The following is a 41,643-nucleotide window of genomic DNA, read 5'->3' as shown; positions in this document are numbered from 1 at the left end:
TACAGGCCATCTCAGCGCAGCGACATCCGCCGCGAACAAGCATCCTTCTGGCGCCTAAGTTGACCAACTGCTCTGCAGACCGATTGCCGTCAGGCTATGGTAAAAGTCGGGTCCTGACCCCCATACACACTGAGCTTCCTCTGAATTCCTTCTACTGCTAATTAAATCCTCGACCCCTGTCACATAATAATATATAACAATTGAATAACATTTCATTTACCAAAATGACAGCAAACACAACTGATGATCACAATCAGATCTTTGGCAGGAGTACAATTCTAATGACAGAAAGCAGTGTAACTGTGAACGGGTCACTGACCGACAGTGATACCCGTCGCCGCGTATGGGCAATTGTCGGTGCCTCATCCGGGAATCTGGTTGAATGGTTTGATTTCTACGTCTATTCCTTCTGTTCCCTCTACTTTGCGCACATCTTCTTCCCCTCGGGTAACACCACAACTCAACTTCTCCAGACCGCAGGCGTCTTTGCCGCAGGCTTTTTAATGCGCCCTATTGGCGGCTGGCTGTTCGGTCGGATAGCCGATAAACATGGGCGAAAAAAATCCATGCTGTTATCGGTGTGTATGATGTGTATGGGATCGCTGGTGATCGCCTGTCTGCCCGGTTATGAAACCATCGGCACATGGGCGCCAGCGTTGTTACTGCTTGCCCGTCTGTTTCAGGGGCTGTCTGTTGGTGGAGAATATGGCACCAGCGCAACCTATATGAGTGAAGTCGCTGTAGAAGGACGAAAAGGTTTTTATGCCTCGTTTCAGTATGTGACGCTGATTGGTGGGCAATTGCTGGCACTGCTGGTTGTAGTAGTCTTACAGCACAGCATGGAGGATGCAGCGCTCAGAGAGTGGGGGTGGCGTATACCCTTTGCGTTAGGCGCAGTACTGGCCGTGGTCGCGCTCTGGCTGCGTCGTCAGCTTGACGAAACGTCAAAGCAGGAAACCCGAGCTCTGAAAGAAGCAGGCTCGCTGAAAGGACTATGGCGAAACCGCAGAGCATTTATCATGGTGCTTGGATTCACCGCCGCGGGTTCCCTCTGTTTCTATACCTTCACGACTTACATGCAAAAGTATCTGGTGAATACCGCCGGGATGCATGCCAACGTGGCCAGCGGAATTATGACTGCCGCTCTGTTTGTATACATGCTTGTTCAGCCGTTGTTTGGCGCCCTGTCTGATAAAATTGGTCGACGTACCTCGATGCTGTGTTTTGGCGCGCTGGCGACACTGTTTACCGTACCCATTTTATCCGCGCTACAGAACGTGACATCGCCTTACGCAGCCTTTGGGTTGGTCATGTGCGCATTGCTAATTGTCAGCTTCTACACTTCAATCAGTGGGATTCTGAAGGCCGAAATGTTTCCGGCGCAGGTTCGTGCGCTGGGGGTTGGTCTTTCCTATGCGGTGGCGAATGCGTTGTTTGGTGGTTCCGCAGAATACGTCGCGCTCTCGCTGAAGTCTGTCGGCATGGAAACCTCTTTCTTCTGGTATGTCACAGTTATGGCGATCGTCGCGTTTTTAGTCTCGCTGATGCTGCACCGCAAGGGTAAAGGGCTGCGCCTTTAGTCATGCGCCAGTTGCCAGACGGCATAGCCAGTGGTTGCCCCGGCGACATCCCAGGCGAAATCTTTCCAGCTCCAGCCGCTCCCTTCAGGGCGGCTGTCCCACAGTTCTTTTGACGCGCCAAGGCTGAGCGAAAACATCAAACCAAATGCGGCGCTGCGATCGCGGCTCATACCCTGATGATGCGCATATTCGTTACCTGCGGCTGAAAGCATCGCGGAGGCGATAAAATGCTGAGCCTTATCTTGCCCGTGCCAGCTGTCCTGAGCCAGATGGCTACATCCCGAAAGAACAAAGACGCTCAGAACAAGAAGTATACGCACCGGCACCTCCATACAGAAAACCCCGTACAGGACGGGGTTTTGATTACAGAATACGACTAATAAGCCTGTCGATCCGAATCCGGCGAAGTCGGCGAATAAGTTTACGGACTTTGACCGGATAATCAGCGATGCTTTGAAGATCGCGATAATGTTTAACGATCGTAGTATGCGTACGGATCAGATCCAGTTCTTTTTCTCTTTGCGCCGCCAGTTCTTGCTGAGGATCGTGAATCAGGATCGCATTTTCCAGATCCAGACGCCAGGCGCGCGGATTGAGGTTATTACCGGTAAGCAACATCCAGTTGTCATCCACCCACATGCCTTTGAGATGATAAGAATTATCTTCGTCTTTCCACAGACGGACGACGAGCTGATCGGTATTCACATAGTATTGCAGACGGCTCAGGAAACGCCGCAGGTTAATCTCGTAGAGATAGGGCAGAGCGCCGATAATTTTAAACGGCTCGTTTTCCGGAATATAAAAATCGTTGGCGGTTTTATCTCCGACGATGATCTCCACCTTTTTACCTTCACGCAGCAACTGAATAATGTTGCGCACCAGAATCGCTGGCAGGTTGAAGTAAGGCGTGCAAATCGTAAGCTTATGTTCCGTGCACGGCATCAAATGAAAGATGGTTTTATTGAGCAGGCTGGATTTACCCAGGCCTACTAATGGTGTCACGGAAAGCTGATCGTTGTTCGCATCGCCCTGAAAATGGTAGGCCGCATCGCGTAACTCCTGGCGATACAGACGAATATCATTTTTGATTTCCGGACTTTTTGGACGTTGAGTATCATCCAGTCGATTAACGCCACGACCCTGCATCAGGTTCTGGGTGACCCATTCGAACATGATGTCAGCCATTTTGGCGTTACGGATCAGGTGATAGCGATCATAACGATATTTATCATGCTGATGCAGGTAGACGTCGTTCAGGCTAGCGCCGCTGTACAGCACGCTGTCATCAATGATAAAGCCTTTGAAATGGAGAACGCCAAGGGCTTCACGAGTGTTGATGGGTACGCCGTAGACCGGTACGTCGACGCCGGGGTTTTCATGTGCCATCCGGCAATACCAGTCGGCATTGGTATTCGATGCCGCCGCGCCGATTCGTCCACGTTGCGCACGATGCCAGTCGACAAGCACCCGAACGTCGAGTTCCGGCCGCTGCCGTTTCGCCTCATAAAGCGCGTTTAGGATGCCTTTGCCACCGTCATCCTGTTCCAGATACAGGGCGATGATGCAAATGCGTTGCTTCGCGCCGGCTATTTTCTCCAGCAGAGTCTCCCTGAACCTGGCAGGAGCATAAAAGAAATCGACATCATCAACTGATTGAGAAATCTTCGGTAGTTGGGCAAGGTGTTGTTGATGTTTATTACGCTTAAATTTTGACAACATCACAGTGCATTTCTTCTCTGTTCATTGAAGGGTCCTCTGTGCTATGCAGACGACATAAGCGGGCAATGATAACACCGTCCCCGTTAAAGTGGTCAACATTTCCAGTACCTTACTCACGATTCCTCGGGCGGCGCAAGCTCAAGCGTTAGCCCAACGATACCCTCTTCAAGCTGGATATCCACGTGGAAACCGAGCTTACGAGCCAGCGCCACCATGCCGCGATTGTTAGGCATCGTAATCCCATTCAGCCGTCTGAGTCCGTGATCCCGGGTATAGGTAATTAATTTTTCCAGCAATCGACGACCTAATCCTAACCCTTTGAGATCGGAACGCACCAGGACGGCAAACTCCGCATCAACGTTATCCGGATCGGAAATCGCGCGGGTGACGCCGAGAATTTCTTCCGTTTGCTCAACGCGTCTCACTGCGACAAATGCCATTTCCCGATCGTAGTCGATCTGCGTCATGTTAGCTAAATCTTCGTGGGTAAATTCATTGATCTCACTAAAATAGCGGTAATAAAGATCTTCTTTGGTGACCTGGGAAATGAACTGCTGAAGATGAGGCTCATCCTCCGGCAGGATAGGTCGGAACAGGCAGCGCTCGCCATTTTTCATCTCGACCCATTCTTCTAATTGATGAGGATAGGGACGCACGGCAAGGCGACTTTCGTTATCACCTTCAAAGGGCGCGATATCCAGAGTGACATCCAGCGCGGTAAACTCTCCGGCTGAGGCCAGCAGCGGATGGATATCCAGTCGCTGGATCTCCGGGCAGTCGACAATCAGGTTCGACACCTGCACCAGTAACTGGCTCAGACCCGCCACATCCAGCGGACGCAAAGCGCTACGCCCGCGGATCTTCTTACTTTTTATTCCCTGAATAACCAGGTAACGCGCCAGATTCATGTTCAGCGGCGGAAGCGCAACGACAGCCTGTTCTTCAGGGTGCCACTCCACGCCGCCTTCGCCCAACATAATCAATGGGCCAAACACCGGATCGTGCTCCACGACCACGCGCAACTCCTGCGCGCCCGCGCGGTTTGCCATGCTTTGCACCAGCAGACCGTGTATGCGCGCTTGCGGCCAGGCCATTTTTACCCGATCAAAGATAGCATTGGCCGCCTGCTGAACCTCATTCGCCGTGCGCAGATACAGCATGACCCCCTGTACTTCTGATTTATGAGGAATATCCGGCGAACGCAGCTTGAGCGCGACCGGGTAGCCAATCTGCTCGGCGATATGCACTGCTTCGGCGCTGTCGCTGGCAATCCAGGTGGGAAGCGTATGCAACCCATAGGCTTGAAGAATGGGCTGAACTTCATGAGTATCTAATGATGTCGCACCCTCGTGAATCGCCTGCTGAAGCAGGTCATGGGCTTGCGTCGTATTGGCGGTGAGATTGCTGGGCAACGCGGGCGTTTCCCGCAATTGTTTCTGGTTTCGCCGGTATTCCACCATATGCATAAACGCGGTAATGGTGCCTTCCGGGGTGCGATAGGTTGGCAGTCCGGCTTCGCTAAATAACCGTCGGGCTTCCTGAGAGGAAAACTCTCCGCACCAGTTGGTTAACAACGAAACAAACTTGCCGCGCGGATGGTGGCTAACGGTTTCTATCAGCGCCTGAGCGGTCTCGGTACCCGGCGCGGTGGCGCTGGGGGAGTGTATAACCATCAACGCGTCAAAATCCTGACTGGCGAGGAGGCATTCCAGCGTTTTAGTGTAATGCGCAATGCTGGCATCATCGCGAAGATCCAACGGGTTAGCTACTTCAACGTGCGCAGGGAGAAGATCGCGTAGCTTCTGGCACGTCTCTTCACTCAGCGTGGCCAGTTTGCCGTTACGCGACCAAAGTTCATCCAACGCCAGCGCCGCCGGCGCTGCGCCATTGCTGATAATCATTAGCCTGTCGCCGCGCAAAGGACGCATATGACTCAGCGTTTCTACCGCAGAAAACAGTTCGTGAGTATCCTGCACGCGCAGCAAGCCTGCGCGCTGAATAGCGGCATCCCAGGCAGGGTCCATTCCGGCGCTGGTCTGTAATAAACGCTGGGCAGCCGGGCTGCGACCGCTTTTGATCACCAGAATCGGTTTATTGCGCGAGGCGCTGCGGGCGGCAGAGACAAATCGTCTGGCATCGCTTAAGTGTTCCAGGTAAAGCAGAATGGCGCTCGTTTTACTGTCACGGGAGAGATAGTCAAGCAATTCGTCGACATCAATGTCGAGGCTATCGCCAAGCGCAATAAAGTAGGAAAAGCCCATTTCGCGCTGCTGCGCCCAATCGAGAATAGTGTTCGACACCGCAGCGGACTGGGAGATAAACGCCAGCTTACCGCGTTTAATCGGCACCGGAGAAAAGCTGGCATTGAGCCCTTGCCAGGGCGCGAGCAGCCCAAGGCTGTTAGGGCCAAGCAGACGCATTTTATAGCGCGCGGCACAGGACAATAATTCAGCATGTAAAGACGCGGGGGCGGAAAGAATAATACAGGTTTTACAGCCCTTTTCTCCCAGCGCTTCCAGCAGCGCCAGATTGCGGCTGGCATTGGTGCACAATACGGCGAGGTCAGGCGTAAAAGGCAGACTGTCGACGTTCGGCCAGGCCAGTACGCCTAATACCGCTTTCCAGGCGGGCGTGACGGGAAGAACCGGGCCGTTAAAGCCGCCTGCCAACAGATTGCGCATCATCAGGTAACCCGCCCGGTTGGGTTTCATCGATGCGCCAATCACGGCTATCGATTTGGGTCGCAGTAGCGCTTCCAGCCCTCGCTGACTCATATCGGTTTCCCTTGCATAGAGATGACCGAATGATTTTAAACGCTTTCTGCTAATTGTGCTGTGACGCTTCCCTGATGTTGGGTTTTTCCTGCGAGATAGCGGGTTTTGAAGCGGCTAAAGTGTTCGCCAAGCGCACCTGCGGCGTCGGTATCACCGGCCAGATCCAGCAGGGCGATAGCCACCTCGGCGGTGCAATATTGCCCGTCGGCATGGATGCCGCGCAGGTGATAGGCCGACAGGCGCGACAGGTCGACGGAAATCACCGGCAGGTGGTCGAGGTAGGGGCTTTTACGAAACATTTTGCGCGCTTCCGGCCAGGTGCCGTCGAGCATAATGAACAGCGGTGGTTTACCGGTGGGGGGCGCCAGGATCACTTCACGTTCTTCGCTGGCATACGAGGCGGGAAAAACCACCATCGGCTGATACGCGGGGTCTTGCACTAAATCCAGCAACGCCTGCGGCGGTTCGGTTCGCGACCATTGAAACGCCGCGGTATCCGGCAACGTATCGGCAATCAGTCGTCCGGTATTACTGGGCTTCATCGGTTCGGTATCAAACATCACCAAACAGAAACGACTCTTCGCCCACGAAGGCGACAGGGTCGCGCACAGGCACAGTTTCAGCGGCAGTAAACAGCGCTGGCAGCGACGAATGCGATTACCGCGGGCGAGAAAAGGGCGCGTGGCGCGTGCAAGACGTTCAGCACGAAGCTTAAGAACAGCGTTTTCAGTCATTAGGGATTGAGAAGTGCGTCGAAAAACGCCATTGTCGCAGAGGTAAAAACGGGGCACAAGATGCGCCCCGACGAGATTACAGCGATTCGTTCAGCCAACTATCAAATGGCGCTTTTGGCACTGCGCCATTGAGCATATCCACAACCTGACCGTGCTTTAAGATCATAATGGTTGGGATGCTGCGAATGCCGAAGCGGGCGCTGAGTTCTCGCTCTGCTTCAGTATTCACTTTCACGAAACGCACTTTACCGCTGCGTTCTTCGGCGACGTCTTCAAAAATGGGGGCGAAGTTACGGCATGGGCCACACCACGGCGCCCAGAAGTCGATCACAACAGGCAGATCGTCCTTCAGCAGTTTATCCAGCGTTTCACCGGTCGCATTGATCACCTCTCCGTCAAACAGGTCGTGACCACAGCGTCCGCATTTTGCCGCATCCTCAACCCGATCGTCGGGAATGCGGTTGATGGCCTGGCAGCTGGTACAAACGGTATTCATAACTAACCTCTGGATGAGTAGGGATAATGAACGGCATGAACGCCGATATGTTTCCAATATGTTACATATTATCGACGAGACTGTTTTAAACAACAATGTGTTTTATTCAATGAGTACAATAGTCATAAGCTTTTAAATGAAATAATGGCTAACTCAGTGTACATCGGGTAATCTGCGCGCTTCGCGCAGCGCTGGTGGAGAAAAGCATGAACGATGAATTGAAAAACAAAAGCGGCAAGGTCAAAGTGATGTATGTCCGCAGTGATGATGATTCTGATAAACGTACCTATAACCCGCGTACCGGGAAAGGGGGCGGACGTCCAGGAAAATCTCGTGCTGACGGTGGCCGTCGCCCCGCCCGCGATGAACGACCCTCTCAGAACCGCGATCGCAAGCGTGAAGATTCGCCGTGGCGTACTGTGTCCCGGGCTCCCGGTGACGAGACGCCGGAAAAAGCCGATCACGGTGGGATCAGCGGTAAAAGTTTTATCGATCCTGAAGTGTTGCGTCGTCAGCGCGCGGAAGAGACCCGCGTTTACGGCGAAAATGCCTGCCAGGCTCTGTTCCAGAGCCGTCCGGAAGCCATTGTCCGCGCATGGTTCATTCAGAGCGTTACCCCTCGTTTTAAAGAAGCGCTACGCTGGATGGCGGCGAACCGCAAAGCGTATCACGTGGTAGATGAAGCGGAGCTGGCAAAAGCCTCGGGTACTGAACATCACGGCGGCGTTTGTTTCCTCATCAAAAAACGTAACGGCACCACCGTTAAGCAATGGGTGAGTCAGGCGGGTGCGCAGGACTGCGTGCTGGCGCTGGAAAAAGAGTCTAACCCGCACAACCTGGGCGGCATGATGCGCAGTTGCGCCCACTTTGGCGTGAAGGCCGTCGTGGTGCAGGATGCAGCATTGCTGGAATCCGGTGCGGCAATTCGTACCGCAGAAGGCGGCGCGGAGCACGTGCAGCCAATCACCGGCGACAGTATTGTGAATGTGCTGGATGATTTCCGTCAGGCGGGGTACACCGTCGTGACCACCTCAAGCGAACAAGGTAAACCGTTGTTCAGCACTGCCTTGCCAGAAAAAGTGGTGCTTGTGCTGGGCCAGGAAGCAGATGGTCTGCCGGACGCTGCGCATGATGCCAGCGATTTGTGCGTGAAGATCGATGGTACCGGGAAGGTCGAAAGTCTGAACGTCTCAGTCGCGACTGGCGTACTGCTTGCCGAATGGTGGCGTCAGAATAAAGCGTAACGACACGTTGCCCGGCGGCAAGGGCTTGCCGGGCATGCATTCACTGACTTACTCGCTCTCTGCCGGTAATACCGGCATCCAGTCAACAGGCTTTTCGCCACGCTGCTCCAGCCATTGATTCGCCAGAACAAAATGATTGCAGCCAAAAAATCCGCGATGCGCCGACAGCGGAGACGGGTGGGGCGCTTTCAGCACATGATGACGTTGCTTATCAATAATTGCCCCTTTTTTCTGGGCGTGCGATCCCCAGAGCAGGAACACCACTCCTTCACGATGCTGGTTGATCAGTGCGATCACTTTATCGGTGAAGGTTTCCCACCCAAGACTGGCGTGTGAATGCGCCTGGCCGGCCCGAACGGTTAATACCGTATTGAGCAACAGCACGCCCTGACGCGCCCAGCTTTCAAGATAACCGTGTGAGGGGCGGGTAAAACCCGGGATCGAGCCTTCCAGCTCTTTATACATATTCACCAGCGACGGCGGCGGCGCAATGCCCGGACGAACGGAAAACGCCAGCCCGTGCGCCTGGCCGGGGCCGTGATAGGGATCCTGTCCGAGAATAACGACTTTTACCTCGCCCAGTTCGGTGAAGCGAAACGCGTTAAACACATCTTTTTGCGGCGGATAAATCGTCATTCCTGACTGTCGTTCTGCAGCAACGGTGTGAAGCGTATTCACAAAATAGGGCTGCTGTTTCTCTTCAGCCAGCACATCGTGCCAGGTTAATTCGGTGGCCATCTCGCTCTCCTGCGAATTTTCAATCAACATAGCTTAACTGCTTCTTTGCATGGCGCAAACTGCTGTCGCCCGGCAGCGTGCGCTATGCCTCTAATAAAGTTGAAAATTTATGTAAAAAGTTTATGCCTGGGTCGGGCGTAAGTTGATGTAAAACAATAAATTCATCGCATCACCACTTTTGTGGTGTGGTTTTTGTTGATTTAAATCAAAGAATCAAGGGTGTCAGGGGGGTATATATACACTCAAGCAACAATGGTTTTACCAATTGGCCGCGAGACGGCCAACCCTAATCAAATAATTTGCCGGGGAGGCATCACATGATTACAGGTATCCAGATTACTAAAGCCGCTAACGATGACCTGCTGAATTCCTTCTGGTTGCTGGACAGCGAAAAAGGCGAAGCACGCTGCATCGTTGCAAAAGCAGGTTTTGCCGAAGACGAAGTGGTTGCAGTAAACAAACTGGGCGACATTGAATACCGCGAAATTCCGATGGAAGTGAAACCGGAAGTGCGTGTGGAAGGGGGCCAGCACCTGAACGTTAACGTACTGCGTCGCGAAACGCTGGAAGATGCGGTTAAGCATCCGGAAAAATACCCGCAACTGACTATCCGTGTTTCCGGTTACGCCGTGCGTTTCAACTCTCTGACGCCCGAACAACAGCGCGACGTTATCGCTCGTACCTTTACTGAAAGTCTGTAAGCACACCGCTCAGACTGATTCATCAACCCCGGTGGCACGCGCTGCGACCGGGGTTTTTTATTGTTTGCATTAATCACCCGCGTGATTAAAAGTTTAGCGATAATTAAACTTTTATTATTCCTCCTCATTCAACACATATATCACCGACGTTATTTTTCGCGCTGGTAAGTATAGTTTTGTCAGTTTTTTCGTGGTTTAGGTTTGGTTTAAATAAACATGCGGGAAAACGGCTATTATCCGCGCAATTAAGAAAATACCCTCCGTTCAACTCTACTTCAATTTTCTGTCTGCTTTAGTCGGACAACGTTATTTCTATAAATTTGTAATAATATCTTTGGGAAAAATATGAGACGCAATAAGGTCGCCTTTTTTTGCCTGACGGCTATATACAGTACAGCGTTTAACGCCAGTGCTGAATATCTTCAGGACGGTCTGAAGGTTTCTACAGAAGATGTTTCACTGAATGACAGCGGAAAAATTATTAATACGTCCGTTTCTAAATCGAAAACGTTAACGCTTGGCGGTGATATTCAGGCAGAATCCACTCTGCTTGATGTCGGTAATCTGACTGCCGGAGACCGTGTCTCCTTAGCAGACACGACATTGAAGGGGCGCAGTCTCCTGACGCTGAACGATAATACTCTTGCAAATAATACTGTGCTGCAAGGAACCAACACGACTGTCATTCTAAACAATAACGCGACGGCGACGAATACCACGTTAAACGGCATCAGTTATTTAAATGTTAACGATAATGCGTCAATAAGTAATACTATTATTAATGATAACAGTACAGTGACCTTATCGGGTAAGGCGACGGCGGAATATACCACAACGCATCGTAATATGACGTTAAACGATCATGCCACAGCCACTCACACGCATGTTAAACAACATGGACGGCTTTATCTCAATGGCGATGCCTCGGCCACTGATACGCTTGTTGATGATGGTGGGTATATTTACACCTACGATAATAGCCAGATAAGTAATACCGTATTAAATGGTACATCGTTATTAACGATGTATGGGAATTCTTATGGTGTCGATACAGTTGTAAATAAAGATAGCAAAATTTTTATCAGAGAGCATTCGCTTCTGGAGAACACCACGGTCACGAACGGGGGTTATTTGGGTTTTCATGACAATGCCTCGACCCGAAACACGCGGGTGCAATCTGGCGGGAATATGAATATCTCTGCTTCCGGTTCAGCAGAAGACACTTACGTTGAGCAGGGCGGGCGTTTAAATATGAACTCAACGGCCAGCGCCAGCAAGACAGTCATTAATGGCGGCACGATGCTGATGAGTATGAATGCGGTGGCCAGCGACACGCAAATCGCCGGTAGCGGTACGCTGGATATCAAAGGCAATGCTGCCTTAACGGATACCACGCTGTTTGATACCGCTGCGCTAACCATGACTGAAAACACCGTGGCGAACGGGACGACGCTCAACGGTACGAGCACGATGAGGCTTTCCGGCGCAGCGAGCGCGCGGAACGCCACCCTCAATGACGCCAGTGTGATGACTCTGGCAAGCGGTACCACCGCGCACGACACGGTAGTTAACAGCGGAGCATTTCAGCTGTATACCTCCGCACGGGCGACGGGGAGTACGGTTGTCAACGGGGCTGGCGAGATGATTATGGAAGCCGGTGCATATGCCAGCGACCTGACGCTGAAAGGCGGTACTCTGTCGATTACTGACTTAAACGACAATACCACCAGTGTGCTGCCTGCCCGAATCGATACGCTGTCGTCGGAGCGAGGGATCGTCTCGTTTCTGCGTGACAGCAATGGCGATTATGCGGCTTTGTCGATCGGTTCGCTGAGCGGGACAGGATCGTTTCTGTTTAATACGTCATTGGCGGAACGTAACGGGAACTTTGTCACTATTGATAATGGCGTTGGCCAGTTCAATATCATCGTCCATGACTCAGGCCGGGAAATTGCCGATCCAGACAATCTGACCGTCAACCTGGTGAATGATAAAGAGGGCAATATTGACTTCACGCTGGTCAGCACTGTACAACGTCGTGTCGCAATGCTGGATGCGGGGGTGTACATGTACTCGCTTTATCACCAGCAAGGTAAAGATCAACTGGAGGGTAACATCTGGTATCTGGGCCTGGCGAACGGAAATACCGTGCAGCCGGAACCTGAAGAACCGGAGCCGGAAGAACCAGGCACAGAGCAACCGGGTACAGAAATTCCTGGTACTGGCGGTGGAGAGCAGCCCGATACCGGTGGTAATGGCGGTAACGAAAATAAACTGACCACGCCGTCAACGGATGCGATCCTCAACATGGCGTCGGCAATCACGCGCGTGGTGAATGCTGAACTGGATGGCTTCCGCGCCTGGCGCTCAACGCTTTCGGCGGATAATCTTCCGGAAAACAGTGTATGGGGGCATTACACCGGCAGCAACAGCCGCGTTCACAGTAGCAATGGCGCGGCGTATCGTCTGGAGCAAAACGGCATTGAAATCGGTGCGGATAAGACCACACGATTTGAGCATGGAAACCTGCTAACCGGCGTCTGGATGTCCAGCTCTGCGAATGAGGTAAGACATGCGCGAGGTGGGAAAAGTACCCTGGATAGCTACGGTCTGGGCGCGTATGCCACGTGGTTCGATCGCTCCGGGATTTACGTTGATGGCGTAATGAAAGGCAACCGTCTGAACAGCGACCTGAAGGCGAAAATGACCAACGGAGGTTACACCAGGGGCGACTGGCATCAGTATGCGCTGAGCGGCGTGCTGGAAAGCGGTTATCGTCATTGGCTGACGGCACAAACTTATGCCGAGCCGTATGTCCGTACCAGCGCCGTTCAGGCAAACCGGGCCAACATCACGCTCAGCAATGGCATGAAAGCGGACACCGGCAAGCCCCGTTCGCTGATTGCGGAAGCCGGTACGCGTGTCGGTAGCCAGTTCACACTGGGACGCGCGGAAGTGAAGCCTTACTTCCATGCGGCAGTGGTTCAGGAAACCGCGAAGTCAAACGAAGTCGCCATTAACGGCATACGCTTTGATAATAATGTGAACGGGGCATCTGGACGTTATGGCGCGGGAGCGTCGCTGGAACTGGCGGAAAATACCACGTTGTATGGCGAGGTCAATTACCGACAAGGGCGATATATCGAAGAACCGGTACAAGGCGTACTGGGACTGAAAATGCACTTCTGATGGCAACGCAGAGAATAAAAAGCCGGCGCAAATGCCGGCTTTTATTATTAGAGAGAAACGGCGTTTTTATTCTTCACCGGACTGCTGCGCGACGTCGCTAGCGCTCGGTTTACGGCGCTTACCAATATTTTTGGTATCACGGTGACGTTTTTTCACCCGCGGCTTCTCTTTTTCCTTCTCTTTTTTCTTCTCTGCGCGTTTGGCGAGCACTTTTTTGGACGGTTTCCCGGTCATTTTTTCACTGGGCGCTCGCGTGGTCGGGCGGAGTTCATCAATCACGCGTGATTTTAGCGGTTCCTCAATGTAACGACCGATTTTCAGCAGCAGCAGATGATCGTGCGCTTCAACCAGTGAAATGGCTGTGCCTTTACGCCCTGCGCGGCCTGTACGACCGATACGGTGCAGATAGGTATCCCCGCTGCGCGGCATGTCGAAGTTAATCACGTGACTCACGTCAGGAATATCAATCCCGCGCGCCGCAACGTCGGTGGCGACCAGCACATTCACGCGACCGTCGGTAAGACGTTTGATGCCTTCGTTGCGTTTGATCTGCGCCATCTCGCCTTCAAGATAGCAGTTGTTAATGCCTGCCAGGCGCAGTTGCTCTGCCAGTTCATGAACTCGCTCACGCTTACGCACGAACACGATGGTGCGGGTCGCGTCTTCCTGCTTCAACAAGTGCTTCAGTAGTTCGAATTTATGCTCGTAGTTATCGGCACGGTAGTACCACTGATGAATCTTTTTACGCTCACGCGTGGACGGAGTGGCAGACACTTCAACCGGTTCTTCCAGCAGACGCTCGGCAAAGTCTTTGATCGCCTCGCCTTCCAGGGTCGCGGAAAACAGCATCGTCTGCTTACGCCAGCGCGTTTCTCCGGCAATGTGCTCAATATCCTGAGCAAAACCCATGTCCAGCATGCGATCCGCTTCGTCAAGGATCAAGGTTTCTACCGCGCGGCAGTCAAAGTTCTCTTCTTTTATATACTGCATCAGGCGACCAGTGGTCGCGACCACGATATCCTGGTTTTCGCTGAACACTTCCGCGTGGTTCATGTACGCGACGCCACCGGTAATGGTCGCAATATCCAGATGGGTATGCTTTGCCAACTCGCGAGCGTGATCGGCGACCTGCATTGCCAGTTCGCGCGTCGGCGTAAGGATCAGGATACGCGGCGGGCCGGATTTCTTACGCGGGAAGTCGAGCAGGTGCTGCAACGCTGGCAGCAGATATGCCGCCGTTTTACCGGTGCCTGTCGGCGCAGAACCGAGCACATCACGGCCATCGAGCGCAGGCGGAATGGCGGCAGCCTGAATGGCGGTCGGGCGAGTGAAGCCTTTTTCCTGGAGGGCATCCAGCAGGCTTTCGTCGAGTTCAAGTTCGGAAAAAGTCGTTACAGTCATGTTCTACCTCTGTGTGGGGCGCTGATTATAGACGTTACGGCTGTAATCTTCATCTGTTTGTATGGATATCGCTTCTCAGGTATTGTTTTTACTCGGCGCTGTCGCCGTTTTTTCTGCAAGGTTTGTTATTCATGTCCCAGTCTACATCCGTTCTTCGTCGTAATGGATTTACCTTTAAACAGTTTTTTGTCGCTCACGATCGCTGTGCAATGAAAGTCGGGACGGATGGTATTTTACTTGGCGCATGGGCGCCAGTGGCCGGGGTAAAGCGGATCCTGGATATCGGTACGGGCAGCGGTCTGCTGGCTCTGATGCTCGCCCAACGTACCGATGAAAGCGTCACGGTCGACGCGGTTGAACTGGATGTAGATGCCGCCGAACAGGCGCAGGAGAATATTCTGCAGTCGCCATGGGCCGGGCGGCTGACCCTGCACCAGGAAGACGTTCAGGGCTGGGCCTCCCGGCAAACCGTTAAGTTTGATTTGATCGTCAGTAACCCGCCTTATTACGAGCAGGGCGTCGACTGTGCGACGCCGCAACGGGAACGGGCGCGTTATACCACGACGCTGGATCACCCGGCGCTGCTAGCCTGCGCGGCGGAGCTGATTACGGAAGAAGGTTTTCTCTGCGTCGTCCTGCCGGAAAAGACCGGCGGCCTTTTTACGCAGCAGGCGCATGACATGGGCTGGCATTTAAGGCTCAGGACCGACGTTGCGGAAAATGAAGCGCGTTTACCGCATCGGGTTCTGTTGGCTTTTTCACCAAAACAGGGAGAATGCTTTAGCGACAGGCTGGTAATACGCGGGCCAGACCAGCGTTACTCAGAAGGTTACACGGCGCTGACCCAGGCGTTTTATTTGTTTATGTGAGTATGTAGTGGCGACAGTACCGACGGTCCGGAAACGGCCAGCAGATCCGGATAATCAAGCGTATAGTGCAAACCGCGGCTCTCTTTGCGCATCATTGCGCAGCGTACGATCAGTTCGGCGACCTGCACCAGATTACGCAGCTCCAGCAAATTATTCGACACCCGGAAGTTGGCGTAATACTCGTCGATCTCCTGCTGCAACATAGTAATACGCCGCAGGGCGCGCTCCAGGCGTCGGGTGGTTCGCACGATGCCGACGTAGTCCCACATAAACAGGCGCAGCTCGTGCCAGTTATGCTGGATAACGACAAGTTCATCGGGATTTTCTACACGGCTTTCATCCCAGGCGGGAAGGGCGCTTACGCCACGGGCGTAAGGCATACGTCTGTCGATATCTTCTGCCGCCGACCAACCGTAAACCAGGCATTCTAGCAACGAATTCGACGCCATACGGTTAGCGCCGTGCAGGCCGGTATAGCTCACTTCCCCAATGGCGTACAGGCCATCAACGTCGGTGCGTCCATAATCATCCACCATCACGCCGCCGCAGGTATAATGCGCAGCAGGCACCACCGGCACCGGATCTTTTGTCAGATCAATGCCCAACCCCAGCAGTTTTTCATAGATCATCGGAAAGTGCTGGCGGACAAACGCCTCAGGCTTATGGCTGATGTCGAGAAACATACAGTCCGCTCCCAGACGCTTCATTTCATGATCGATCGCGCGGGCGACAATATCCCGCGGCGCCAGCTCGCCGCGCTCATCGAAATCCGGCATAAAGCGCGTGCCGTCGGGACGTTTAAGATGCGCGCCTTCACCACGCAGCGCTTCGGTAAGCAGGAAATTTCGCGCCTGTGGGTGATACAGGGCGGTAGGATGAAACTGGTTGAATTCAAGATTAGCGACGCGGCAGCCCGCGCGCCAGGCCATCGCAATCCCGTCACCCGAGGAAATGTCCGGATTCGTCGTGTACTGATACACCTTCGACGCCCCGCCGGTAGCCAACACTACCGACTTCGCATGGCAGGTCTCCACGCTTTCCTTATTACGGTTCCAGATCCAGGCGCCGACCACCCGGCGCGTGCCCGGCAGACCGATTTTATCGGAAATAATTAAATCGACAGCATTGCTGCGCTCAAGCACGCGGATGTTGGGATGGTTCTGCGCCTGACTGACCAGCGTGGTTTCGACCTCTTTACCGGTAGCGTCTGCGGCATGGAGGATGCGACGATGACTGTGACCGCCTTCACGGGTTAAATGATAGCTTTCCTGACCGTCAGGCTGGATTTGCGTATCAAACAGCACACCCTGATCGATTAGCCACTGAACGCAGGCGCGGGCATTGCTGGCGACAAATTCTACCGCGTGGCGATCGCATATACCGGCGCCGGCGATAAGCGTATCTTCCACATGGGAATCGATGCTGTCGGTTTCATCGAAAACGGCGGCAATCCCTCCCTGCGCATAGAAGGTGGACCCTTCGCTAACCGGGCCTTTGCTCAGGACAATGACCTGATGCTTCGCTGCAAGACGCAGCGCCAGCGAGAGGCCGGCAGCGCCGCTACCAATAATTAACACGTCACAAGAAAGTTCAGGAGTGGTTTTCATGATCTTTGTTTAATTTACTAAACAGTGTCTGGCGAGCATAGCATCATAACCTGCGTTTCAGCACGTTTTATTTTCAGTTCCGTTGAGCTGGCTAAACAGAAGTCGGGATTGCAAGGAAATGTCTGGTTAAGGATATATTTTGCGTAGCGGGCCGTAAGCGCCAGATTAGAGGATGAAATAAAGTAGCTGTTGGGGTACTCTGCAACCGGTTTATGGGCATTTCTTATGAGATAGTGCATTGTTCAGACTCGGTAGACTTATAATGAGAGATAATGACCGTCTACAACTTGACACTCAAAAAACAGATGCGTAACGGAACTTTACAAAAACGTGACACTCTAACCTGTTGCTTGCTCACAGTGCAGCTAATGGAGTGGCGTTTCGCGAACGCGTGGAAATTTGGTTTGGGGAGACTTTACCTCGGATGAGCGAGCAGTTAACGGACCAGGTCCTGGTTGAACGGGTCCAGAAGGGAGATCAGAAAGCCTTTAACTTACTGGTAGTGCGCTACCAGCATAAAGTGGCGAGTCTGGTTTCCCGCTATGTGCCGTCGGGTGACGTTCCTGATGTGGTGCAAGAGTCATTTATAAAAGCCTATCGTGCGCTGGATTCATTCCGGGGAGATAGCGCTTTTTATACTTGGCTGTATCGTATTGCCGTTAATACGGCGAAGAATTACCTGGTGGCTCAGGGCCGTCGTCCACCATCCAGTGATGTGGATGCGATTGAAGCAGAAAACTTCGAAAGTGGCGGTGCGCTGAAAGAAATTTCGAACCCTGAGAACTTAATGTTGTCAGAAGAACTGAGACAGATAGTTTTCCGTACTATCGAGTCCCTCCCGGAAGATTTACGTATGGCAATCACCTTACGGGAGCTGGATGGCCTGAGCTATGAAGAAATCGCGGCCATCATGGATTGTCCAGTGGGTACGGTGCGTTCACGTATCTTTAGGGCGCGGGAAGCTATTGATAATAAAGTTCAACCGCTTATCAGGCGTTGACGATAGCGGGATACTGGAAAAGGTATTAGGCATGCAGAAAGAAAAACTTTCCGCTTTAATGGATGGCGAAACGCTGGACAGTGAGCTGCTCAAAGAACTGGCTCACGACCCGGAAATGCAAAAAACCTGGGAAGGCTACCACCTGATCCGCGATTCTATGCGGGGTGACACGCCTGACGTGCTTCATTTCGATATTTCCGCTCGCGTTATGGCCGCCATTGAAGATGAGCCGGTACGCCAGACGGCGCCATTAATTCCAGAGGCCCAGCCCGCACCGCACCAGTGGCAAAAAATGCCGTTCTGGAAAAAAATGCGCCCGTGGGCAGTGCAACTTACCCAAATGGGGGTCGCTGCATGCGTATCGCTTGCAGTTATTGTTGGCGTCCAGCACTATAATGGGCAATCTGAAACGTCCCAGCAGCCCGAAACGCCAGTGTTTAACACACTGCCGATGATGGGCAAAGCCAGCCCGGTTAGCCTGGGAGTACCTTCTGACGCGACCGCAAACGGTGGTCAACAGCAGCAGGTACAGGAGCAGCGTCGTCGAATTAATGCCATGTTGCAGGATTACGAACTGCAACGTCGACTGCACTCCGAACAGCTTCAGTTTGAGCAGGCGCAAACACAGCAAGCCGCTGTTCAGGTGCCAGGAATTCAAACTCTAGGAACGCAATCGCAGTAATGAAGCAACTTTGGTTTGCCATGTCACTTGTGGCGGGTAGCCTGTTCTTTTCTGTAAACGCCTCGGCCAATGCTGCGTCCGGGGCGTTATTGCAGCAGATGAATCTGGCCAGCCAGTCACTCACTTACGAGCTGTCGTTCGTCAGCATCACAAAACAAGGCGTAGAGTCTTTACGCTATCGCCACGCGCGTCTGGACAACCGCCCGCTTGCCCAACTGCTGCAAATGGACGGCCCTCGCCGCGAAGTTGTCCAGCGTGGAAACGAAATCAGCTATTTCGAACCCGGACTTGAGCCGTTCACCCTTAACGGCGACTATATTGTTGATTCTCTGCCATCGCTTATCTATACCGACTTCAAGCGCCTTGCCCCGTACTACGACTTCATTTCCGTGGGCAGAACCCGTATCGCCGATCGCCTGTGCGAAGTGATTCGCGTTGTCGCGCGTGACGGCACCCGTTATAGCTATATCGTCTGGATGGATACTGAAACCAAGCTGCCGATGCGTGTCGATCTGCTTGACCGTGATGGCGAAACGTTAGAACAATTTCGGGTAATCGCTTTCACCGTTAATCAGGACGTGGGAAACAGCATGCAGATGTTGGCGAAAGCCAACCTGCCGCCGTTGCTCTCCGTTCCGGCCGGTGAAAAAGCGAAATTCAACTGGAGTCCAACCTGGTTGCCGAAGGGTTTTAGCGAGGTGTCCAGCGGTCGCCGACCATTGCCCACGATGGACAACATGCCGATTGAATCGCGTCTTTATTCGGACGGTTTGTTCAGCTTCTCTGTCAACGTCAACCGAGCGACGCCAACCAGTACCGATCAGATGCTGCGAACCGGTCGCCGGACCGTCAGCACCAGCGTGCGTGATAACGCCGAAATCACCATTGTGGGTGAACTGCCGCCGCAAACGGCGAAGCGAATTGCCGACACCATTAAGTTTGGGGTGATGCAATGATCAAAGAGTGGGCTACCGTCGTCTCCTGGCAAGATGGTCAGGCGCTGGTAAGCTGCGACGTGAAAGCATCCTGCAACAGCTGCGCGTCACGCGCCGGGTGCGGCAGCCGCGTGCTTAATAAGCTGGGGCCGCAGACGACGCACACGCTCGTTGTGCCCAGCGACACGCCGCTGGAACCCGGCCAGAAAGTGGAACTGGGCATTGCTGAAGCCAGCTTGCTTGGCTCTGCCGTCCTGGTGTATATGACGCCGCTGGTGGGGCTGTTTTTGTTCGCTTCCCTTTTTCAGGCGCTGTTTGGTTCCGATCTCGCTGCGCTAAGCGGCGCGGTACTCGGCGGCGTCGGCGGGTTTTTGTTTGCGCGAGGCTTTTCCCGTCAGCTTGCTGAACGTGAATCCTGGCAGCCGGTCATTCTGAATGTCGCGCTCCCGCCTGGCCTTGTTCGCGTCGATGCCACATCATCAGAAAGTCGCTAATCCTGTCTCTGCCGGAGGGCGGCTTCCCGTTCCCGCTATCCTTACTCTATGAACATTTCCTCGCCTCACCGTTGTAGTGTAGAATGCGGCGTTTCAGTTAAACAGACGTTAAGCTCAGAACAGCGACTTCTCAAAGCCTGCCACGGCGGGCGTTAAGGCACAATAATTACTCTATATGAAGAACATACGTAACTTTTCGATCATTGCTCACATCGATAATTGATACCCCGACACCCTCCGCAAACCTCCGACAAATATCCTTCTAAACCCCCATAAAATAAGCTTTCACAAAAATAATACTGGTTGCATGTACAGTCAACCTGCGACATCATAAGTCATGGTTTTTGTGTCCACCAGTGCGTCCATATTCTATGATGGACACGGAACCGGTCGTTCTGATGGACACACGCAGGGACAAATCATGGCTATTTCAGATAGTTATCTCAAGTCGTGCCTTGGGCGCGAACGAGACAAAGTTGAGGAGAAGGCAGACCGGGACGGTCTGTGGGTGCGCATTTCCAAAAAGGGTGCCGTCACGTTTTTCTACCGATTCCGCTTCTTGGGCAAGCAGGACAAGATGACGATCGGCAGCTACCCGGAATTCGGGTTGAAAGCCGCTCGCGACGAAGTGACGAAGTGGGCCGCTATTCTTGCCCGCGGCGAGAATCCGCGCATCAGGCAAAATCTCGACAAAGCCAAAATTAACAGTCAGTACACATTCGAGGAGCTTTTCCGCGAATGGCATTCTATGGTCTGCATTCAGAAAGAGACCTCCGGGCAAATCCTGCGTACGTTCGAGCTACACGTCTTCCCTAAGCTCGGGAAATATCCGGCGCATCAGCTGACGCTTCACAACTGGCTTACGGTTCTGGACCGGCTGGCGCAAGGGTACAGCGAGATCACCCGGCGCGTAATAAGTAACGGTCGGCAGTGCTATTCGTGGGCGGTTAAACGCCAGTTGCTGGAGGTTAACCCACTGTCTGAAATGTCTGGTCGTGATTTCGGCATCCAGAAACAAATGGGCGAGCGAACACTGGACCGCAAAGAACTGGCGATTGTCTGGCGAGCCATTGAGGATTCCCGGCTCATTGAGCGAAACAAGATCCTCTATAAATTGTCACTGATATGGGCGTGCAGGGTTGGCGAACTCCGGCAGGCTGAAGTCGCACATTTTGATTTTGAAGAAGGGATCTGGACTGTTCCATGGGAAAACCATAAGACAGGGCGGAAGAGTAAGAAACCGATAATCCGTCCTATCATCCCTGAAATGCTCCCCTTGATAAAGCGGGCGATCGAGCTGGCGCCGGGGCGCTTTGTTTTCTCGAAATATGAAGACAAACCGATGAGCGAAGGTTTTCATATGAGCATCAGCAGCAACCTGGTTAAGTTCATGTTGAAGGCTTATAACGAGCAGGTGCCACACTTTACGATTCATGATCTGCGTAGGACTGCGCGAACGAACTTCTCAGAGCTGACTGAGCCGCATATTGCCGAGATGATGCTCGGGCACAAACTGCCTGGAGTGTGGTCGGTATACGATAAATACACTTATATCGAGGAAATGAGAGAGGCTTACAGTAAGTGGTGGGCTCGACTGATGAGCATCATCGAGCCCGACGTATTGGAGTTCACGCCACGTCAGACCGGATAATCCGTCCCTTGCTGTCACGGGGCAAATTCAGGTGAGACATAGGGCGCTGGACCGGGCGTGACATTTCACGAAGCTGCCACTCCTGCACTTTGGCTTTGAGCCACTTATTAGATCCGCCCATGTAGGAGCAGTCCGGCGGCGGGAACGGGTTGCTGTCGCTCGGTCGCTTACGATAACGCTCCAGTGTTCTGGCGGAGATCCGCAACTGGCAGCAAATTTCGCGGGTGCTCATCAGATCGAAGTCTTCAATTTTTTCGCTCATCATCTCTCCAGTGGCCCCGACCGGGGCCGTTATTGATTATTCGTTATCAGTTAAACCGACCAGGCAGAGTTCTCAGACGGCGCATGCCAGTCATAGCGGTTGCCACATAACTCTTATGACGGTTGACCACTTCTACCCAGATCTTCACGCCGTCCACGTTCACCGTGTATATTTCCTTCCTTTCGCTGCGACCATAGTCCCCGTAACGTTCAACATGCTTTGCCAGTGCTGCGTCACATGCCCGGCGGCCCAGTGGCGATTGCTTACTGCGATTTATAAGGCGCATAAAATCTCCTCAGGCGGGAGGGGGTAACCCCTCCCGTCACAGTTAGCCGATGTATTCCGGTTTCATATCGTCCAGGGTGATGCGGAACTGGTCATACAGTTCGTCACCCAAGTGGCGGCGCGATGAGGTCAAAGTGGCTTCAGCCTTAGCGAATAACGATTCGGCATCCGGATCGCCAGGGTTCGGAAGAGAATTAATCGCTGCTTCCACCTTGTTACGGGCGTCCACCATGAAGTAGCGCTGCACCGCTTTACCTTTCAGTTCGGTGAAGAGAACAGTACCCAGCACAGCTTTTTCTTTATCCAGATCAGCTCTGATGGCTTTTGCTGCATCTACCGACTCGGCGCGTTCAATGCGGTCACGGAAATCATCGGCAAGGGAATCAACGCTGATACCTGTGTCCTGTTCGCTGGTTACGGTGTCTGAACCGCTGGTAATCTCTGCGACAGACATTCTTTGCGCCGGTGCCGGATTGATTTCTCGCTCCGTCCGTGGCTCAACTTCATCAGGGCTGTACACGCCGAGGATCACTTCCGGGCAGTACAGGCGAGCCCAATATTTCACGCCCAGATAAGCGATCTGCTGTTTCGGGTTGGAAACCCACAAAGGAGAATTACGTGTAACAACACCAGAGAGATAAAGCGGTTCCCCCCAGGTAATTTCTGCTTCACCTCGAAGAATTGCTCCGACCTGAACGAACAACCCCATTTCGTCTTCATCAGTCCAGCCGCGCACCCGTTCGGTTACGTTGTATTTCCCGTTTTTACCGTGCTTTTCCCTTGTGACTTCCTGCGTCCTGGTGCAGCGTTCCCAGTCGCCACCGTAGCGGTAATGGAATCGCCCATGAATGGCACTGGAACTTGCGATTACCGCATTGATTAACTGAGCCTCATACCCAAGAACGCCATTTACTAGGTGTGTTTTCTGTGCGACGGCGTACGGGTTCATTCCCCATTGCATCGCCTGCATTACGATTGCCATACAGTCGGCTGGTTTCCCGGCCAGATGTGCCGGTACCGTCACCTGAGAATCTGCCATAAGATTTGCAAACGCTGTTAACTGGCCAAGGGCCTGAACGTTAAAAATTGCGTTGCTGGCAGAGATAGTGTTTGGAGCCTGCTGCTCGGTGGTGACAATATTAGTATTTTCCATGACAGTTCCCCTTATGCCTGTACACGCAGCGCTTCAAGGCGGCGTACATCAAAATCGTTCAGTTCGTCGGTGTAGTCTTCTGTGATAGGCGCTGGCCATTCACCAGTGTCGAAACCGTTCGCTATCGCTCGCATCGCTTTGCGGTATTCCAGCATGCCCAGTTCAAGCAGTTCGGCGGATGCCTCTATGATGGCGATCCAGTGGTAGTTCTCGTCTTTGTTGACGAAAATCCAGAAGAACTGATCCAGCCCGGCTGTTTCACAGTACATAGCCGCGCTCAGGTGATAATCACGGTCGATGATTTCCCGGTGCAACTTCGCACGTAGGCCTTCCTGCTTGATGTTCCACATGCTGATAGTTTTCAGGTCGGCGCCAATGCGCAGGCCGCCCATATCGATTTCAAGGTCAGGGCGTACCCGGACTTCCAACCCGGTTTCCTCATCAATCCCAAAATAGCTCACCTCGACAGCGCGGCTTGGGTGAGCCAGCAATTTGCCAGCGGTCGGGTGCCCAAGCAGGGCTTTCTGAATGTTCAGCGCGGTGCTGAGCTGTTGGCGGGTGACCAGCACTTTGCCTTCCGGGTTCTCGCGCCATGCATCCAGCAGTTCGTCGACGAACACGGCGCCCGGATTAACAGACTTCACGGCCTGAATCAGATCGGCCTTCGTGCCGGATACTTTCAGCGGCTGTGGTTTCTGTGCTTCCTGCGCGACCAGGTCAGGATTGATAATTGCCAGTTGCTCGAGCAGTGCATCACGGCTGCCGCTCGTTTTAACCGGCGCAGGCAGGGTGGCGTTGTATTCTTTGATGCAGGCTTTCATCGCAGTGGCTGTATGTTTGGTGCCGTTTTCAATGCGCTGGAATTCTTCCGGAAGCTGCTCATACGATGCATAGGTTTCATCTGCTGAAGTGCCTAGCGGCATCTGCGGCGGCAGGGTGGCGTTGTACTCTTCCAGTAACGCTTTGATGTCGTCGGCAGACAGCGGCGCCGGCAGACTGGCGTTGTGCTCATCGATAAACGTGCGGATAGTTGCCGTTGTGGTGAAAGCACCTTCCGGGATAACCGGTTCAACGCTGAATTCGACATCCAGTTGTTCAGGCTGTAACGCCAGTGCATGCACCAGGTTGCCCATATCCAGCACCGCGGAGCGTTCTTTGACGATGGTCTTTTCTACGTGGCGCGCATTGAAGTACATCAGCGACACGCGCGCATCTTTCACCTGGGTGGAGCTGATACCATTGGCTGCGTGGTAAACCTCATTCGGTACGCCTTCATAGCGGCCCGGCTCGAAGTATTCCGGCCACGCTGCCTCCGGTACTGGCTCTTCCTGTTGCGCCTCAGGCTCAGACTGGCTCACAGAATCGTTGCTCTGGTGCGTTTCAGCCTGATTCTGGTTCTCTACGGTATCTGCTTCTTCACCAGTGCCCAGATCGCCTTCGCCTGCCTGCACCGCATTACCAGCCGGTTTTTCATCATTGTCAGTTTCTTGAACCTGCACACTGCTGGTGGCCTCCGGATCCGTTTCTGTGCCATGAATTGATGTGTTCTGCATTAAAGCGGACACGTCGAAAATCCCGTTGCCGACGTTTTTAACCAGTTCAGGTTCGTCGGTTGGCTGGCTTGTCTCGGTTTTAACCCATTTTGGATCGGTTGGGTCGCTGATACCCTCGACGTATTCACCGCGTTCGGCGGCCAGCTGTCGGCTGGCTTCTTCTACAGCGTCTTTTTCCGGTGTGTGACGGGCTGCCGCAAGAGTTTCTGCCGTAGGTTTCTCGTGATTGCTCTCGGTCAGGCTTGCGTTGATATAGGCCCGCAGCCGTCCAGGAAATTTAACCAATTCGGATGATGTACCGCGGATAAGAGCAAAAATAGCGGCGCGCGAATAGTCCAGGATACCGGGCGTTGCGCGCAGTGCTGCGGACCATTCTTTGAATGGACTTTCCTTTTTCTTAACGATTTCTTTTGCGCGACGGTAAACACTGCCCGGCAGCTCATAGATATTAAAATCCATAGGCAGGGTGGCGAGCGCTATTTCAATGTCGAGAACGTCAAAATTATGCTTTACATCCGGATGACGATCGGTCTTATTACCGCCGCCAGCGTTAGCGCCGCTTTCAGTGCGCTGAATAGTCGATACACGGTTGCCTTTCGCCCACTCCTTAACGAGCAAACCGCGATCGATATGTTCGGTATCGAACCATGTTTTGAGGAACTGGATAACAGTCGCCAGCTCAGGAATTTTTCCGTCGACAGGGAATACTGTTTTTACGGCATTCACTGATTTATGAATGTCGTGTTCAACTGCTTTCTTGAACGCCTCAACATTCTCGGCGGCCAGTAACAGGTTCTGGACATATGAATTATCGGTGTCCATTTCCAGAGCAATAATTGCTTTTTTCTGATCGGCATCGACGTGATAGAGGTACTCGCCGTTGCCAATGTATTGAGCCAGAACTCGATGACGGAGAGGCATAGTTGCAACAACAGTCAGCTCTGGGGCAGGGGGTGGGCTGCTATCCTCGTTCTCAAAGTTTTCAGTGTGATCCAGCACTTCGCCTGTTTCAGTATCAACACCGTCAACGATATGCTGGCGGGCCGCGGCGGCAGCTTCAGATGACGGCAAGGTGATGCCGGGGATTTGCGCCCAGGTCATATTGTCCTTGCCGAGTTGATAGTAATCGCAGAACGTGAGGCTCAGCTCGCCTTCCGGCGGCAGTTCGTTGACGACGGGGAAATTGGTGGCGACGGCTTTGAAATAATCTTTCAGCTTCGCGCCGGATTTGATCAGGAGATAATCCAGCGTTGCATTTGCCGCTTCAAAATCATCGCTGCACCAGAGAACGGCATCCTTCTGGCCGGATTGTTTTTTTGCTTTGCGGACTAAGAATACAGGATTAGTTCCACTCATTGTTTTGTCCTCAATTCGTGTAGAATGGAGGCGCCTTAATGGCACCTCGGTTTTACCAGGTGATATGTCCGGTTCGCTTTGGTCGGTGACGCCGGACAGGGCACGCCCGCTTCGGTGGGCGTTTTCTTAATGGATGGTCTGATAAAATCTTTCTGAGTAATCGAGCTTGTAACTGCGGTAATTACCAAACCCCGCTTTATCCCCATCACTCACCTTGACTGTGAGCAGTGAAATGGCTTCTACAGCGCAGTGAGGGCAGTCGAACTTTCCGAGCACATAACCACCATCGAGAACGACGGTAGTTTCGCCAGTAGAATTCGAGTGAATAACGCCAGAGACTTTCTTTTCGCAATTGAATAAAGCAATGCTCTTATTAACTGCTTTCAGGTTCATTTCGATTGTTACGATTTGCATAAAATATTCCTTTTGGTTTATTCAGGGTGTAAGAGCCCACGCCAAATAAATGGCGATTTTTTTATTTAGAATTTCAGTTCAGTTAATTACGCTTCGTGCGCCATCTGGTCGTATTCAGCGCATTGCTTAGAGCAATATTTCTTTTCTTTGCGCGCCAGCAGTGAGCCGTTGCGATAGAGAAGGGTGCCCTTTACTTCTTTGCCTTCATCAATGGGTTTGCGGCAGTAGCCGCACTGTTTAAGCATCCGGATCTCCTTTTTGTGCCAGCAGGTAGCAAAGGCGGCGAAGCATCACTCCGAAATAGTTAAGTTTGATAGCCTGAATACGTGCAGGCTTGCGGGCGAAATCAATCATTTTCTAATCTCTGCGATGACTGTTTTTAATGTCATTCCAGTATTGAAAAGTGCATGGAATGTTTGCATCCAGAACGGCCTGAGTTGCCGCTACGATGTTTGCATGCCAGGTTACGCAGACAGTTGCTCGTATCTGCATATAACGCAGTGACGGATCCACCTTATTCATCAACATCCCAGCGCGTACTGCGTCACTGGAGTTTTCAAAGCTAAAAATTACCTCACTCATGATTTATCCCTCTGCTTGCCGTTATCGCCCGGCTGGCGGAACGTTTGAAACCTGCTGCGCGTTAACTCATCCACCTCATTCCGGTCTTCGTATGCCCCGGACGGCTACTTCGTGGGCGTCCTGCCTGGGTAGTCGTGTTGATGGAGTAATTAAACACAATGTTTATTCTTGTGTCAACATAGTGAGGATTTTTATATAAACAAATAGTTTATTCATCGGTGCGGTATTATGCAGGTTGTATGTTTTCAGGGCTATCGTATGGTTACAAAAACATCAATTGGCGAGTGTTGGGTGATGGATTACGAAGAACTGGCGCAACTGCGCTATCAGGAAATGTGCCGGATTGTGGGTGATGTCGTGTTTGCGATGGTAGCTGAAGGGCATGAAACCAAAAGAGTGGCTATAGCTGATGTGATACGTACGGAGATATCGAAGGGGCTGGATAAGTGGGATGCTGATCAGATTCAGGTTATGGAGCTGGCAGTGAAGTTACTGGAAGAGTAGGGCAATAAAAAACCCGGCGCGGTGGCCGGGTTTTTTATTGAATCTTTCTGAAAATAATAAGGGGTGTCATCCCATATGAATTACTGCTTCTCCCTGCCAAATCCCTTATTCCAGACAACATACCAGAGATACCATCTTTCATTTGATTTGGCTCATACGCAACAGTTTCCATCATATTTTCTTCGACTTCTGGAAGAGCATCAATGAAACCAATCACATACCACTCTCCAGGAAGGTTTGAACCATATTTGAGTACCATGTCATCTGGATTGATTGTGAGGTAGTCTCTGTTTATGGTCATCCAGATGGTTTGAGATGCTTCGTTTATAAAATCAACCTGTAAAGTGTTTGGAACAATGTTTAATATCTCTTTCATCATGCCAAATGTTACACCTGGGGCAATGAATTGATCTTCAACATTAAAGTTTGATTTTTTTGCTTTAGGTGGAAGCGTTGGCTGTCCCATTTTCATCATTTTGGCAATAAATGGAACGCTTCTTTGGAAAACAGAGATATCAAATATTCTCATTTTTCCCTTACATAGAACAATACTTCCCAAACGCTCTCCGTTAAGCTCAACTCTTATCATACCGTTTTCATCAAGCTTATCGAGCAGATTGATTGGGAGGGTCCAAGAAGCATCAAAACTTTTTTCTTGAGTCTGATTGACTGTTTCTTCTACTCCAATTTTTGACTTGACAAATTTTAAGTCAAATCCTGCATCGGACAAAGATTTATCAATTTCTGCAGTTACATGTTTAATGGAAGTTACAACGCCTGGCCCATGCATCTGCGCTAGTAACGAAGATGCGCGCTGATTATCAACATAAAAAAAATCATATAGTGAATCGGTGCTTTGTTGCTCTTGCTCCATTTTGCCATTCCTCTTTAACTTTTTCTTTTTTTTCAGCAATTTTCCGTTGCTTTTCATCTATTTCATCAAAAACGTCCACAAGCTCATCTGAGACCTCATTAGGCGTCTGTGATTTGGCTTGTTTCAATAATTTCCTGAACATGATGAACTCCTAAAGAGAACTAGCTGTTTAAATTATGTTCTCTTTACTTTGTGAAAGCAACTTTCTGCCAGCTGGCAGTGGCTCAAAAACGCATTTCCATCAACCAATCCCATAATCAACAGGCTACTGATTACACCTGTTTGCTGTATGCCTGTGATGTGTTATTCCGCATCACCCTTAATCCGCCGCCCCATGTACTTGGCGTATAATTCGTCAAGTTCCTTCAGGCGTAGAGATACGATCCGCAACATGTTCTGTTGTTCTTCTTCGTTCGGTAGCTGGTTGTATAGTTCCAACAATCTTCTTTCGTCATGCCTCAAGCCGTCTTTAGCATCCACATCCTGGCCTAAAACCCATTCAAGGCTGACACCGAGTGCATCGGCAAGTTTTATTGCAGAGCTTTTACCTATCGCCCCTCTAACAAACCAGTTGTTGACCGACTGTGCACTCACACCACAGATCCTCGCTATATCCGCTTTAGATATGCGCTTCTTCTCGATGATCTCATTTAGCCGTTGAACTTGCGGGCTATCTGTCTGGTGCGTATTTTTTCTCATATTTCAAGATTCTAAACTAAAAGTTTATCGCCACAACATTCATAGTGTTGACTTAAAAATAAACATAATGTTTAATTTGGTTTGTTATTACTTGGAGCCAAATATGAAAGCACTTGATAAAGCAATAAGCATTGCAGGGGGCGCTACCCGTTTAGCTGAAATGCTAGACGTATCGTCAATGACGGTAAGTCACTGGCGTCACCGTGATAATGGCGTCGTACCGGCAAATCGTGTCATCCCTATTTTCAATGTTACAGGTGTAACTCCGCATGAGTTACGCCCCGACCTGTATCTCAACCCTACAGACGGATTACCAGCGCAACAAGCGAGGGCATAACAGTGCAAACACTATCACTTCACCAAAATACCGGATTCCATCCGGCAGCGGTGATAAATCGCAATCAGCCAAGCGCGGCAGATAAGCACGAACAGATCCGCGACGCCGTTCGTGCCTGGGCTGCGTCACTGGATAACCAGGATGTCGTTGCCGGAATCATCGTTGAGGAATGGGAACGACAGGGCGGCGCCGGGCTGGAATTTCCTGAAGACCTAAGCCGTAAGCGTCAGAAACTATTCCGGTGGCTTGATGGTGATACAGAGTATGCGCGCAAAAATATTAGCCAGCTTTCGTCTGCGATCATCGCTGTTCTGCCACTTGAATTCCGCGGGCGCCTGGCGCCGCAGGACGATTTCATAGCGCGCTATGCAGCAATGGAGAAAGAGGTTAGCGAAGCGAAACGGGCGCTGATGCTTCGCGCGCCGCAGCACCAGATGGTGAAGGAGGTCCGGGAGGGTATCGAGAAGATGCTGGCAATGTTGCCCGCCGAGGCTATGGGGCAGGTTCTCAGTGGTCTGGCGGCACTCGCGGCGGGTGTTATGTGAGGTATCGATGAAGAGTTGTAGAGGTGAAAAGGCGAAAGCCGCGGTGCTCGAACACCAACGGCTTTCAGGTGCAAAAACGGTAGGTAATTGCGGAGATGAGTATGTCAAATACCGCTGAAGTTATCAATTTTCCCATAAGAACCGAGCAAACAGGAGGTCACATGGCCGACCTGTCCAATGGGTACACCAGGATCGCAAACGAGATTCAGAAGCTTAAACCGCGCCTTCGCATGTCAGGGCGGGAATGGCAGTGCCTTGAAGCGGTGATCTGGCTTACCTACGGATGGAATAAAAAACAGGATCGGGTTACGAACACTGTAATTTCTGGTCTTACAGGGCTGTCAGATTCGCATGTTTCTGATGCGATCAGGTCTCTGGCTGAGCGTGGAATTATTTTTAGTCACAAACAGGGCGTAATGAAAATTGTCGGTATAAATACTGAGCTATCAGCCTGGATTTTAGACAAACCGAAAACGGGAAAAACCTTCCCGAAATCGGGAAAACTCTTCCCGAAAACAGGAAAAACCTTCCCGGAAACGGTAAACACCCAAGACTATAACAATAACAATATTAAAAGATCATCGTCCGAGAATTCTGACGAATCCTCAGACGACCGCCTGAAGAAATTTTTATCTGCCCATCCTGAAGCTGCGATTTACACCCCAAATTTCACCAAGTGGGGAACTGCTGAAGACCAGCAGTGCGCAGAATGGATCATCGCACTGCTTGAAAAAGTAAAACCCTTTCCAAAGAAACCCGGTCTTGTGGCCTGGGCTAACGATGTACGCCTGATGCGTGAACTTGACGGACACAGCCACCGTGAAATCTGCGAGCTGTTTCAGTGGGCAAGCAAAGACGCGTTCTGGCATTCAAACATCCTTTCGCCCGCAAAGCTACGAGCCAAATGGGACACCCTGACCCTCCAGCGCAAAGACACCACTCGCAAGCAACGCGCAGATGTCAGAGCAAATAAATCCGAAACAGGACCGCACTGGAATAGCCCTGAAGCATGGGAGAAATTTCTATGACACCTGATCTGTATCGTGCAATTGAAAATCGTGATGGCGACATGCTGGCGCGCATGGTAGGCAATGAGCGAAAAGTGGTGAATTCCGCTGCTGAAAAGCTGGTGGATATGCTTTTTGAAAACCTCATGCAGGTATTTCCGGCATCCACTCAGACGAACCTACGAACTGACGGTGATATTCGCGTTGCGAAGCAGCAATGGATCGCCGCTTTTGCCGAGTCAGGCATTACCTCACGTGAACAGCTTTCCGCCGGTATGCAAAAAGCCCGCTCCAGCCAGTCTCCGTTTTGGCCGTCGCCAGGTCAGTTTATTTCGTGGTGCCGCGAGGGGAGTGGCGCGCTAGGGATCAGTGTGGACGACATCATGAGCGAATACTGGCGGTGGCGGAAGCTGGTTTTTCGCTATCCGACCAGCGAGCAATTCCCCTGGAGGGATAAAAACCCGCTGTATTACCACGTCTGCCTGGAGCTGCGCCGTCGTGGAACGGAGGGGCAACTCAGCGAAAAGGAACTTATCCGGGCCGCTGGCGACATCCTGCATGACTGGGAAAAGCGGGTTCTGGCTGGTAAGCCCGTACCACCTATCCGTCGCGCATTGTCCGCACCAAAAGTGGCCGCCGGGCCGACTCCGGCTGAGATGCTGATGGCTAAGTACAAACAGCGCAAAGGCGGTGAGTTATGACCCGCGTCCGTAATTTCGGCTGGAATCGCCTCAAACTGGCAACCCTGTCCTATGACGAAATAAACGCCCTCGAAAATCAGGTTAAGCAAGAGCATGCCTGCAAAGACGGTATCCACATGTACGACAAGGCAGGCCGTGACAAGCTCGACGCCCTGAGCTGGGCCGTATACAACAAGCAGAAGCGGGAGGCTGCCCAATGAGCAACATCGACAAACCGGCGCAGGAAGAAAAAACACGCGAGGCCTTTGAACGGTGGGCTGAGCAATCTGGAGCTCTTCCGTGGGGGATCCTTAAAAAGCACCGCAATCAAGACGGTAGTTACCCCGGATCCCATTACACCTACATGTGGCATGCATGGAATGCCTGTCATGAGGCGCTGCTGGATGAGCTGGAAGCCGATAAAGAGCAAATCAAAACACTCGAAAGCCGAAACCGTCGCCTCGATGGAATCATTGAAGCTGCTGAGAAGCGCATAGCAGAACTGGAGGCGCGGGAAGTGACGCTCCCGGCTCAAAAATTTTGCCCAGATGAATACGTAGGTAGCGTGCTATGGGCTGAAACAGAAATCTGGAACAAGGCTATTTCTGAGTGTGCAAAAGCAATCCGCGCCGCTGGCATCGGTAAGGGGGAATAAACATGGCTAAATCACAAATGCAGTTAGCAAACCGCGCATGGCGTACAGAAACAAAGGCTTTGGGTTGGCATCAAGGATGGAAAACAGGCCGTAAAGGGTGGAAGGCATTCTGTCGGGAGAATGCGGCAATCACGGTTGAGGAACACCTCAAAACAGACCCACCATTTGAGGATCAGGCTGACGCCAACTAGCATGTTGCAGAAGAACTGACGTACTGGACACCATAGGACTAACCCATGAGCACTATTACCAAAGAAGAAGCACTAGCCGTTGCAGATTTAAAGGCCGGTTACACCCTCGGCCACGCCGATGTGGTAATTTTGCAGGAGCTGGCGCGTATCGCGCCGGCAGCGCTTACCGCTGAGCCGGTAGGGCTGTTCGCAAAAAGAGCTGGCGCCTGGCTTGAGTTATGCCAAGGGGACACATTCGAACACCCTGACGGAATGCCCCTCTACGCCGCCCCGCCAGCGCCTGAAAAAATGAGCTTTTCCACCGCATGCAACTTTGTGCAAATCAACGGGCTGGCAAGGGAAGACAGAGCAACTCTTGCAATGAGGGCATGGAACGCCTGCCGCGCCGCGATGCTTCAGGCTGGCAACGACAGCACCAATGGTAAAGCGTTAACCAATGGTGACACCGTTGCCAACACTCCGGATTGTTGGATTAAGAGCAGCTAGCGGATGCCGGAATCCAACATTGATGTCCTTTGTGCATCGGAGTTCGACGGTCCTGGAGACTGGAGGAGGAAGGTTGGTTATTGGCACTGTGGGAAGTGGGATGTTTATGGGGCTTCATGGACTCCAACCCACTGGATGCCGCTTCCGGCAGCACCGCAACTGGAGGTGAAGGACATTGGCCACTAAGGCGGTAATGTTTCGAGGATAGATCAAAATAAACGGCAAAGGGCTATGCTAGAATCATGGCCCTTAATTATTTATCAACAGCCGTTCATGAAGAAGCCAACCGCAAGAGATTTACCAACAGTTAAGCAGCTTTTGATTATTGCCAAAGAACGCAACATCCCTCTCACCGAAAAAAAAGCAAAGGATATTCTTAAGCGTTGGAAGATCGATATTGAACGCCGCGGCACTCCTGAAGGCGCCATTACAGGGAATATGGAAATATTTGAACGCTATGTCGAACCGGGGTTTGTTGTAACAAATTCTTTTTCCAAAACTGCATACTCCATCCCACGCAGAACGAAGAAAGGTAATGTATGACAGCCAGAAACATAGCAAAGCTACCGCAAGAAGAACGAGACAAGGTAAACGTTGACCTTGCGGCTTCTGGCGTGGCGTACAAAGAGCGTCTGAATATGCCGGCTGTAGCTGAACAGGTAGCGAGAGAGCAGCCAGAACACCTACGCGAGTATTTTATGTAAAGAGTCAGATACTATCGAGGGAAAAGCTTTGAGTGACTAAAAGTGAATAACCCTATTTATAAAAAGGAAAGGAATAAATGAAATTTTTGAGTACGTTACTTTTGATAGTCAGTTGTTCAGTTTTTGCGGATAGCAACTCTGATGTAATAGATTTTAAACGAATGACTGAGTCGACATGTTTCAATCCGGCAAACCATGAAGCACAAGAGCTTTGTGAGAAGTCTATTAAGATTATGCTGCTTAATGCTACAGGTATCGGATACTCAGAAGCAGCCTGCACCGCGAAGGCGTTAAAAGAAAAGGATAAATGCAAAAAAACTAGCGAAGAGTATATGAAATTAATGAGGTACGGTCTTACTTATAAATAATTTCAAGTTACTTTTACAAGCCCGCCTTGTGTAGATTATTTATTGCCTGAATTGTGTTTCAGTAGGAAGGGGGACATTAACGCCCAATTTGTATGACAGTTTGGGCGTGAATATTTGAAGAATTAATCAAGTGAAGTATCGTTAAGTTCAAGCTCAAAAGTCCCACCCTTGCGTGGCATGACTTGATCAACCATTTTAATAAACCTGTTCCATCCGTACCCATTGGCGATGGCTAATCGCTGAACCATAATTAACGAATGCAAGTGCTGGGATAGCATGGGGTTGCCGACATCATCAGTAAGCCATTGATGCATTTTGTTTTTTCGCTGTCCATTCATTTGTTTTGGTGTTTTTTTCTCAAGCTCCTGAAGAATAGAGTCGCCGAGACGTTCATACACAAGATCCCTAGTGTAATGGGCAACTACGCTAAACCGATTCTTACTCATACCAGCCCAAGGCCAATTTTTCAGCTTGTATATATTTTCGTAAAACTCGTCAGGAAATTTTTTAGCCCACGCAGAAAGTTCCTTACTGATTATTTTGTCTAAATAGGCCTGTAAAGCATCTTTAGGGCGAATTTCTTGATAGCCTGTCGCCTCATCAACTAGGGCGATAATACCAACTTTTGCAAGTGAACGGACTAAGATTTCTGCTTTTTGAGCTGTATCCATCTGGTTTGCTTTTAGCGCACCATCCTGTCTGGCTTTTAAATAAGCATCGCATACCAGAGGAAGTATTGAAGCATCATAACCCTCAAGTTCAGATCCTGAATTGTCTAAATATCGCTCTCGTTTGATCACCTCCATAAGCTCTTGATTAATATATGGAACAAGGTTAGCGGCATCCATAAACGCAGGCAGTATGATCTCACCATCAAGCGTGGCTCTCACGCCTCGACTTGGGCGCCCTAATGCTTTAAAAACGGATGATTGAGATATTATTCGCTTCCCATTGCTGAGTACAGCTACCTCCAGTTCGGTGTCATTGATTTTTAGAACACCTTCGAGTTGGGTAGAGGGAAGGTTAGTTTTGATCCTTTGCCAGCGCTTGTTGGCCGCAAACTGAGCAACTTCTTTACGTTCCTCTGCAGTCATTTTTTCTGCACGAGCTTTTCCACCCTTAGCTTGTGGGGATTCATCTTTGATGGACATAATGGACTCCTTGGATAATTAATGGAGTAATTATCGTTTGAGAAAAATTTCTCAGCAAGCATTATTGCAATTTTTGCTTGCTTGGTATCTTGCAGATGACCTTGAAGAATGAGGCACTGGTGCGCGCCAACCTACCCGAGCATTGCCAGACGAAAGCGATTGCCGCCTAAAAATATCATAGTAATCAACCCGCTACGGCGGGTATTTTTTAACCTGCTGCCATAATAATTAGCAATCAGTGCTATTAAACCGTTGATCATTTTTCCGCACAGGTATACTGTATAAAAATACAGTATATGCAATGGAGGCAATAATGAAAGTTGAGTTAACCATTGATTGCACTAAAAAACTTCCTGACGGTGCGGAGGCGGCACTTGAGAAGGAACTGCTTAAGCGGCTTAGCAATCAGTATGAAGATTGCAGTCTGGTGATTCGACGAGCCGGATCTGATGGACTTAATGTTTATGGCGCTGCCAAGGACGATAAAAAGCAAATTGAAATGATCCTCTAGGAGACCTGGGAGAGCGCTGACGAATGGTTTTATTAACATAGCGCTTAGGGCTGGCGCGCATTTATCCGAATACCGCAATGTGTATACCTTTGATGCTGCTGCCGACATTTTTAATCGCGTCTGTATGTCGCTCGAAGGGAGAAAAGAAAGTGAGTGATTCAGCATTCCACACATCAGAAGATAACTGGTATGACATTGTCAGACGGTCTGATGGCTGCGTGTTGTTTAGCTTTCCTTCATCAGGCAGGCATCTTATCTATCGTGTGAACGGCATGGTATCTATGCGCCCATTGCTGGATGATGAAGAGGTCTTTACTCCCAATGGGTTTATGAAATTTATTAATCGTCTCGGCTACCGGGTAACACCACCTTCTGATAATATGAAATCAACGGTCTGAACAGCCGTTAACCTGCTGCGCCACGGGGAAAACCATGGCGCAATTACAACTTATCAAACAGTCCTCAGGGATCCTGATCCCGGCTACGCCGGAGACCAGCGATTTACTGCAATCAAAAATTAAGCTCGGCGCCGTGCTGGTGGCCGACTTCAAACAGGTACGCAATCCTGCGTTTCATCGCCGCTTCTTCGCTCTGCTGAATCTGGGCTTCGAATACTGGGAGCCTACCGGCGGCGCGATCTCATCCAACGAACGCAAGCTGGTGACCGGCTACGCAAAATTCCTTGCTTCCTATGGGGGGAATGAGGGCGCACTTCTTGACGCCGCCGAGCAGTATCTCGATCGCATCGCTGATAAGCGCGCCGGCAGCATCAGTGCCTGCAAATCCTTTGACGCTTATCGTGCGTGGGTGACCATCGAGTCCGGCCACTACGACGCTATCCAGCTACCGGACGGCACCCTCCGCAAGTATCCTCGCAGCATTGCATTTGCCAATATGGACGAAACCGAGTTCCAGCAATTGTACAAAGCCGCGCTCGACGTTCTCTGGCGCTGGATACTGTCCCGCACGTTCCGCACGCAGGAGGAAGCCGAGAACGCCGCGGCCCAGCTTATGAGCTTTGCGGGGTGATGGGGATGAAATATTCATATTTTCAGCACACCGAATGCACCACGCAGCAGGCCGACGATCTGGTGGCGGAATACAGGCGCCGCGGCGTGAGGGTTGAGCGCAGCCTGAATCCCGATTACGTCACGTGGACCGTCAGCGCGAAATTACCTGAATGCTTACATCCGGCGCGGACGCCGAGAACTTACCGCCAAAAGGTCTGGGGGTGAGCATGGCGGATTTACGCAAAGCGGCGCGCGGCCGCGAATGTCAGGTGCGGATCCCCGGAGTATGCAACGGAAACCCAGAAACGAGCGTGCTGGCACATATCCGCCTGGCCGGCCTATGCGGTACCGGCATTAAACCGCCTGATCTGATTGCCACCATCGCATGCAGCAGCTGTCACGACGAAATTGATCGCCGCACCCGCCGGGTTGATGCGGATTATGCAAAGGAGTGTGCGCTGGAGGGCATGGCCCGTACGCAGGTTATTTGGCTGAAAGAAGGGAAGGTAAAGACGTGAGCGAGTACAGAATTTCCTTGCCGTGGCCGCCAAGTAATAACCGTTATTACCGGCACAACCGCGGGCGTACCCACATCAGTACGGAAGGCCAGGCTTACCGCGATCGCGTAGCCCAAATCATTAAAGGCCAACTGCTGGATATCGGCATCACCGGTCCGGTAAAGATCTGCATTGAGTGCCATATGCCTGACCGCCGCCGCCGTGACCTGGACAACCTGCAGAAGGCCGCATTCGACGCGCTGACGAAATCAGGTTTCTGGCAGGACGACCAGCAGGTGGACGACTACCGCGTAATACGGATGCCAGTCGTCAGGGACGGCAGGCTGGAGCTGACTATCACCGAACTGGGGGACTTATGACATCAGAACTGATTGAGGCGATCCGCATGCGCTGGACACGGCTTCGCATATACCGGCGCCGGGGTTCGGTGCTGGTGGATTACCGCATCCTCCGGAATTTTATTCGCATCTACCTTTCAGCAGGAGCCACGCAATGAACACACAATATCTGGAATATGTGCGCCAGCAGCTCATTGTAGCGATAGCAGATCTGAGTGGCGCCACGAAAGGGCAGCTGATGGCATGGTTGGAGAACGCCCAGTTCGATACGAAGAACTATCCACGAAAAAAACAGCGCATCCGGGATGAAGTGACCGGAAAATTGATAACGCTGAATAACCCTCCGATCCCCGGCAAGCAATCATTGGCGAAAGGGAGTGCAATTCCGCTGGTGCAGCCAGTTGAATACTCAACCGCATCATGGCGCCGCGCGCTGCTGTCCCTCGAAGAGCACCAGAAAGCCTGGTTGCTATGGAACTACAGCGAGAACATTAACTGGGACCATCAGGTGGTAATAACTCGATCGGCGTGGGAACAGTTCAGTCAGCAACTGGAAGGTAAGCGGGTGGCGAAGAAAACGATGGAGCGGCTGCGCCAGTTAATCTGGCTGGCGGCGCAGGATGTGAAAGCTGAGTTGGCCGGTAAGGATGTGTATCAGTATGGCGATCTGGCTGCGCTGGTGGGTGTTAAGCCAGATAACTGGAGCAAAAACTATAGTAATTACTGGCGCACAATGTATCACCTCTTTAAAAGGCTTGATACCGAATCTCTGCTTTGTCTGGTGAAAACAAGATCACAACAAAAAGCGACCTTTTCACAGCAGGGTATTGCAAAAGTCAATTAAATAGCATATATTTTGAGTAAATCTGATATCGTCGCCATAGCTTCAATCATCGACCAAACAAATTCAAGCCTCGCCATCGTGCGGGGTTTTCTATTTCTAAGTCTGCCAATCGGTATTTTTTGCGCTATGTACAAGGCAATACAACCATAGAGCCTTTCAGAAGTGAGTCATTGGGAATTATCAGTATGACTTTTTTCTGCGATGCTATAGTTAATATGGCATTTGATAATGCTCTCGATACTGAAAACACTGGGTGGGGATACACCCGTTTCGCAGAGACAACAGCATGACCCATGACCAGTGGACTTCACTGGTCAATTTTTTCCGCCATTAGCTTAACTGGAAAGAGCACGGAGCTTCTACCTCTGTGGTTCGGGGTTCGAATCCTCGATGGCGGACCATGCGGTCATCGTATAATGTCTATTACCTCAGCCTTCCAGACTGATGATGCGGGTTCGATTCCCGCTGACCGCTCAAGTTTTGAATGGGCGCTGCTTTTTGCAAAATTGCTGTGTAAAAATACTGATCTTTGGGTTCAGCGCTCATCCAAAAGCACTCCGTTAATATCCGTACAACCGTGGGTGGTTTGTTGGATGGAGTGCCTCATATTAATGCCGGTTTGTTTAAACACATCTATTATTCAGTCTGCTATGACGTTGCCGTACCGCTATACTGTCTACTCTATCAGTGATGAGGTGACCTATGCAGGAAGGGTTCTACTGGATTAAGCACGTTGACTCTGTCCAGGTGGCATATTTCAAGAGTGAAGAGTTCGAAGATATATCAACCGGCGAAATTGTACCTGGCGTATGGCACTTAACCCGGGATGATGCAATTTGTCACAACAGTGAAGTCAGTATCCTGGCTGGTCCGTTAGATCCACCAGGTTAAAAAACTTATTTTTGATCAGGCTGCCTCCGGGCGGCCTTTTTTATTTCCCCTCGTACTGAGAGGACTCACAGCAATAGAGGGGGCTAAATGTCCGATCCTGTTTCTGGCACTACGGTTGCCGCTGGTGGGCTTATGGGTGCCAGTGTTTTTGGCATCGCAACCGGTATTGATTATGGCGTGGTGTTTGGCGCTTTCGCAGGGGCCGTGTTCTACGTAGCGACAGCAGCAAACATCAGCAGGATAAAGTTGGTTTGCTATTTCGTGACGTCGTTTATTGTTGGCGTTCTCGGAGCAGGGCTTGTTGGTTCGTACCTTGCCAAGTGGACAGGTTACAGTGACAGGCCGCTTGATGCTCTCGGCGCTGTGGCAGTGGCTGCGTTGGCTATCAAACTTCTTACCTTCATCAACAGTCAGGATTTGGGAAGCTTGTTCAGTATGCTTTCGAGATTGCGCGGAGGAGGGGCCAGCAATGGTAACAAGTGATCCTTCAGCGATGATCAATGCTGGTATTTGCGCGGTCATCGTTCTCGCTCTGATGTTTTACCAGCGTGATGGTGCCAGGCATCGCCCAATAGTTTCTCTACTCGCTTATTTCACTGTACTGGTTTATGCCAGCATCCCATTCCGCTATCTGTTCGGCCTCTACCAGGAATCACACTGGATGGTGGTCATCATTAATATCCTGATTTGCGCCGCCGTGCTTTGGGCTCGGGGAAACGTGGCACGTTTAATCAACATTCTTCAGAAATAAAAAAGGGAAGCGCGACATCTCCGCTTCCCTGAAAGTTCGAGGCCTGGTGTTGTTCTAATGAGGTGGAGTATCGACTTTAGTCAAACTCTATTTCGCATTTATTACATCACACTTTGTCAGTAGTTTTTTGTCCTGCCTCAATATCGGGGTAATCAAATGAATCAACAACAATTTCATCTGGCGGCTGGTATAAGCGTCGGACTGGCCGCGCGCTGGTTTCCGCATATCGACACGGCAATGAAAGAATTCGGCATCACTGCGCCGCTCGATCAGTCCATGTTCATAGCGCAGATGGGGCATGAGTCCGGCGGGTATGAAAAGCTGGTGGAAAGCCTGAACTACACAGCCGATCGTCTTGTTCCCGTATTCGGCAAGCACCGTATCACGGCACAGCAGGCCGCCGCGCTCGGCAGAACGGCAACGCAACCGGCAAATCAGAAAGCGATTGCTAACCTGGTTTACGGCGGCGAGTGGGGCAAAAAGAACCTGGGCAATCAGGTTGCCGGTGACGGGTGGAAATATCGCGGGCGCGGGCTGAAGCAAATCACAGGGTTAATCAACTATCGCAAATGCGGCCTGGCGCTAAAACTGGATCTGGTTACTCAGCCGGAGTTGCTGGAGCAGGACGAAAATGCAGCGCGTTCCGCAGCGTGGTTCTTTGCCACCAGCGGATGCCTTGTGTATTCCGGCGATGTGGAACGTATCACGATCATCATCAACGGCGGTAAAAACGGTCTTGATGACCGCCGTCGTCGGTTCAATCTGGCAAAAGCCGTGCTGGTGTGAGGCTGCTATGGGAATTGAAATGATTATCGGGCTGGCCACAGCGGTGATTGCAGCTATCGCTGGTGCTTTTGGTTTCGGCCATGCGCGCGGCACCAGCACAGCGGAAGCCAAAGCAGACAAGCAGCGCACCGAAGAGAACGCCGCAGCAACGGTAGCGGTAGCAGAGCGCCGGGTGGAAGTAACGAAAGAGGCCAGTAATGTACAGCAGACTGTTAACCATATGCGTGGCGACGATGTTGATCGCGAGCTGCGCGACAACTGGATCCGCAAGGATTGAGGTAGTGGACACGGCCTGCGATTGGGTTAAGCCCATCTACGGCACGGCTCACGACTGGGATGTGCTGGACAAGCAGACGAAGCGCGACATCCTGGCG

Annotated in this window: 51 protein-coding genes, 2 tRNA genes and 4 pseudogenes; 38 read left to right on the top strand and 19 right to left on the bottom strand. The window is 51.5% G+C overall.

Annotation, left to right across the window (positions count from 1 at the left end; translation table 11 throughout):
- The first annotated feature begins 281 nt into the window (after positions 1-281).
- A complete protein-coding gene (kgtP, locus tag CSE01S_RS18780; RefSeq protein ID WP_042291720.1) occupies positions 282-1,580 on the top strand; it encodes an alpha-ketoglutarate permease in 1,299 nt (432 codons plus the stop codon).
- On the opposite strand, the gene CSE01S_RS18775 is transcribed toward kgtP, so the two are convergent.
- From CSE01S_RS18775 to trxC, 5 genes are all read right to left on the bottom strand, one after another.
- A complete protein-coding gene (locus CSE01S_RS18775; protein ID WP_072015028.1) occupies positions 1,577-1,912 on the bottom strand; it encodes a YfiM family lipoprotein in 336 nt (111 codons plus the stop codon). The two genes, kgtP and CSE01S_RS18775, sit on opposite strands and share 4 nt — an antisense overlap.
- A 31-nt stretch (positions 1,913-1,943) precedes the next feature.
- On the bottom strand, positions 1,944-3,299 hold the full coding sequence (pssA, locus tag CSE01S_RS18770) for a CDP-diacylglycerol--serine O-phosphatidyltransferase (RefSeq protein ID WP_042291718.1): 1,356 nt from the start codon (positions 3,297-3,299) through the stop codon (positions 1,944-1,946).
- 113 nt (positions 3,300-3,412) lie between these two features.
- Positions 3,413-6,073, bottom strand: coding sequence for a bifunctional acetate--CoA ligase family protein/GNAT family N-acetyltransferase (locus tag CSE01S_RS18765; RefSeq protein ID WP_042291716.1), 2,661 nt, complete (start codon positions 6,071-6,073; stop codon positions 3,413-3,415).
- A gap of 35 nt (positions 6,074-6,108) precedes the next feature.
- A complete protein-coding gene (gene tapT, locus CSE01S_RS18760; protein ID WP_042291712.1) occupies positions 6,109-6,807 on the bottom strand; it encodes a tRNA-uridine aminocarboxypropyltransferase in 699 nt (232 codons plus the stop codon).
- A gap of 76 nt (positions 6,808-6,883) precedes the next feature.
- Positions 6,884-7,303, bottom strand: coding sequence for a thioredoxin TrxC (gene trxC, locus CSE01S_RS18755; RefSeq protein WP_042291710.1), 420 nt, complete (start codon positions 7,301-7,303; stop codon positions 6,884-6,886).
- A gap of 206 nt (positions 7,304-7,509) precedes the next feature.
- Here trxC and CSE01S_RS18750 point away from each other — a divergent pair, with 206 nt between their 5' ends.
- Entirely contained in the window at positions 7,510-8,547 is a 1,038-nt protein-coding gene (locus CSE01S_RS18750; protein WP_042291709.1) for a tRNA/rRNA methyltransferase, read from the top strand.
- A 48-nt stretch (positions 8,548-8,595) separates the two neighbouring features.
- On the opposite strand, the gene ung is transcribed toward CSE01S_RS18750, so the two are convergent.
- Positions 8,596-9,285, bottom strand: a complete 690-nt coding sequence (ung, locus tag CSE01S_RS18745; protein WP_042291757.1) for a uracil-DNA glycosylase — start codon at positions 9,283-9,285, stop codon at positions 8,596-8,598.
- A gap of 317 nt (positions 9,286-9,602) precedes the next feature.
- Here ung and grcA point away from each other — a divergent pair, with 317 nt between their 5' ends.
- Together grcA and CSE01S_RS21965 are read left to right on the top strand one after the other, a co-directional pair.
- Complete coding sequence (grcA, locus tag CSE01S_RS18740; protein ID WP_042291706.1) at positions 9,603-9,986, top strand: autonomous glycyl radical cofactor GrcA; 384 nt, start codon at positions 9,603-9,605, stop codon at positions 9,984-9,986.
- Positions 9,987-10,331: 345 nt separating this feature from the next.
- On the top strand, positions 10,332-13,175 hold the full coding sequence (locus CSE01S_RS21965; protein WP_052406312.1) for an autotransporter outer membrane beta-barrel domain-containing protein: 2,844 nt from the start codon (positions 10,332-10,334) through the stop codon (positions 13,173-13,175).
- Positions 13,176-13,241: 66 nt separating this feature from the next.
- On the opposite strand, the gene srmB is transcribed toward CSE01S_RS21965, so the two are convergent.
- Positions 13,242-14,576, bottom strand: coding sequence for an ATP-dependent RNA helicase SrmB (srmB, locus tag CSE01S_RS18730; RefSeq protein WP_042291703.1), 1,335 nt, complete (start codon positions 14,574-14,576; stop codon positions 13,242-13,244).
- Positions 14,577-14,707: 131 nt separating this feature from the next.
- Between srmB and trmN the strand changes: the two genes are divergently transcribed.
- The gene (trmN, locus tag CSE01S_RS18725) at positions 14,708-15,445 is read left to right on the top strand and encodes a tRNA(1)(Val) (adenine(37)-N(6))-methyltransferase TrmN (protein WP_042291701.1); all 738 of its coding nucleotides are present in this window, start codon (positions 14,708-14,710) and stop codon (positions 15,443-15,445) included.
- Here trmN and nadB read toward each other — a convergent pair.
- Entirely contained in the window at positions 15,430-17,052 is a 1,623-nt protein-coding gene (gene nadB, locus CSE01S_RS18720) for an L-aspartate oxidase (protein WP_042291700.1), read from the bottom strand. The two genes, trmN and nadB, sit on opposite strands and share 16 nt — an antisense overlap.
- A 272-nt stretch (positions 17,053-17,324) precedes the next feature.
- On the opposite strand from nadB, the gene rseD reads away from it, so the two are divergent.
- The 6 genes from rseD to CSE01S_RS18695 all read left to right on the top strand — a co-directional run bounded on the left by rseD (position 17,325) and on the right by CSE01S_RS18695 (position 21,814).
- Positions 17,325-17,480, top strand: a complete 156-nt coding sequence (rseD, locus tag CSE01S_RS23185; protein WP_131729047.1) for a rpoE leader peptide RseD — start codon at positions 17,325-17,327, stop codon at positions 17,478-17,480.
- Positions 17,477-18,052: an RNA polymerase sigma factor RpoE gene (rpoE, locus tag CSE01S_RS18715; RefSeq protein WP_000003307.1), complete on the top strand. Its 576-nt coding sequence runs from the start codon at positions 17,477-17,479 to the stop codon at positions 18,050-18,052. The genes rseD and rpoE overlap by 4 nt, the downstream gene beginning before the upstream one ends.
- A 31-nt stretch (positions 18,053-18,083) precedes the next feature.
- Positions 18,084-18,734, top strand: a complete 651-nt coding sequence (gene rseA, locus CSE01S_RS18710; RefSeq protein WP_042291694.1) for an anti-sigma-E factor RseA — start codon at positions 18,084-18,086, stop codon at positions 18,732-18,734.
- Positions 18,734-19,690 carry a sigma-E factor regulatory protein RseB gene (gene rseB, locus CSE01S_RS18705; protein ID WP_042291691.1) on the top strand — a complete coding sequence of 319 codons (957 nt, stop codon included), beginning with the start codon at positions 18,734-18,736 and terminating at the stop codon, positions 19,688-19,690. Before rseA ends, rseB begins: the two co-directional genes overlap by 1 nt.
- Entirely contained in the window at positions 19,687-20,163 is a 477-nt protein-coding gene (rseC, locus tag CSE01S_RS18700; protein ID WP_042291689.1) for a SoxR-reducing system protein RseC, read from the top strand. The genes rseB and rseC overlap by 4 nt, the downstream gene beginning before the upstream one ends.
- 421 nt (positions 20,164-20,584) lie before the next feature.
- Positions 20,585-21,814, top strand: a complete 1,230-nt coding sequence (locus CSE01S_RS18695) for a tyrosine-type recombinase/integrase (protein WP_042291687.1) — start codon at positions 20,585-20,587, stop codon at positions 21,812-21,814.
- Here CSE01S_RS18695 and xis read toward each other — a convergent pair.
- The 7 genes and pseudogenes from xis to CSE01S_RS23420 form a co-directional block, all read right to left on the bottom strand.
- Positions 21,792-22,076: an excisionase Xis gene (gene xis, locus CSE01S_RS18690; RefSeq protein WP_042291683.1), complete on the bottom strand. Its 285-nt coding sequence runs from the start codon at positions 22,074-22,076 to the stop codon at positions 21,792-21,794. The two genes, CSE01S_RS18695 and xis, sit on opposite strands and share 23 nt — an antisense overlap.
- A 46-nt stretch (positions 22,077-22,122) precedes the next feature.
- Positions 22,123-22,362 (bottom strand): DUF4060 family protein, encoded by a 240-nt coding sequence (locus CSE01S_RS18685; RefSeq protein ID WP_042291681.1) that lies wholly within the window; start codon positions 22,360-22,362, stop codon positions 22,123-22,125.
- A 42-nt stretch (positions 22,363-22,404) separates the two neighbouring features.
- A pseudogene (locus tag CSE01S_RS18680) lies at positions 22,405-23,563 on the bottom strand (RecT family recombinase).
- Positions 23,526-26,423: a RecE family exodeoxyribonuclease gene (locus CSE01S_RS18675; RefSeq protein WP_042291676.1), complete on the bottom strand. Its 2,898-nt coding sequence runs from the start codon at positions 26,421-26,423 to the stop codon at positions 23,526-23,528. The pseudogene CSE01S_RS18680 and the gene CSE01S_RS18675 overlap by 38 nt, the downstream one beginning before the upstream one ends.
- Positions 26,424-26,549: 126 nt before the next feature.
- Positions 26,550-26,902, bottom strand: a pseudogene (locus CSE01S_RS18670) (DNA breaking-rejoining protein).
- 21 nt (positions 26,903-26,923) lie between these two features.
- The gene (locus CSE01S_RS18665) at positions 26,924-27,082 is read right to left on the bottom strand and encodes a YdaE family protein (protein ID WP_042291669.1); all 159 of its coding nucleotides are present in this window, start codon (positions 27,080-27,082) and stop codon (positions 26,924-26,926) included.
- Positions 27,075-27,194 (bottom strand): annotated as a pseudogene (locus CSE01S_RS23420) (hypothetical protein); the annotation flags it as partial. The gene CSE01S_RS18665 and the pseudogene CSE01S_RS23420, both read right to left, overlap by 8 nt.
- A gap of 519 nt (positions 27,195-27,713) precedes the next feature.
- Here CSE01S_RS23420 and fumD point away from each other — a divergent pair.
- Positions 27,714-27,923: a fumarate hydratase FumD gene (gene fumD / locus CSE01S_RS18655; RefSeq protein WP_042291751.1), complete on the top strand. Its 210-nt coding sequence runs from the start codon at positions 27,714-27,716 to the stop codon at positions 27,921-27,923.
- A 34-nt stretch (positions 27,924-27,957) separates the two neighbouring features.
- On the opposite strand, the gene CSE01S_RS18650 is transcribed toward fumD, so the two are convergent.
- The 3 genes from CSE01S_RS18650 to CSE01S_RS18640 all read right to left on the bottom strand — a co-directional run bounded on the left by CSE01S_RS18650 (position 27,958) and on the right by CSE01S_RS18640 (position 29,496).
- Positions 27,958-28,797, bottom strand: a complete 840-nt coding sequence (locus CSE01S_RS18650) for a DUF6414 family protein (protein WP_042291665.1) — start codon at positions 28,795-28,797, stop codon at positions 27,958-27,960.
- Positions 28,760-28,939 carry a hypothetical protein gene (locus CSE01S_RS22535; protein ID WP_042291662.1) on the bottom strand — a complete coding sequence of 60 codons (180 nt, stop codon included), beginning with the start codon at positions 28,937-28,939 and terminating at the stop codon, positions 28,760-28,762. Before CSE01S_RS22535 ends, CSE01S_RS18650 begins: the two co-directional genes overlap by 38 nt.
- A gap of 161 nt (positions 28,940-29,100) precedes the next feature.
- On the bottom strand, positions 29,101-29,496 hold the full coding sequence (locus CSE01S_RS18640) for a helix-turn-helix domain-containing protein (protein WP_042291658.1): 396 nt from the start codon (positions 29,494-29,496) through the stop codon (positions 29,101-29,103).
- Between the two features lie 103 nt (positions 29,497-29,599).
- On the opposite strand from CSE01S_RS18640, the gene CSE01S_RS22530 reads away from it, so the two are divergent.
- The 12 genes and pseudogenes from CSE01S_RS22530 (at position 29,600) to CSE01S_RS18585 (ending at position 34,469) form a co-directional block, all read left to right on the top strand.
- A complete protein-coding gene (locus tag CSE01S_RS22530) occupies positions 29,600-29,833 on the top strand; it encodes a transcriptional regulator (protein ID WP_042291656.1) in 234 nt (77 codons plus the stop codon).
- Between the two features lie 2 nt (positions 29,834-29,835).
- A complete protein-coding gene (locus CSE01S_RS18630; RefSeq protein ID WP_042291654.1) occupies positions 29,836-30,378 on the top strand; it encodes a toxin YdaT domain-containing protein in 543 nt (180 codons plus the stop codon).
- 101 nt (positions 30,379-30,479) lie between these two features.
- The gene (locus CSE01S_RS18625; protein WP_042291650.1) at positions 30,480-31,406 is read left to right on the top strand and encodes a phage replication protein O; all 927 of its coding nucleotides are present in this window, start codon (positions 30,480-30,482) and stop codon (positions 31,404-31,406) included.
- The gene (locus CSE01S_RS18620) at positions 31,403-32,086 is read left to right on the top strand and encodes a replication protein P (RefSeq protein ID WP_042291648.1); all 684 of its coding nucleotides are present in this window, start codon (positions 31,403-31,405) and stop codon (positions 32,084-32,086) included. The genes CSE01S_RS18625 and CSE01S_RS18620 overlap by 4 nt, the downstream gene beginning before the upstream one ends.
- On the top strand, positions 32,083-32,286 hold the full coding sequence (locus tag CSE01S_RS18615; RefSeq protein WP_042291644.1) for a hypothetical protein: 204 nt from the start codon (positions 32,083-32,085) through the stop codon (positions 32,284-32,286). The genes CSE01S_RS18620 and CSE01S_RS18615 overlap by 4 nt, the downstream gene beginning before the upstream one ends.
- On the top strand, positions 32,283-32,720 hold the full coding sequence (locus CSE01S_RS23415; RefSeq protein ID WP_052406311.1) for a phiTE_015 family protein: 438 nt from the start codon (positions 32,283-32,285) through the stop codon (positions 32,718-32,720). The genes CSE01S_RS18615 and CSE01S_RS23415 overlap by 4 nt, the downstream gene beginning before the upstream one ends.
- A 2-nt stretch (positions 32,721-32,722) precedes the next feature.
- Positions 32,723-32,911, top strand: coding sequence for a hypothetical protein (locus CSE01S_RS18605; RefSeq protein ID WP_042291641.1), 189 nt, complete (start codon positions 32,723-32,725; stop codon positions 32,909-32,911).
- 45 nt (positions 32,912-32,956) lie between these two features.
- Complete coding sequence (locus CSE01S_RS23410) at positions 32,957-33,397, top strand: hypothetical protein (RefSeq protein ID WP_042291638.1); 441 nt, start codon at positions 32,957-32,959, stop codon at positions 33,395-33,397.
- Positions 33,398-33,400: 3 nt separating this feature from the next.
- Positions 33,401-33,583, top strand: coding sequence for a DUF551 domain-containing protein (locus tag CSE01S_RS23560; RefSeq protein ID WP_072015027.1), 183 nt, complete (start codon positions 33,401-33,403; stop codon positions 33,581-33,583).
- Positions 33,584-33,628: 45 nt separating this feature from the next.
- Positions 33,629-33,940: a hypothetical protein gene (locus CSE01S_RS18595; protein WP_042291635.1), complete on the top strand. Its 312-nt coding sequence runs from the start codon at positions 33,629-33,631 to the stop codon at positions 33,938-33,940.
- A pseudogene (locus tag CSE01S_RS18590) lies at positions 33,937-34,098 on the top strand (DNA polymerase III subunit theta); the annotation flags it as partial. The gene CSE01S_RS18595 and the pseudogene CSE01S_RS18590, both read left to right, overlap by 4 nt.
- A gap of 80 nt (positions 34,099-34,178) precedes the next feature.
- Positions 34,179-34,469 (top strand): hypothetical protein, encoded by a 291-nt coding sequence (locus tag CSE01S_RS18585; RefSeq protein WP_042291633.1) that lies wholly within the window; start codon positions 34,179-34,181, stop codon positions 34,467-34,469.
- Positions 34,470-34,591: 122 nt separating this feature from the next.
- Here the strand turns inward: CSE01S_RS18585 and CSE01S_RS18580 are convergent, their stop codons facing one another.
- A complete protein-coding gene (locus CSE01S_RS18580; RefSeq protein ID WP_042291630.1) occupies positions 34,592-35,620 on the bottom strand; it encodes a P63C domain-containing protein in 1,029 nt (342 codons plus the stop codon).
- A 313-nt stretch (positions 35,621-35,933) separates the two neighbouring features.
- On the opposite strand from CSE01S_RS18580, the gene CSE01S_RS18575 reads away from it, so the two are divergent.
- The 14 genes from CSE01S_RS18575 (at position 35,934) to CSE01S_RS18515 (ending at position 41,546) form a co-directional block, all read left to right on the top strand.
- Positions 35,934-36,131: a DinI-like family protein gene (locus CSE01S_RS18575; protein WP_042291627.1), complete on the top strand. Its 198-nt coding sequence runs from the start codon at positions 35,934-35,936 to the stop codon at positions 36,129-36,131.
- Between the two features lie 149 nt (positions 36,132-36,280).
- Complete coding sequence (locus CSE01S_RS22520) at positions 36,281-36,529, top strand: hypothetical protein (RefSeq protein WP_072015029.1); 249 nt, start codon at positions 36,281-36,283, stop codon at positions 36,527-36,529.
- Between the two features lie 34 nt (positions 36,530-36,563).
- Positions 36,564-37,160: a DUF1367 family protein gene (locus CSE01S_RS18570; protein ID WP_042291624.1), complete on the top strand. Its 597-nt coding sequence runs from the start codon at positions 36,564-36,566 to the stop codon at positions 37,158-37,160.
- Complete coding sequence (locus CSE01S_RS18565; RefSeq protein ID WP_042291621.1) at positions 37,160-37,366, top strand: hypothetical protein; 207 nt, start codon at positions 37,160-37,162, stop codon at positions 37,364-37,366. Before CSE01S_RS18570 ends, CSE01S_RS18565 begins: the two co-directional genes overlap by 1 nt.
- A 2-nt stretch (positions 37,367-37,368) precedes the next feature.
- The gene (locus CSE01S_RS18560) at positions 37,369-37,659 is read left to right on the top strand and encodes a DUF1364 domain-containing protein (RefSeq protein WP_042291620.1); all 291 of its coding nucleotides are present in this window, start codon (positions 37,369-37,371) and stop codon (positions 37,657-37,659) included.
- Entirely contained in the window at positions 37,656-38,018 is a 363-nt protein-coding gene (gene rusA / locus CSE01S_RS18555; protein WP_042291616.1) for a crossover junction endodeoxyribonuclease RusA, read from the top strand. Before CSE01S_RS18560 ends, rusA begins: the two co-directional genes overlap by 4 nt.
- On the top strand, positions 38,015-38,155 hold the full coding sequence (locus CSE01S_RS22890) for a YlcG family protein (protein WP_042291614.1): 141 nt from the start codon (positions 38,015-38,017) through the stop codon (positions 38,153-38,155). The genes rusA and CSE01S_RS22890 overlap by 4 nt, the downstream gene beginning before the upstream one ends.
- Positions 38,152-38,841, top strand: a complete 690-nt coding sequence (locus tag CSE01S_RS18545) for a bacteriophage antitermination protein Q (protein ID WP_042291612.1) — start codon at positions 38,152-38,154, stop codon at positions 38,839-38,841. Before CSE01S_RS22890 ends, CSE01S_RS18545 begins: the two co-directional genes overlap by 4 nt.
- Before the next feature lie 324 nt (positions 38,842-39,165).
- Positions 39,166-39,242, top strand: a tRNA-Arg gene (locus CSE01S_RS18540).
- A gap of 1 nt (position 39,243) precedes the next feature.
- Positions 39,244-39,315: transfer RNA gene (locus CSE01S_RS23170), tRNA-Gly, on the top strand.
- Positions 39,316-39,819: 504 nt separating this feature from the next.
- Entirely contained in the window at positions 39,820-40,215 is a 396-nt protein-coding gene (locus CSE01S_RS18530; protein WP_042291608.1) for a phage holin family protein, read from the top strand.
- Positions 40,202-40,483, top strand: a complete 282-nt coding sequence (locus CSE01S_RS18525; RefSeq protein ID WP_042291606.1) for a phage holin family protein — start codon at positions 40,202-40,204, stop codon at positions 40,481-40,483. Before CSE01S_RS18530 ends, CSE01S_RS18525 begins: the two co-directional genes overlap by 14 nt.
- Before the next feature lie 156 nt (positions 40,484-40,639).
- The gene (locus CSE01S_RS18520) at positions 40,640-41,269 is read left to right on the top strand and encodes a glycoside hydrolase family 19 protein (RefSeq protein WP_042291604.1); all 630 of its coding nucleotides are present in this window, start codon (positions 40,640-40,642) and stop codon (positions 41,267-41,269) included.
- A gap of 7 nt (positions 41,270-41,276) precedes the next feature.
- Positions 41,277-41,546, top strand: a complete 270-nt coding sequence (locus tag CSE01S_RS18515) for a hypothetical protein (RefSeq protein ID WP_042291602.1) — start codon at positions 41,277-41,279, stop codon at positions 41,544-41,546.
- Positions 41,547-41,643: the final 97 nt, after the last annotated feature.

The organism is Citrobacter sedlakii NBRC 105722 (assembly GCF_000759835.1).
GTDB lineage: Bacteria > Pseudomonadota > Gammaproteobacteria > Enterobacterales > Enterobacteriaceae > Citrobacter_A > Citrobacter_A sedlakii.
This window is presented reverse-complemented; position numbering and strand designations above follow the sequence as displayed.

Coding starts and splice junctions, on each gene's coding strand:
- CSE01S_RS18620 (WP_042291648.1), top strand. CDS start 31,403: ATGACACCTGATCTGTATCGTGCAATTGAAAATCGTGATGGCGACATG.
- CSE01S_RS18570 (WP_042291624.1), top strand. CDS start 36,564: ATGGCGCAATTACAACTTATCAAACAGTCCTCAGGGATCCTGATCCCG.
- rseC (WP_042291689.1), top strand. CDS start 19,687: ATGATCAAAGAGTGGGCTACCGTCGTCTCCTGGCAAGATGGTCAGGCG.
- CSE01S_RS18595 (WP_042291635.1), top strand. CDS start 33,629: ATGCTAGAATCATGGCCCTTAATTATTTATCAACAGCCGTTCATGAAG.
- xis (WP_042291683.1), bottom strand. CDS start 22,076: ATGAGCGAAAAAATTGAAGACTTCGATCTGATGAGCACCCGCGAAATT.
- trmN (WP_042291701.1), top strand. CDS start 14,708: ATGTCCCAGTCTACATCCGTTCTTCGTCGTAATGGATTTACCTTTAAA.
- CSE01S_RS18520 (WP_042291604.1), top strand. CDS start 40,640: ATGAATCAACAACAATTTCATCTGGCGGCTGGTATAAGCGTCGGACTG.
- CSE01S_RS18530 (WP_042291608.1), top strand. CDS start 39,820: ATGTCCGATCCTGTTTCTGGCACTACGGTTGCCGCTGGTGGGCTTATG.
- trxC (WP_042291710.1), bottom strand. CDS start 7,303: ATGAATACCGTTTGTACCAGCTGCCAGGCCATCAACCGCATTCCCGAC.
- CSE01S_RS18695 (WP_042291687.1), top strand. CDS start 20,585: ATGGCTATTTCAGATAGTTATCTCAAGTCGTGCCTTGGGCGCGAACGA.
- CSE01S_RS18640 (WP_042291658.1), bottom strand. CDS start 29,496: ATGAGAAAAAATACGCACCAGACAGATAGCCCGCAAGTTCAACGGCTA.
- CSE01S_RS23410 (WP_042291638.1), top strand. CDS start 32,957: ATGAGCACTATTACCAAAGAAGAAGCACTAGCCGTTGCAGATTTAAAG.
- rseA (WP_042291694.1), top strand. CDS start 18,084: ATGCAGAAAGAAAAACTTTCCGCTTTAATGGATGGCGAAACGCTGGAC.
- rseB (WP_042291691.1), top strand. CDS start 18,734: ATGAAGCAACTTTGGTTTGCCATGTCACTTGTGGCGGGTAGCCTGTTC.
- rseD (WP_131729047.1), top strand. CDS start 17,325: ATGACCGTCTACAACTTGACACTCAAAAAACAGATGCGTAACGGAACT.
- CSE01S_RS18765 (WP_042291716.1), bottom strand. CDS start 6,073: ATGAGTCAGCGAGGGCTGGAAGCGCTACTGCGACCCAAATCGATAGCC.
- CSE01S_RS18605 (WP_042291641.1), top strand. CDS start 32,723: ATGGCTAAATCACAAATGCAGTTAGCAAACCGCGCATGGCGTACAGAA.
- CSE01S_RS22530 (WP_042291656.1), top strand. CDS start 29,600: ATGAAAGCACTTGATAAAGCAATAAGCATTGCAGGGGGCGCTACCCGT.
- CSE01S_RS18565 (WP_042291621.1), top strand. CDS start 37,160: ATGGGGATGAAATATTCATATTTTCAGCACACCGAATGCACCACGCAG.
- CSE01S_RS18575 (WP_042291627.1), top strand. CDS start 35,934: ATGAAAGTTGAGTTAACCATTGATTGCACTAAAAAACTTCCTGACGGT.
- CSE01S_RS18775 (WP_072015028.1), bottom strand. CDS start 1,912: ATGGAGGTGCCGGTGCGTATACTTCTTGTTCTGAGCGTCTTTGTTCTT.
- fumD (WP_042291751.1), top strand. CDS start 27,714: ATGGATTACGAAGAACTGGCGCAACTGCGCTATCAGGAAATGTGCCGG.
- CSE01S_RS18750 (WP_042291709.1), top strand. CDS start 7,510: ATGAACGATGAATTGAAAAACAAAAGCGGCAAGGTCAAAGTGATGTAT.
- srmB (WP_042291703.1), bottom strand. CDS start 14,576: ATGACTGTAACGACTTTTTCCGAACTTGAACTCGACGAAAGCCTGCTG.
- CSE01S_RS18625 (WP_042291650.1), top strand. CDS start 30,480: ATGTCAAATACCGCTGAAGTTATCAATTTTCCCATAAGAACCGAGCAA.
- pssA (WP_042291718.1), bottom strand. CDS start 3,299: ATGTTGTCAAAATTTAAGCGTAATAAACATCAACAACACCTTGCCCAA.
- CSE01S_RS21965 (WP_052406312.1), top strand. CDS start 10,332: ATGAGACGCAATAAGGTCGCCTTTTTTTGCCTGACGGCTATATACAGT.
- CSE01S_RS18615 (WP_042291644.1), top strand. CDS start 32,083: ATGACCCGCGTCCGTAATTTCGGCTGGAATCGCCTCAAACTGGCAACC.
- CSE01S_RS18525 (WP_042291606.1), top strand. CDS start 40,202: ATGGTAACAAGTGATCCTTCAGCGATGATCAATGCTGGTATTTGCGCG.
- CSE01S_RS18685 (WP_042291681.1), bottom strand. CDS start 22,362: ATGCGCCTTATAAATCGCAGTAAGCAATCGCCACTGGGCCGCCGGGCA.
- CSE01S_RS18650 (WP_042291665.1), bottom strand. CDS start 28,797: ATGGAGCAAGAGCAACAAAGCACCGATTCACTATATGATTTTTTTTAT.
- grcA (WP_042291706.1), top strand. CDS start 9,603: ATGATTACAGGTATCCAGATTACTAAAGCCGCTAACGATGACCTGCTG.
- CSE01S_RS18580 (WP_042291630.1), bottom strand. CDS start 35,620: ATGTCCATCAAAGATGAATCCCCACAAGCTAAGGGTGGAAAAGCTCGT.
- tapT (WP_042291712.1), bottom strand. CDS start 6,807: ATGACTGAAAACGCTGTTCTTAAGCTTCGTGCTGAACGTCTTGCACGC.
- CSE01S_RS18545 (WP_042291612.1), top strand. CDS start 38,152: ATGAACACACAATATCTGGAATATGTGCGCCAGCAGCTCATTGTAGCG.
- ung (WP_042291757.1), bottom strand. CDS start 9,285: ATGGCCACCGAATTAACCTGGCACGATGTGCTGGCTGAAGAGAAACAG.
- CSE01S_RS18585 (WP_042291633.1), top strand. CDS start 34,179: ATGAAATTTTTGAGTACGTTACTTTTGATAGTCAGTTGTTCAGTTTTT.
- kgtP (WP_042291720.1), top strand. CDS start 282: ATGACAGAAAGCAGTGTAACTGTGAACGGGTCACTGACCGACAGTGAT.
- rpoE (WP_000003307.1), top strand. CDS start 17,477: ATGAGCGAGCAGTTAACGGACCAGGTCCTGGTTGAACGGGTCCAGAAG.
- nadB (WP_042291700.1), bottom strand. CDS start 17,052: ATGAAAACCACTCCTGAACTTTCTTGTGACGTGTTAATTATTGGTAGC.
- CSE01S_RS22535 (WP_042291662.1), bottom strand. CDS start 28,939: ATGTTCAGGAAATTATTGAAACAAGCCAAATCACAGACGCCTAATGAG.
- CSE01S_RS23415 (WP_052406311.1), top strand. CDS start 32,283: ATGAGCAACATCGACAAACCGGCGCAGGAAGAAAAAACACGCGAGGCC.
- CSE01S_RS18665 (WP_042291669.1), bottom strand. CDS start 27,082: ATGCTTAAACAGTGCGGCTACTGCCGCAAACCCATTGATGAAGGCAAA.
- CSE01S_RS18515 (WP_042291602.1), top strand. CDS start 41,277: ATGGGAATTGAAATGATTATCGGGCTGGCCACAGCGGTGATTGCAGCT.
- CSE01S_RS18675 (WP_042291676.1), bottom strand. CDS start 26,423: ATGAGTGGAACTAATCCTGTATTCTTAGTCCGCAAAGCAAAAAAACAA.
- CSE01S_RS23560 (WP_072015027.1), top strand. CDS start 33,401: ATGCCGGAATCCAACATTGATGTCCTTTGTGCATCGGAGTTCGACGGT.
- CSE01S_RS18560 (WP_042291620.1), top strand. CDS start 37,369: ATGGCGGATTTACGCAAAGCGGCGCGCGGCCGCGAATGTCAGGTGCGG.
- CSE01S_RS22890 (WP_042291614.1), top strand. CDS start 38,015: ATGACATCAGAACTGATTGAGGCGATCCGCATGCGCTGGACACGGCTT.